The sequence below is a fragment of the Microbispora hainanensis genome, assembly GCF_006874475.1.
Lineage (GTDB): Bacteria > Actinomycetota > Actinomycetes > Streptosporangiales > Streptosporangiaceae > Microbispora > Microbispora hainanensis.
Genome location: NZ_VIRM01000066.1, coordinates 1 through 42,959 on the forward strand (window position 1 = coordinate 1; position 42,959 = coordinate 42,959).

Annotated in this window: 40 protein-coding genes, 2 tRNA genes and 3 pseudogenes; 19 read left to right on the plus strand and 26 right to left on the minus strand. The window is 70.5% G+C overall.

All coding sequences use genetic code 11. The features are described from left to right. A pseudogene (locus tag FLX08_RS35370) lies at positions 1-396 on the minus strand (trypsin-like serine peptidase); the annotation flags it as partial. 310 nt (positions 397-706) lie between these two features. Continuing rightward, a complete protein-coding gene (locus tag FLX08_RS35375; protein WP_142624623.1) occupies positions 707-1,054 on the minus strand; it encodes an SbtR family transcriptional regulator in 348 nt (115 codons plus the stop codon). On the opposite strand from FLX08_RS35375, the gene FLX08_RS35380 reads away from it, so the two are divergent. Continuing rightward, entirely contained in the window at positions 1,034-1,720 is a 687-nt protein-coding gene (locus tag FLX08_RS35380; protein WP_244313124.1) for a TIGR03086 family metal-binding protein, read from the plus strand. The two genes, FLX08_RS35375 and FLX08_RS35380, sit on opposite strands and share 21 nt — an antisense overlap. A gap of 48 nt (positions 1,721-1,768) precedes the next feature. Here FLX08_RS35380 and FLX08_RS35385 read toward each other — a convergent pair whose 3' ends face one another. Next, positions 1,769-2,473: a hypothetical protein gene (locus FLX08_RS35385; protein WP_142624624.1), complete on the minus strand. Its 705-nt coding sequence runs from the start codon at positions 2,471-2,473 to the stop codon at positions 1,769-1,771. Between the two features lie 189 nt (positions 2,474-2,662). Here FLX08_RS35385 and FLX08_RS35390 point away from each other — a divergent pair, with 189 nt between their 5' ends. Next, on the plus strand, positions 2,663-4,657 hold the full coding sequence (locus tag FLX08_RS35390; RefSeq protein ID WP_142624625.1) for a GAF domain-containing sensor histidine kinase: 1,995 nt from the start codon (positions 2,663-2,665) through the stop codon (positions 4,655-4,657). 2 nt (positions 4,658-4,659) lie between these two features. Then, the gene (locus FLX08_RS35395) at positions 4,660-5,352 is read left to right on the plus strand and encodes a response regulator (protein WP_208761870.1); all 693 of its coding nucleotides are present in this window, start codon (positions 4,660-4,662) and stop codon (positions 5,350-5,352) included. Positions 5,353-5,454: 102 nt separating this feature from the next. Here FLX08_RS35395 and rsmA read toward each other — a convergent pair whose 3' ends face one another. The 4 genes from rsmA to FLX08_RS35415 form a co-directional block, all read right to left on the minus strand. Then, complete coding sequence (gene rsmA, locus FLX08_RS35400; protein ID WP_142624626.1) at positions 5,455-6,309, minus strand: 16S rRNA (adenine(1518)-N(6)/adenine(1519)-N(6))-dimethyltransferase RsmA; 855 nt, start codon at positions 6,307-6,309, stop codon at positions 5,455-5,457. A 19-nt stretch (positions 6,310-6,328) separates the two neighbouring features. Further along, positions 6,329-7,186 carry a TatD family hydrolase gene (locus FLX08_RS35405; RefSeq protein WP_142624627.1) on the minus strand — a complete coding sequence of 286 codons (858 nt, stop codon included), beginning with the start codon at positions 7,184-7,186 and terminating at the stop codon, positions 6,329-6,331. Positions 7,187-7,188: 2 nt separating this feature from the next. Further along, entirely contained in the window at positions 7,189-8,775 is a 1,587-nt protein-coding gene (gene metG / locus FLX08_RS35410; protein ID WP_142624628.1) for a methionine--tRNA ligase, read from the minus strand. Positions 8,776-8,860: 85 nt separating this feature from the next. After that, a complete protein-coding gene (locus FLX08_RS35415) occupies positions 8,861-10,120 on the minus strand; it encodes a glycosyltransferase (protein WP_208761871.1) in 1,260 nt (419 codons plus the stop codon). 413 nt (positions 10,121-10,533) lie between these two features. Between FLX08_RS35415 and FLX08_RS35420 the strand changes: the two genes are divergently transcribed. Further along, the gene (locus FLX08_RS35420; RefSeq protein ID WP_244313125.1) at positions 10,534-12,102 is read left to right on the plus strand and encodes a hypothetical protein; all 1,569 of its coding nucleotides are present in this window, start codon (positions 10,534-10,536) and stop codon (positions 12,100-12,102) included. A 209-nt stretch (positions 12,103-12,311) separates the two neighbouring features. Here the strand turns inward: FLX08_RS35420 and rsmI are convergent, their stop codons facing one another. After that, positions 12,312-13,133 carry a 16S rRNA (cytidine(1402)-2'-O)-methyltransferase gene (gene rsmI / locus FLX08_RS35425; RefSeq protein WP_142624629.1) on the minus strand — a complete coding sequence of 274 codons (822 nt, stop codon included), beginning with the start codon at positions 13,131-13,133 and terminating at the stop codon, positions 12,312-12,314. 105 nt (positions 13,134-13,238) lie between these two features. On the opposite strand from rsmI, the gene FLX08_RS35430 reads away from it, so the two are divergent. Both FLX08_RS35430 and FLX08_RS35435 read left to right on the plus strand, forming a co-directional pair. Beyond that, complete coding sequence (locus tag FLX08_RS35430) at positions 13,239-14,846, plus strand: dolichyl-phosphate-mannose--protein mannosyltransferase (RefSeq protein WP_425280665.1); 1,608 nt, start codon at positions 13,239-13,241, stop codon at positions 14,844-14,846. Positions 14,847-14,962: 116 nt separating this feature from the next. Continuing rightward, positions 14,963-16,402 carry a hypothetical protein gene (locus FLX08_RS35435; protein WP_142624630.1) on the plus strand — a complete coding sequence of 480 codons (1,440 nt, stop codon included), beginning with the start codon at positions 14,963-14,965 and terminating at the stop codon, positions 16,400-16,402. Between the two features lie 277 nt (positions 16,403-16,679). Here FLX08_RS35435 and FLX08_RS35440 read toward each other — a convergent pair whose 3' ends face one another. Together FLX08_RS35440 and FLX08_RS35445 are read right to left on the minus strand one after the other, a co-directional pair. After that, positions 16,680-17,399, minus strand: coding sequence for a cellulose binding domain-containing protein (locus FLX08_RS35440; RefSeq protein ID WP_142624631.1), 720 nt, complete (start codon positions 17,397-17,399; stop codon positions 16,680-16,682). 247 nt (positions 17,400-17,646) lie between these two features. Further along, positions 17,647-18,057 carry a VOC family protein gene (locus tag FLX08_RS35445; RefSeq protein ID WP_142624632.1) on the minus strand — a complete coding sequence of 137 codons (411 nt, stop codon included), beginning with the start codon at positions 18,055-18,057 and terminating at the stop codon, positions 17,647-17,649. 87 nt (positions 18,058-18,144) lie between these two features. Here FLX08_RS35445 and FLX08_RS35450 point away from each other — a divergent pair, with 87 nt between their 5' ends. Both FLX08_RS35450 and FLX08_RS35455 read left to right on the plus strand, forming a co-directional pair. After that, complete coding sequence (locus FLX08_RS35450) at positions 18,145-19,098, plus strand: helix-turn-helix transcriptional regulator (protein WP_142624633.1); 954 nt, start codon at positions 18,145-18,147, stop codon at positions 19,096-19,098. Between the two features lie 25 nt (positions 19,099-19,123). Further along, positions 19,124-20,044: an amidohydrolase family protein gene (locus FLX08_RS35455; RefSeq protein WP_142624634.1), complete on the plus strand. Its 921-nt coding sequence runs from the start codon at positions 19,124-19,126 to the stop codon at positions 20,042-20,044. Here FLX08_RS35455 and FLX08_RS35460 read toward each other — a convergent pair. The 3 genes from FLX08_RS35460 to FLX08_RS35470 are packed head-to-tail and all read right to left on the minus strand — an operon-like array spanning position 20,020 to position 22,527. Then, complete coding sequence (locus tag FLX08_RS35460; protein WP_142624635.1) at positions 20,020-20,394, minus strand: VOC family protein; 375 nt, start codon at positions 20,392-20,394, stop codon at positions 20,020-20,022. The two genes, FLX08_RS35455 and FLX08_RS35460, sit on opposite strands and share 25 nt — an antisense overlap. Continuing rightward, the gene (locus FLX08_RS35465; protein WP_142624636.1) at positions 20,391-21,035 is read right to left on the minus strand and encodes a TetR/AcrR family transcriptional regulator; all 645 of its coding nucleotides are present in this window, start codon (positions 21,033-21,035) and stop codon (positions 20,391-20,393) included. Before FLX08_RS35465 ends, FLX08_RS35460 begins: the two co-directional genes overlap by 4 nt. 46 nt (positions 21,036-21,081) lie before the next feature. Next, complete coding sequence (locus tag FLX08_RS35470) at positions 21,082-22,527, minus strand: sensor histidine kinase (protein WP_142624637.1); 1,446 nt, start codon at positions 22,525-22,527, stop codon at positions 21,082-21,084. 287 nt (positions 22,528-22,814) lie between these two features. Here FLX08_RS35470 and FLX08_RS35475 point away from each other — a divergent pair, with 287 nt between their 5' ends. Further along, positions 22,815-23,675: a patatin-like phospholipase family protein gene (locus tag FLX08_RS35475; RefSeq protein ID WP_142624638.1), complete on the plus strand. Its 861-nt coding sequence runs from the start codon at positions 22,815-22,817 to the stop codon at positions 23,673-23,675. 91 nt (positions 23,676-23,766) lie between these two features. Beyond that, on the plus strand, positions 23,767-24,231 hold the full coding sequence (locus FLX08_RS35480; RefSeq protein ID WP_142624639.1) for a YxiG-like protein: 465 nt from the start codon (positions 23,767-23,769) through the stop codon (positions 24,229-24,231). A 116-nt stretch (positions 24,232-24,347) separates the two neighbouring features. On the opposite strand, the gene FLX08_RS35485 is transcribed toward FLX08_RS35480, so the two are convergent. Then, a complete protein-coding gene (locus FLX08_RS35485; protein WP_142624640.1) occupies positions 24,348-25,589 on the minus strand; it encodes a hypothetical protein in 1,242 nt (413 codons plus the stop codon). 132 nt (positions 25,590-25,721) lie between these two features. Then, a pseudogene (locus FLX08_RS43545) lies at positions 25,722-26,183 on the minus strand (transposase); the annotation flags it as partial. An 85-nt stretch (positions 26,184-26,268) separates the two neighbouring features. On the opposite strand from FLX08_RS43545, the pseudogene FLX08_RS35495 reads away from it, so the two are divergent. Continuing rightward, positions 26,269-26,553: pseudogene (locus FLX08_RS35495) on the plus strand (tyrosine-type recombinase/integrase); the annotation flags it as partial. Positions 26,554-26,618: 65 nt separating this feature from the next. Here the strand turns inward: FLX08_RS35495 and FLX08_RS35500 are convergent. The 7 genes from FLX08_RS35500 to galU all read right to left on the minus strand — a co-directional run bounded on the left by FLX08_RS35500 (position 26,619) and on the right by galU (position 31,602). Continuing rightward, positions 26,619-26,695 (minus strand) — tRNA-Ala (locus tag FLX08_RS35500). A 50-nt stretch (positions 26,696-26,745) separates the two neighbouring features. Next, entirely contained in the window at positions 26,746-27,477 is a 732-nt protein-coding gene (sepX, locus tag FLX08_RS35505; protein ID WP_142624641.1) for a divisome protein SepX/GlpR, read from the minus strand. A 368-nt stretch (positions 27,478-27,845) separates the two neighbouring features. Further along, positions 27,846-28,487 (minus strand): GNAT family N-acetyltransferase, encoded by a 642-nt coding sequence (locus FLX08_RS35510; protein WP_142624642.1) that lies wholly within the window; start codon positions 28,485-28,487, stop codon positions 27,846-27,848. Positions 28,488-28,554: 67 nt separating this feature from the next. Continuing rightward, complete coding sequence (locus FLX08_RS35515) at positions 28,555-29,031, minus strand: MogA/MoaB family molybdenum cofactor biosynthesis protein (protein ID WP_142624643.1); 477 nt, start codon at positions 29,029-29,031, stop codon at positions 28,555-28,557. 3 nt (positions 29,032-29,034) lie between these two features. Beyond that, a complete protein-coding gene (gene moaC / locus FLX08_RS35520; RefSeq protein WP_142624644.1) occupies positions 29,035-29,511 on the minus strand; it encodes a cyclic pyranopterin monophosphate synthase MoaC in 477 nt (158 codons plus the stop codon). Continuing rightward, positions 29,508-30,692 (minus strand): molybdotransferase-like divisome protein Glp, encoded by a 1,185-nt coding sequence (gene glp / locus FLX08_RS35525; RefSeq protein ID WP_142624645.1) that lies wholly within the window; start codon positions 30,690-30,692, stop codon positions 29,508-29,510. Before glp ends, moaC begins: the two co-directional genes overlap by 4 nt. Before the next feature lie 4 nt (positions 30,693-30,696). Further along, positions 30,697-31,602 (minus strand): UTP--glucose-1-phosphate uridylyltransferase GalU, encoded by a 906-nt coding sequence (gene galU, locus FLX08_RS35530; protein ID WP_142624646.1) that lies wholly within the window; start codon positions 31,600-31,602, stop codon positions 30,697-30,699. 33 nt (positions 31,603-31,635) lie between these two features. Here galU and FLX08_RS35535 point away from each other — a divergent pair, with 33 nt between their 5' ends. The 6 genes from FLX08_RS35535 to FLX08_RS35560 all read left to right on the plus strand — a co-directional run bounded on the left by FLX08_RS35535 (position 31,636) and on the right by FLX08_RS35560 (position 36,536). Continuing rightward, the gene (locus FLX08_RS35535) at positions 31,636-32,202 is read left to right on the plus strand and encodes a 5-formyltetrahydrofolate cyclo-ligase (protein ID WP_142624647.1); all 567 of its coding nucleotides are present in this window, start codon (positions 31,636-31,638) and stop codon (positions 32,200-32,202) included. A gap of 99 nt (positions 32,203-32,301) precedes the next feature. Further along, positions 32,302-33,741: a potassium/proton antiporter gene (locus FLX08_RS35540; protein ID WP_425280666.1), complete on the plus strand. Its 1,440-nt coding sequence runs from the start codon at positions 32,302-32,304 to the stop codon at positions 33,739-33,741. Between the two features lie 156 nt (positions 33,742-33,897). Continuing rightward, a complete protein-coding gene (locus FLX08_RS35545; RefSeq protein ID WP_142624649.1) occupies positions 33,898-34,242 on the plus strand; it encodes an FmdB family zinc ribbon protein in 345 nt (114 codons plus the stop codon). A gap of 62 nt (positions 34,243-34,304) precedes the next feature. Beyond that, entirely contained in the window at positions 34,305-35,111 is an 807-nt protein-coding gene (locus FLX08_RS35550; RefSeq protein ID WP_142624650.1) for an S-methyl-5'-thioadenosine phosphorylase, read from the plus strand. Positions 35,112-35,271: 160 nt separating this feature from the next. Beyond that, complete coding sequence (locus tag FLX08_RS35555; protein ID WP_142624651.1) at positions 35,272-35,931, plus strand: SAF domain-containing protein; 660 nt, start codon at positions 35,272-35,274, stop codon at positions 35,929-35,931. Positions 35,932-36,185: 254 nt separating this feature from the next. Beyond that, positions 36,186-36,536, plus strand: a complete 351-nt coding sequence (locus FLX08_RS35560; protein WP_142624652.1) for a DUF1801 domain-containing protein — start codon at positions 36,186-36,188, stop codon at positions 36,534-36,536. A gap of 32 nt (positions 36,537-36,568) precedes the next feature. On the opposite strand, the gene FLX08_RS35565 is transcribed toward FLX08_RS35560, so the two are convergent. Both FLX08_RS35565 and FLX08_RS35570 read right to left on the minus strand, forming a co-directional pair. Further along, on the minus strand, positions 36,569-37,693 hold the full coding sequence (locus FLX08_RS35565) for a M15 family metallopeptidase (RefSeq protein WP_142624653.1): 1,125 nt from the start codon (positions 37,691-37,693) through the stop codon (positions 36,569-36,571). A 130-nt stretch (positions 37,694-37,823) separates the two neighbouring features. After that, entirely contained in the window at positions 37,824-38,393 is a 570-nt protein-coding gene (locus FLX08_RS35570; protein ID WP_142624654.1) for a hypothetical protein, read from the minus strand. 160 nt (positions 38,394-38,553) lie between these two features. On the opposite strand from FLX08_RS35570, the gene FLX08_RS35575 reads away from it, so the two are divergent. Beyond that, positions 38,554-38,626: transfer RNA gene (locus FLX08_RS35575), tRNA-Arg, on the plus strand. A 36-nt stretch (positions 38,627-38,662) separates the two neighbouring features. Here FLX08_RS35575 and FLX08_RS35580 read toward each other — a convergent pair. Then, a complete protein-coding gene (locus FLX08_RS35580) occupies positions 38,663-39,847 on the minus strand; it encodes an IS481 family transposase (protein WP_142624655.1) in 1,185 nt (394 codons plus the stop codon). Between the two features lie 128 nt (positions 39,848-39,975). Here FLX08_RS35580 and FLX08_RS35585 point away from each other — a divergent pair, with 128 nt between their 5' ends. Then, positions 39,976-41,265, plus strand: coding sequence for an IS256 family transposase (locus tag FLX08_RS35585; RefSeq protein ID WP_167530698.1), 1,290 nt, complete (start codon positions 39,976-39,978; stop codon positions 41,263-41,265). Between the two features lie 816 nt (positions 41,266-42,081). Here the strand turns inward: FLX08_RS35585 and FLX08_RS35595 are convergent. Beyond that, positions 42,082-42,666, minus strand: coding sequence for a hypothetical protein (locus FLX08_RS35595; protein WP_142624656.1), 585 nt, complete (start codon positions 42,664-42,666; stop codon positions 42,082-42,084). Between the last annotated feature and the right edge of the window lie 293 nt (positions 42,667-42,959).

Below are 42,959 nucleotides of genomic sequence, written 5' to 3' on the forward strand. Positions count from 1 at the left end.
CTGGCTCTGCACGGCGGTCGCCGAGCACCAGTGCGGCTTCTTGTCCGCGCCGATGAAGAACACCTTGCCGGTGGTCTTCGGCAGGTTCACGTTCTTCGACGTGCCGGAGGTGGCCTTCTTGTCACCGCTGGAGCCGACCACGCCGGCCTTGGTGTCGGCAGAGGCGCCGCCGGTCGAGACGTGCTTGGTGGGGACCGTGGTCTCCACCGCGTACGGCGTCGCGTTGACCAGGTTGGCCTTGTTCTGGCCGTACCAGAACGCGGCGACCTGCTGGGCCGCGAAGTTCGTGCTGGCCAGGGTGTCGTGCGGAACGGAGTCCGCGTGGGCGGGGGCGGCGACGGCCGCAGAGGCCAGCAGGCCGACCGCGATACCGCCGAGGGTGAGGGTGCGCTTCAACTTACTACTCCCTGGTCTGATCGTCGGGCGCCATTGCGCCCCATCCGTCAGTAAAGGACGGCTAAAAGCTATCTGAGGATTTGCTGTCAGTGACCGCCCTAGTGGTTTTCGGTCTGAGCGACCCGTCAAGATCGCGACCGTCGGCGGCGCCCGCACCCTCTCCGCGGCCGTCGTGTTTTCGCTGATCACACGGGCCGCCGTCGCCGACTTGTCACGAAACGTCACTGATCGACACAAGTGCTCTCTGTGACGTAAATCACACTCCTCCGATGGAACGGATCACCCGTCGATCACGTCAAACTCGGTCCGATCAACGGGGGCGCGGCCACCGCCAGTTCAGCTCGCCCGGCTCCGGAGCCGGGCCGGGGAGAGTGCCTTCACCGGTCCCCTCTTCGCCGGCTCTCGTGATACCGGCGAGCACCATCGCCAGGAAGCGCCGCCGCAGCTCGCGCGTACGCTCCGGGTCGGGCACCCGTACGGCGGCGCACCCCTCCAGCACGAGGCCGAAGTCGTCGGCGACCAGGTCGCGGCGCAGCCGTCCGGCCGCGTGGGCGCGCTCGACCAGCCGGCCCATCAGCTCCGCGGCCCGCCGCGCGTCCCGCCCCATCTCCTTGGTCGGCGTGAAGGTGCCCGCGAGGTGGACCGTGAGCGAGTGCACGTCGGCGTCGACGATCCGTTCGAGGAAGACGACGAGCGCCTTCCAGGCGTCCGGCTCGTGGCACCCATGAACGAGACCACGACGGCGAGCTGGCGGACCCTGCTGACCCAGGCGCACGACGCGTTGCGCGCCGCCGTCGCGGGCGTCGACGGCGAGGCGTGGCACGCCCCGACCCCGTGCGAGAAGTGGTCGGTCACCCAGGTGCTGCAGCACGCGACCGGAGACCAGATCGCCTTCACCGCCGCGATCACCGGCGGACCGTGGCCCTCCGAAGACCCGTTCTCGCCCTCCGGCCGCATCGAGGGCGACCCCGGGGCCTACCTGGCCGCGGCGCTCGACGACTCGGCCCGCGCCTGGGCGACGGTGGACGACGACGCCGAGCAGGTGGCGGTGCCGCTCCCCCAGGGCCCCATGCCGGCGTGGCTCGCGGCCGGCGCGTGCGCGCTCGACGCGGCGGTGCACGCCTGGGACATCGCCGTGGCCACCGGGCGGCCCTCGCCGCTCACCCCGGAGATGGCCGTGCCCCTCATGGAGGTCGCCACCCGGATCGTCGAACCCCTCCGGGCCTACGGCGCCTACGCCGCGGCCCTCGACGCAGGCGACGACGCCGACGCGGTGGCCGCGCTTCTCGCCTATCTCGGCCGCCGGCCGGTCCGCGCGTCCTGATCCGGCGGCACAAGGCCCGGGCCCGTACGGCGGGCCCGGGCGTGGACCTCATCGCCGCAGGCGAGCCCAGCGCAGGCCGAAGACGATCGCGGCGAGCAGCGGCCAAAGCATCCATCCGTAGAGACCGGCGAGCCACGCCGTGTCGAAGACCGCCGACGGCACGACCACACCGACGACGCTGACCAGGCCCGTCACGGCGAGCACGACGCCGAGCCAGCACAGCCAGCGCGTGACGATCCCGCCCCGCAGCGCCGCGACCGAGAACGCCCCCATCAGCAGCGACTGGACCACCACGGCGACCTCTCCGAGCATCTGGCCGAACCAGGACAAGGAGTGCCACGCCAGCACCGTGGCGTCGCCGGTCGCGGGCAGGTCCGGCAGCACCCAGAGCAGGGTGACCCCCGTGACGACGGCGTTGACGCCGGTGAGCAGGCCGCCGCTCAACAGGACCACCCCGGCCAGCGGCGAGCCGGGGGCGGACGCCCGGGCCAGCCGGGCCAGCGCGGCCGTCAGCACGATCAGCGCGACGACGGCCAGCACCCCCGCGAAGGCGTTGATCCGCAAAGTCGTCATCGATTCGGCCGCCCACGCGCGTACGGCCACCGCATCCGCCGTGCCGGCCTGCGGGGACTCGGGCGCCCAGGTGCCGAACATCACCACGAAGAGGGCGAGCGCGGCGATCGCCGCGGTGCCGAGCGCCGGCCGTACGACGGCGGGCGCGTCCTCGGCCGTTCCTGCGTTGACGGTGGACATCTTTCCTCCAGATGACGGGAACTCGCACCGAACGCACCCGACCTTCGGCCCCCCGCCGCCCCGGCGGCCACCGGCGGACGTCCTCCCCGATCCCGTGGTCACGCCCGTACGGAGGCGGGACGGACGTCCCGGGACGGCAGGACGCGCGCGGCGTTATGGTGTGCCGGTCGCGAACGCTGGGAGAAGAACGTGGTAACCCGTCTGTCGCGCCTCACGGCCGGAGGCCTGCTCGGCGCGTCGGTCGTCCTGTTCGCCGCGACGGCCTGGGGCGCGGCGTTCGTCACCGGGGTGACCGCTCCGGCCGCCTCCGACATCGTGTGGTTCGCCGGGTTCCTCGCCTTTCCGCTGGTCGGCGCGCTCATCGCCTGGCACCGTCCGGACAACCCCGTCGGCTGGTTCTTCCTCGCCGTGGGAGTGCTGCAGTTCGGCGCGGCCGTCGTGGACGGGCTCGCCCAGCACGCCGTCGCGACGGACCCGGCCTCCGCGCTGGGTCCGCTGCTGGTGCTGGTGCAGAACGCGCTGTTCGCCGTGGCCTGGGTGACCGCCACCACGTATCCCCTGCTGCTCTATCCCGACGGGCGTCCGCCGACGCCCCGGTGGCGGTGGGCGCTGCACGCCACGACGGCCGCGCTGGTGGTCCTCGTCTCCTCGATCGCCGTCACCCCGGGGCGGATCAGCGAGGACGACCCCGCCGTGAACCCCCTCGGCGTACCGCTGCTGGGCCCGGTCGCGCCCGCGGTCACGACCGGCATGCTCGTCGTCCTCCTCGGGCTGACCCTGACCGCGACGGCGTCGATCATCGTGCGCTGGAGCCGGGCCGACGGCGCGGGCCGCGAACGCCTGGCGTGGCTGGCGCTGGCCGCCGTCGTGGTCATCGCGGGCATCGTGGCGCAGCCGCTGACGGACGCGTGGACGCCCGGCTGGTTCGGCGCGGTCCTGGAGAGCCTCACGGTGGCGGCGATGCCCGTCGCGACCGGGGTCGCGATCCTGCGCACCGATCTGTTCGACATCGCGGCCGTGCTCGACCGCGCCATCGTCTACACCGCTCTCACCGCGATCGTGGTCGTCACCTACCTGGCCTGCCTCGCCGCGACGTCCACGATCCTCGCCCCCGACCCGAGCCGCAGCTCCGCGCTCCTGGCGACGGCCGTCGTCGCGGTCTCGCTGAGCCCGGTGAAAGACCGGCTGCTGCGCGGGGTCGACCGGCTGCTGTTCGGCGACCGCGGTCATCCGTACGCGGTGCTGACCGGGCTGGCGGAACGGCTGTCCCGGATCGACGTGCTGGAGGAGCTGCTGCGCACGGTCACCGAGACGCTCACCACCATGCTGCGCCTGCCGCAGGCGCGGGTCGTGCCCGATCGTGACGTCCCCGCCCCGCCCGGCATGCTCGCCTTTCCCCTGGTCGCCCATGGCCGGCAGGAGGGAACGCTGCTGGTCGGCCACCGCTCCGGGCAGAGCAGGTTCGACACCCGGGAGCAGGAGCTGCTCGCCGACCTCGCCGGCCAGATCGCCGTCGCGATCAGGGCGGCGCGCCTGTCGGAGGACCTGCGCGAGTCGCGGGAACGCATCGTCCGGGCACGCGAGGAGGAGCGGCTGCGCGTCCGCAGAGATCTGCACGACGGCCTGGGGCCGCTGCTGGCCGCGGCCAGCCTGCAGATCGACGTGCTCGCCGACCGGGTGGAGGACGCCGGCACCGCCCACCTGGTCGCGAAGATCAAGGCGTTGATCAGCCGGTCCGTGACCGACGTACGGCAGGTCGTGCACGGGCTGCGCCCGCCCGCCCTCGACGATCTGGGTCTCGCGGGTGTCGTGCGGGAGCACTCGGCGGCGCTGCGTGCGGCGGGTCTGCACGTGCGGGTGCACTGTCCCGACGACCTGGCCGTCCCCAGCGCCGCCGTAGAGGTCGCGGCCTACCGGATCGTGACCGAGGCCATGACCAACGTCGTACGGCACGCCGGGGCCGCGAGCTGCACCGTCACTCTCGTGCCGGAGGACCCGTGGCTGCGGGTCGAGGTGGCGGACGACGGGGTCGGGGTCGCGTCGCCGCACCGCGACGGCGTCGGCCTGGCCTCGATGCGCGAACGCGCCGACGAGCTCGGGGGCACGCTCACGGTCACGCCCGGTCCTGGGGGTGGGACACTCGTGACCGCTCTGCTCCCCCTGCACGGCTCTGGGAGGATCTGACCATGACCGTGCCGGTACGAGTCCTGCTCGTCGACGACCATCCGATCTTCCTCGACGGCCTGCGGACGGCGCTCACCGGGCTGCCCGAGATCGACGTCGTGGACTGCGCCGGTGACGGGCTCGCGGCGCTCGCGGCCGTCGCCCGGTCACGGCCCGACGTGGTGCTGATGGACCTGACGATGCCCGGCATGAACGGCGTCGAGGCCACCCGCCGGATCACCGCGCGCGACGACGGCCCGGCCGTGCTCGTGCTGACCATGCACGCCGACGACGACTCCGTCTACGCCGCCATCCGGGCCGGCGCCTCCGGATACCTGCTCAAGGGCTCCGACCGGGCCGACGTGGTGCGTGCCGTACTGGCGGTCGCGGCGGGCGAGGCGGTCTTCGGCCCGGAGATCGCCCAGCGGGTGCTGCGGTCGTTCGCGGAGGGCCCGCGCGGCGCCTCCCCGCGGCCGTTCCCCGAACTGACCTCGCGTGAGCTGGAGATCCTCGACCTCGTGGCGACCGGGCTCGGGAACCAGGCCATCGCCCGCAGGCTCTCCATCAGCCCGAAAACCGTGCGCAACAGCGTTTCGACCATCCTCGGCAAGCTGCACGCCGCCGACCGGGGAGAGGCCGTCGCCCGGGCGCGGGCCCATGGTCTCGGACAGGCGACACCAGGGACGGCCGCCCACGTCCCCCGCCGAACTCTCTAAGAGATCTCGCAGCTTGGGAAACTCGTGAGGCTGGGCAAACCGCGCGGCCGAAGGCTCCGCACGCTCCGGGTGGCGCGGCCCGCTCTTGGGCAGCCGTACGGCCTAGGCGAGCGCGGCGGCCCGCTGCTCGGCGATGCGGGCGAAGTCCTCGATCCCCAGTTGCTCCCCGCGGGCCGAGGGGTCGATCCCGGCCCCGAGCAGGGCCTTCTCGGCGGCGGCCGCCGTGCCCGCCCAGGACGCGAGCGCGGCCCGCAGCGTCTTGCGGCGCTGCGCGAACGCCGCGTCGACGGCGGCGAACACCTCCTGGCGCGTCGCCGTCGTCACCGGCGGCTCCCGCCGTACGAGCGAGACCAGGCCGGAGTCGACGTTCGGCGCGGGCCAGAAGACGTTGCGCCCGACCGGGCCGGCCCGGCGCACCTCCGCATACCAGGCGGCCTTCACCGAGGGAACGCCGTAGATGCGCGACCCCGGCGTCGCGGCGAGCCGGTCGGCGACCTCCGACTGCACCATCACCAGCCCGCGCCGCAGCGACGGCAGCACCTCCAGCAGGTGCAGCACGACCGGCACGGACACGTTGTAGGGCAGGTTCGCGACCAGCGCGGTCGGCTCGGTGCCGAGCTCGGCCGGGCCGACCTTGAGGGCGTCGGCGTGCACCACGGTCAGCCGGCCGGCCACCTCGGGGGCCCGCTCGGCGACCGTCAGCGGCAACTGCTCCGCCAGCACCGGGTCGATCTCCACGGCGACGACCTCGGCGACCTCCGGGAGCAGGGCGAGGGTGAGCGAGCCGAGGCCCGGCCCGACCTCGATCGCCACGTCGTCCGGCTCGACCCCGGCGAGCCGGACGATCCGGCGGACGGTGCCGCCGTCGATCACGAAGTTCTGCCCCAGCTTCTTCGTCGGCCGGATGTTCAGCTTCTCCGCGAGTGCACGCACTTCGACCGGCCCGAGCAGACTCATGCCTCCAGTGTCCCCCGCGCTACCAGGCGCCGAAGACGGTCTCGCCGTTGGCCGTGATCCGGGCGGCGAGGTCGGCGAGGTCCATGCCCTTGACCTCGGCGAGGCAGCGGAGCGTCAGCGGGATCAGATAGGGCGCGTTGGGCTTGCCCCGGTGCGGCGTCGGCGGCAGGTAGGGCGCGTCGGTCTCGACCAGCATCAGCTCGGGCGGCGCCACCGCCGCCGCCTCACGCAGATAAGCGGCGTTCTTGTACGTCACCGGCCCGGAGAACGACATGAAGTAACCGGCGTCCACACACCGCTTGGCCATCTCGGCGTCGCCCGAGAAGCTGTGGAAGACGACCACGTCGGGGGCGCCCTGGTCGGCGAGCACGGCGAGCACGTCGTCGTGCGCGTCACGGTCGTGGATCACCAGGGCCCTGCCGGTCCGCTTGGCGATCTCGATGTGCGCGCGGAAGCTCGCGTGCTGGTCGTCCTTCGACGCCCAGTCGCGGAAGTAGTCGAGGCCGGTCTCCCCCACCGCCCGCACGTCCGGCCGCCGCGCGAGGTCCTCGATCTCGGCGAGGACCTCGGGCGTGGCGGCGTGCGCCTCGTTGGGGTGGATGGCCACGGCCGCGTAGACGTCCCGGTGCCGACCGGCCACCTCGGCGTTCCACCGCGAGGACGGCAGGTCGTATCCGACCGTCACCAGACGCGTCACGCCGACCGACTTCGCCTCGGCGAGGATCGACTCGACGCTCGCCCCGGCGGCCTGGGCCGCCAGCGCGACCGGATCGCCCGAGGACGCCTGCCGGTTGCCGACCATGATGTCCAGGTGGCAGTGGCTGTCGAAGACCTCACCCGGCAGCGCCTCGGGCGGCGCAGGACGCTCACGCGACATGGTCAGGCGTTCTCCAGCCTCGGGAAGAGGATCTCGCCCTTGACGACCTGCGCCCCGGCGGGCAGCCTGCCCCAGGTGGCGACGTCGGCGATCCGCTGGTCGGCGAGCGCGCCGAGATACGGCTCCGCCCCGAGGGACGCCCACAGCTTCTCGCTGGTGGCGGGCATGACCGGGTGGAGCAGCACCGCGATCGCACGCAGCGACTCGGCCGCCGTGTAGAGGATCGTGGCGAGCCGCGCCTGCCCCTCGGGCGAGTCGTCCTTGGCGACCTTCCACGGCGCCTGGTCACTCAAGTAGCCGTTGACCTGCTTGACGAAGTCGAAGATCGCGCCGATGCCGCCCGCGAAGTCGAGGTTGTCGCCGATCGCGGTGTCCGCCTGGGCCACCGCCGCGGCCAGGCCGTCCGCGATCGCCTGCTCGGCCGGGCCCGCGTCCTTCGCCTCCGGCAGCACTCCGTCGAAGTACTTGCCGATCATGGCCGCGACCCGCGACGCCAGATTGCCGAAGTCGTTGGCGAGCTCGGAGGTGTAGCGCGCGGAGAAGTCCTCCCAGGAGAACGAGCCGTCCTGGCCGAACGGGATCGCCCGCAGGAAGTAGTAGCGGTAGGCGTCCACGCCGAAGTGGCTCGTCAGGTCGCGGGGCGAGATGCCGGTGAGGTTGGACTTGCTCATCTTCTCGCCGCCGACCAGGAGCCAGCCGTTGGCGAAGATCTTGCGCGGCAGCGGCAGGTCGTTGGCCATCAGCATGGCCGGCCAGATCGCCGCGTGGAACCGGAGGATGTCCTTGCCGACCAGATGGACGTTCGCCGGCCAGGTGTCGTCGAACTTCGCCTGGTCGGAGCCGTAGCCGACGGCCGTGGCGTAGTTGAGCAGCGCGTCGATCCACACGTAGATGACGTGCTTGGGGTCCCAGGGAATCGGGACGCCCCAGTCGAAGGTCGAGCGCGAGATCGACAGGTCCTGCAGGCCCTGCTTCACCAGCTGCACGATCTCGTTGCGCGCGGAGGCCGGCTGGATGAAGTCGGGGTTCTGCTCGTAGTGCTCCAGGAGGCGCTGGCCGTACGCGGAGAGCCGGAAGAAGTAGTTCTCCTCCTTCAGCCACTCGACCGGGCGCTTGTGGATCGGGCACAGGTCGCCCTCAAGCAGGTCGCCGGGCGACTTGTACTCCTCGCACCCGACGCAGTAGGGGCCCTCGTATTCGCCCTTGTAGATCTCGCCCTTGTCGTACAGGTCCTGCACGAACTCCTGCACGCGGTCGGTGTGGCGCCGCTCGGTGGTGCGGATGAAGTCGTCGTTGGCGATCTGGAGGTGCTCCCAGAGCGGCTTCCAGGCGTCCTCGACGAGCTTGTCGCACCACTCCTGCGGCGAGACGCCGTTCGCCTCGGCCGTGCGCATGATCTTCTGACCGTGCTCGTCCGTGCCCGTGAGGTACCACACCTTCTCGCCGCGCTGGCGGTGCCAGCGGGTGAGCACGTCGCCCGCGACGGTCGTGTAGGCGTGGCCCAGGTGCGGGGCGTCGTTGACGTAGTAGATCGGCGTCGTCACGTAGAACGCCGACTCCCCGGATGCAGTCGTTCCTGTAGCCGCCATGTGCGAATCCTATCGGCCCCGGGGAGATGACTCCCCGGGTTGGAACGCCGCGCGCCACGCCCCAACGTGGGGCAAGCGCCGCGCGTCAGGCCACGGACTCGCGGTCGGCCACGGACTCGCGGTCGGCCACGGACTCGGCCTCGCGGCTGACGGCCTCGGCGGCCTCCTCGGCGGCGGACGCCGCGATGTCGACCGGGTTCTCCCGCGTACGGCGGATGCCGAGGATGCTGATGAACAGCGACGCGAAGATCGTCTGGAAGCTCATGATGAACGCGGTCGCCGACGGCACGACGAGGCGCAGCGACTCGGCCGGGATCAGCTCGCCGAAGCCCTTGCCGCCCCAGTGGGCGAGCGAGGCCACCAGGCCCGCGAGACCGGCCACGGCCAGGGCGCCACCCGCGAGCAGGCCCTTCTCCAGCGTGACGACGTCGACCAGTCTGCGGATGCGCCGGTCTTCGGGCAGGAAGCCCTCCTCGGCCGCGTACACCTTGGTGAACAGCGCGAACAGGACGGCCTGGAAGCCGATGACCACCATCGCGGACGCGCCGACCAGCGTGTCGACGTCGAAGGCCAGCTTGCCGATGTAGACCGGGCCGAACGACAGCACGGCCCCGGCGACCAGGCCGAGGCTCATCAGCACCAGGCCCGGGATGAAGAACAGCCAGCGCGGGCTGTACAGCATCAGGAAGCGCAGGTGGCGCCAGCCGTCCCGCCAGGAGCGCAGGTGCGGCGGGCGGGAGCGGCCGTCGGGCGACAGGGTGGTGGGCACCTCGCGGACGTCGAGCCCCTGCAGCGTGGCCTTCACCACCATCTCGGACGCGAACTCCATGCCACCGGTCTGGAGCCCCAGCCGCAGGATCGAGTCGCGGCGGAAGCCGCGCAGCCCGCAGTGGAAGTCGCCGATCTCGCTGGGGAAGAACAGCCGGCCGATGAACGACAGGACCGGGTTGCCCAGGTAGCGGTGGAGCGGGGGCATGGCCCCCGGTGCGATGCCGCCGCGGAACCGGTTGCCCATGACCAGCTCGGCGCCGTCCCGGAGCTGCTCGACGAAGGGCATCAGGCTCGTGAAGTCGTAGGAGTCGTCGGCGTCGCCCATGATGACGTACTTGCCACGGGCGGCGCGGATGCCGCCGATCAGGGCGTTGCCGTAACCCTTCTCGTCAATATGGACAACCCGGGCGCCCGCGTCGCGGGCCAGCTGTTGGGAGCCGTCGGTGCTGCCGTTGTCGGCGATGACCACCTCACCGTCGATTCCGTTTTCGCGCATGCAGGTGAGAGCCTTGCGAACACAGATCTCAACGGTCTCGGCCTCATTGAGGCATGGCATGACAACGGTAAGTTCCACGTCGCAACTCCTCGCATATGACGGCAGGACACCAATGATGCCCGCTTCCCCGTAGCGCCCGAGTCAAGTCCGTGAAACGGCTGGCATTCTGTAACCGTGACTCCACCCACCGCTGGGGCGGCGGGCTCCCCGCGTCGCCGGCCAAGCGGCGTCGCAGAGGACGAGCCCGGCCCGGAGAATTCTCGGCGCGCCGGCCACGTCGGCGTGCAGGGTATGCCTGCAGGTGACGGGCCGGAACTCCGCCCGGGTGGCGGGGTTCTCGGTGGCACGGTTCTCCCGCGCCGCACGGCCGCGGGCGTCCTATGGAAGGCACCGGCGACATTCGAGGGGAGGAAGCGCGGACTCATCCGCCGGTTGGAGCAGGCGGTCGAATCCGCGCGACTTTGATGGTCGCGATCGCGGATCCTCCGTCGATGGACGTCTCCCCGGCCGGGGGCTGGGGCCGTCCGCTCGCCCTGCTGCGCCGGCACCGGGTCTTCGCGGTCACGCTCGGCGTCGCCTTCGTGCTGCGGATCATCACGATGCTCGGCTTCGGCCCGGCCATGTGGTTCAACGACTCCTACGACTACGTGTCGGTGGCGCTGCGCCCGCGTCCGCACCCGATCCGCCCGGACGGATACAGCTTCTGGCTGCTGCTGCTCAAGCCGTTCCACAGTTTCTCGCTCGTGGTGTTGACCCAGCACCTCATGGGGCTGGCGGCGGCGTTCCTTATCTATGCGCTGCTGACCAGAAAATTTGGGATGCCAGGTTGGGGGGCGACGCTGGCCGCCGTCCCCGTGATGTTCGACGCCTACCAGATCCAGCTCGAACAGCTGATCATGTCGGACACCATGTTCATCCTGCTCGTCGTGGGCGTGGTGACGCTCGTGCTGTGGCGGGAGCGGATGACCTGGCGCAGCGGCGCCGTGGTCGGGCTGCTGCTCGCGCTGACGGCGCTGACCCGGAGCATCGGCCTGCCCATCCTCGCCCTGGTCGTGGGCTACCTGGTGATCAAGCGGGCGGGCTGGAAACCGATCGTCGCCATGGTCACCGCGTGCGCGCTGCCCGTGGTGGGCTACATGGGCTGGTTCAAGGCGGTGAACGGCCAGTTCGCGATGACCAACAGCGACGGGGTCATCCTCTACATGAGGACGTCGTTGTTCGCCGACTGCCACAAGATGGACATCGACGAGCGCCGCGAGCTGGAGCTGGCCCTGCTGTGCATCAACATCCCGCCCAAGGACCGCGGGCTGTCCGCCCAGGCGTACCTGTGGTGGGACGACCAGAACCAGCTCCACGTCTTCGGCTCGGGCATGAAGTTCACCCCGGAGATCAACGCGAACGCGAGCGCCTTCGCGAAGAAGGCGATCCTGTCCCAGCCGGGCGACTATCTGGCCGCTGTCGCCAAGGACTTCTTCCGCGCCTTCCAGTGGGGCCGTCCGCGGTTCCCCGACGCCAAGACGTTCCTGCAGTACGAGTTCGACAACGAGTACACCCGCAAGCTGCCCAAGTGGAGCTCCTATCACAGCACCACGGACAAGGACGCCGAGGCGTACGAGAACGGTCCGGCCGCGACGCACGTGGTCTCGCCGTGGTCGGACATCATGATCGGCTACCAGAAGGTCGTACGGCTGCCGGGCCTCGTGCTGGGCCTGGTGCTGCTCTTCGGCCTGTACGGCCTGGCGCGGCGCTGGCGCGACCTCGGCGGGCCCGAGCTGCTGCCCTGGCTGGGAGCGGTGGGGCTGATCCTGGCCCCTGCGGCGACGGCCGAGTTCGACTACCGCTATCTGCTGCCCGCCGTGCCGCTCGCCTGCCTCGCCGCCGGCATCACCGCCGCCGGCCTGCTGGGCCGCTCCACGCCGGGGCCGTCGCCCCTGCGCCCCTGGTCACTGCGGCCGCTGCCACTGCGCTCGTCGTCGCCGCGCTCGTGGTCACTGCGCCCCTGGTCGCTGCGCCCGTCGTCACTGCGCCCGTCCTCGCGGCGCGGCTCCTCACTCCGCTGACCCGCCTCCGGCGCCCGGCCCCTGTGTGGGGGCGGGCGCTGTACGGGGGCGGGCGCTTTCCGGGGTCAGGTGGTCGGGCGCCGGCCGTCTTCGCGCACGCCGGCTGTCTTCGCGCACGTCGGTTGTCTTCGCGGACGTCGGGTGCTCTCGCGGACGTCGGGTGCTCTCGCGGGCGTCAGGTGTTCTCGGGGTATCGGGTGGTTCGCGAGTCAGCCGCTGTGGACGGCGTTGTAGAGGTCGCGCTTGGGGACGCCGGCCGACTTGGCCACCTCGGCGATGGCCTGCTTGCGCGGCACGCCCGCGCCCTCGCGCCTGGCCACCTCCTCGACCAGTTCCTCGATGTCCGGCGCGGCCTCGTCGGCGGTCCGCCCCGCCACCACCAGGGTGATCTCGCCCCTGACCTCGCCCGCGGCCCATTCGGCCAGCTCGCCGAGGCCGCCGCGGCGCACCTCCTCGTAGGTCTTGGTGAGCTCCCGGCAGACGGCGGCGGGCCGCTGCGCGCCGAAGGCCTCCGCCATCGCCTCCAGAGTCGCGTGCAGGCGGTGCGGCGCCTCGAAGAACACCATCGTGCGCTCCTCGGCCGCCAGCGCCGCCAGCCGCCTGGCCCGCTCCCCCGGTTTGCGCGGCGGGAACCCCTCGAAGCAGAACCGGTCGCTCGGCAGGCCGGAGACGGCGAGGGCGGTCGTCACCGCCGACGGGCCGGGCAGCGCCGTCACGGGCAGGCCGGCCTCGACCGCGAGGCGGGTGAGCCGATAGCCGGGGTCGGAGACGCCCGGCATCCCCGCGTCGGTGATCACGACGACGGTCCGGCCCTCGCGCAGCGCCTCCAGCAACTCGGCGGCCCGCGCGCTCTCGTTGGCGTCGTAGTAGGACACCACGCGGCCACCGATGGCGATCTCCAGGTCGGCCGCGAGCCGCCGCAGCCGGCGGGTGTCCTCCGCGGCGATCACGTCGGCCGCGGCGAGCACCTCGCGCAGCCGTGGAGACGCGTCTTTGGGCTGGCCGATCGGGGCTGCGGCGAGAACGAGCACGGCGTCCACCCTATGGGGCGTGAAACATTCATCGACGAGCGGCCAGATACGCCAATCCACGCGCGAGCCGTGTCCTCAACCGGGACTCACCAGTAATCTGTCGGCGTGGCCGTGACCGACTATTCCCACAAGGCGTTCGAGCAGCCGGAAGAGGGACCACAGGACGACGCTCCCTCGGTTTCCCTGCGCGACCGGCTCGTGCCGCCCATGCCCGGCAGCGCCATGTGGGGCTGGCTCGGCCCCATCCTGGTCGCCCTCTTCGGCGGATTCCTGCGGTTCTACCGCCTGGGCACGCCGCACGCCGTCGTCTTCGACGAGACCTACTACGCCAAGGACGCCTTCGCCACCATCAAATACGGTGTCGAACGGCAGTTCGTCGACGGCGCGGACAAGCTCCTGCTCGCCGGCAACGAGAACATCTTCAAGCAGTGCGGCTCGGTGAGCGAGTGCGCCTCCTACGTGGTGCACCCGCCGATCGGCAAGTGGCTGATCGGCTTCGGCGAGATGATCTTCGGAGCGAACCCGTTCGGCTGGCGCTTCACCGCCGCGCTGCTCGGCACGCTGTCCATCCTGATCCTCGCCCGCACGGCCCGCAGGATGACCCGCTCGACGCTGCTCGGCTGCGCGGCCGGCCTGCTGCTGTCCCTCGACGCCCTCCACTTCGTGCTGTCGCGTACGGCGCTGCTGGACATCTTCCTGATGTTCTGGGTGCTCGCCGGGTTCGCCTGCCTCGTGGCCGACCGGGACTGGTCCCGCAGCCGGCTCGCCGAGTGGCACGAGGCGGGGTCGCCCGCGGACGGGCCGCGGCTGGGCCTGCGGCCCTGGCGCCTGGCCGCCGGGCTGTGCCTCGGCCTGGCCATGGCCACCAAGTGGACCGGCGGCTTCTACATCGCCGCCTTCGCGATCATGACGCTGCTGTGGGACGCGGGCGCGCGGCGGGCCGTCGGCACGCCCCGGCCGTACGGCACGGTCATCCGCCGCGACCTGCCGCTCGCCACGGCGTGGATGGCGGCCGTCCCGGTCCTCACCTACATCGTCTCGTTCACCGGGTGGTTCGTCACCGACAAGGGCTACGGCCGCAACTGGGACCAGGCCACTTCCAGCGGCCCGGCCTACTTCGTCATCGACTCGCTCCGCTCCTGGTTCGACTACCAGAAGCAGGTGCTCACCTTCCACACCGGCCTGGAGTCGAGCCATCCGTACCAGTCCGAGCCGTGGCAGTGGCCGCTGCTGCTGCGCCCGGTGGCGTTCTTCTACGAGTCGCCGAAGAACTGCGGCGCCGACTCCTGCTCCTGGGCGGTCCTCGGCACCGGGACGCCGGTCATCTGGTACGCCGGTCTGATCGCGCTGATCGGCATGATCGCCTGGTATGTCGCCACCCGCGACTGGCGGGCGGGCGCGGTGCTGCTCGGCTACGCCGCCGGATGGCTGCCGTGGTTCTACTTCGCCATCGCGGACAACCGGACGATGTTCATGTTCTACGCGATGCCGATGGTGCCGTTCATGATCCTGGCGCTCGTGCTGGCCTGCGGGCTGATCATCGGCAAGGAGGACCCGGCCCGGCCCAACCGGCGCGTCGTCGGCACGGCCGTGGTCGGGGCGTTCGTGCTCCTGGCCCTGGTCAACTTCGGCTGGCTCTATCCCGTGATCGGCGCCGAGTCCATCCCGTACGACTCCTGGCACGCGAGGATGCTGTTCGACTCGTGGATCTGACACCCCCGTATCGTTGGGCGCGTACTGTGCGCCCTAGGGTGCACCCAGAGGGGGGGTGGTCGCGAGTGATGCCCGGTCGTCGTCAACGATGGGGTCGATACGGCAGACTTCGGGTCATGCCCGCACCTGACGTCGCCGCGCTCCTCGCCCTGCTGGAGCGCTCCGAGCCGGACGTCGCCGAGCCCGCCCGCGTCGCGGTCGAGTGGCTCGCCGGCGGCGAGGCGCTGGAGACCATCAGCCAGTTCGACGTGTGCGAGTTCCTCTGGTACACGCTGCCGATCAAGGTGCCGGGCGACCAGGCGACCATCGCCAGGGCTCTCGGCCGGTTGCTCAGGCTCGCGGGCATGGAGCGTTACGCCGCCCTGTGCGACTCCCCGGCCACCGTACGCATCCTGCTGACCTACGCCAGAGAGGGCGAGGAGGCCGGGGCCGCGGCCTACCACCGTGAGCTGGAGGCCACCGGGGTGCTGCCCCCGGACATCGCCGAGCTGTCGTGGAGCTCGATCATGGGGCCGGAGGAGCTCGGGGCGCACGTCGCGTGCGCCGCCGCCCTGGAGCTGGCCATCGTCACCGGCGACCCGGTGGACCGCGAGGAGCTGACCCGCCGGTGGCTCACCGCGCCCCGCCCGGAGCTGGGCGGCGACTGCTGGCTGCACCGGGTCCACGGCGAGCGGCTGAACCGCTGGGTGCTCGGGCGCGGCACCGCCCGCCGCGAGCTCGCCCAGCCCTTCGAGGTGCGGCTGCACGCCCCCATCGCGCCTCCGGACGAGCCCCACCTGGAGCCGTTGCGCTGGCTGCTCGGCCTGGCCCGCACCGGGGTCCGCCTGACCGAGCGGCTCAACGTCGGGCGTGCCGTGGCCGTCGAGGCGGCCGAACGGTTCGGCTGGGGCAACCCCACCAGGTCGGGTGCCGTACGCGGCGAGGCCGACGTGCCCGCGCTCACCGAGCTGCGGCAGATCGCCGTACACGATCTCGGGGCGCTGCGGCGCAGCGGCCGGCGGCTCGTGCTCACGACCACGGGCAGGAACCTGCTGGACGACCGCGCCGCCATGTGGGATGCGGCGGCGCCCACGCTACTCGTCCCCGCGCCAGGGGAGCACGACTTCGAGGTCTCCATCCGCGAGTCGGCGCTGATGATCCTCGTGGACGGCGACGTGGTGCGGGACGGCGACCTGCGCGACCGGATCACCGAGGTGGTCAACGGCGAGGGCTGGCGCGCCACGGACGGCGGCCGGGTCGGCGGCGCCGACCTCACCGGCCCGCTCTCCCGGCTCCGCCACCGCCTCGACGCCCTGGGCCTGGACACAGACACATTGGGCCCCGGTGCTCAGGGCCCCCAGGATTTGGGGCCGCGGGTCACGGCTCAGGAAGGCCCGGCGGCGGCTTCAGGGCCGCTGGCGACGGGTTCGACGCCCGAGGGCGCGGGCCGCGAGCCCGGGACGCGGGTGGCGGGCGACGATCCGCCGTGGCGGCTCACGCACGCCGGACGGCGTGCCGCGCTGGCCGCGCTGCGCGCCCAGGCCCTGCGCCCCCGCCAATACGCCGGCCTCGGCTGAACGCACGCCTCACCTGAACACCCGCCTCACCTGAACACCCGCCTCACCTGAACACCTGCCTCACCTGAACACCTGTCTCACGTGAACGCAGTACACCCGCCTCGGCCGACCCGGCCTTCCGCCGCGCACGCCACCCCGCGCTGGGCCCCCGCCGATAGGCCGGCCTCGGCTGAACGCGCTTCACCGGCCTCGGCCGACCCGGCCGTCCGAAGCGGTGCCGCGTACGCCGCTCATGGCAGGCGCCGGGCGGGGACGGCGGCAGGCCCTCGGAGCGGCGTCAGGCGCAGACGGAGCCGTTGAGCCTGAACTGCGCCGGGTTCGGGGTGACTCCCGTGTGGGTGCCGTTGAAGCCGATGGTGATCGAGGCACCGGCGGCGAGGTTCTTACCCCAGGCCGGGGCCTCCGCCGTCACCTGTGCGCCCGTCTGCGACCAGGTGGCCACCCAGCCCGAGGTCACCCGCTGGCCGGTGTCCGGGAAGGTGAACGCGAGCCGCCAGTCCCTGACGGGCTGGGCGCCCGTGTTGGTGATCGAGATGTTCACGGTCATCCCGCTGGACCAGGAGTACGCCTGGTAGGTCACCCGGCAGGCGCCCTGGGCCGGGACCGACGGCGAGGTCGTGACGATGACGTCGTTGTGGACCCGCACCGTCACGCTCTCGGACGCGGGCCCGGCCGCACCCTTCGTGTCCACGGCCACGACGTGCAGCTCGTGGTCCTCGTAGGGGACGCCGTAGGGCGGCCACGGCAGGGCGAAGGTGCCCTCGGTGACCGCGGGCTGGAAGGTCGCCACGTTGGTCGTGCCTTCCCTGACGTAGTAGCAGGCGATGCCGTCCTCGTCGGTGGCGGGCGCCCAGCGCAGGGTGACCGAGGTCAGGAACACGTGGACGACCTCGGGCGTCCCCGGGGCGCTCGGCGGCGTGTTCTGCGGCGCCGCCGAGGAGGCCGGGCCGGTGTTGCAGGGCATCGCCGACGCGGCCGCCCGCAGCGGCGTCGTCACCGTCGCGGCTCCCGCCCCCGGTCTCTATCGCGACCGGCGCGAAGAGCGCGGCGGCCGCCAGGAGCACCGCCGTGAGCCAGGCGCTGATCTCCCTCTTCGATCTCATCGTCGGCGTCCCTCGTGTCGGTCGACGGTCCCGGTGACGGCGATCGTCCACAGCGCAGGGGGGCCGGTCAACGTACGCCGGACTGGCAGGCCGTACGCGCCTGGTGGGCCGGGCACGGCGCTGCAACTTTCATCCGCGGTTTCATCCGCGGCCTTCGAGGATCTCCAGGTAGTGGGCGTTGTGCATGATCCCGAGGATGTTGCCGAACGGGTCGGCGACCGAGGCCGTGACGAATCCGGGGCCGCGCTCCGTCGGCGCCTCGTGCTGTTTCGCGCCCATCGACAGCAACCTGTGCAGCGCCGCCGTGAGGTCGTCCACGTGCCAGTAGACGACGGCCCCGGCCGGCTCGGCCGCCGGGTGCGGCGCGTAGCGCCGATCGATGAAGCCGAGCTCGTGCCCATAGTCACCCAAGCGGAACTCGGCGTAGGCGAGCCGCCCGTCCGGAGCCCTGCGTTCGAAGTACGCCTCCACGCCGAGCACCTCGGCGTACCACTTCTTCGCCTCCTCGACGTCGTCGGCCCAGAAGCTCACGGTCGTCAGTCCGCGCAACATCGGTTGCTCCCTTCCTCGGATCCTCGATGCGAACGCTAGACGGGCTTGAGGAACGTACGGTTCCGCAATGCGCGGGAGACTGTGGCCATGCTGGAAACCTCCGTACGGCTGCTGCGGTTGCTGGCGCTGCTCCAGGCCCGGCCCGGGTGGTCCGGCGCCGAGCTCGCCGACCGGCTCGGCGTGACCACGAGGACCGTGCGCAACGACGTCGAACGGCTGCGCCACCTGGGATACGAGATCCCCTCCACCACCGGCACGGCCGGCGGATATCGGCTGGGCGCGGGGTCCTCCCTGCCTCCGCTGCTGCTGGACGACGAGGAGGTCGTCGCGGTCGTCGTCAGCCTGCAGGCCGCCGCGGGCAGCACCGTGACCGGCATCGAGGAGACCTCGCTGCGCGCGCTCACCAAGCTCCAGCGCATGCTGCCGTCCCGGCTGCGCCACCGGATCGAGGCCGTGCGCGCCGCGACGGTCGCGGTGCCGGGTCACGGTCCCACGGTGGACCCCGAGACGCTGATCGCGATCGCCGCGGCCGTCCGCGACCACGAGACCCTGCGGTTCGACTACCTCGACCACCGAGGCGGCGAGGGACGCCGCACGACCGAGCCGCACCGGCTCGTCTTCACCGGCCGGCGCTGGTATCTGCTGGCCTGGGACGCCGACCGCCGCGACTGGCGGACCTTCCGCGCCGACCGGATGCGGCTCCGCGTCCCGAACGGCCCCCGCTTCACCCCGCGCGAACCGCCCGAGGGCGACGCCGCCGCCCACGTCGTACGCGGAGCGGGTTCGGCCGCCTGGAGGCACCGGGCGGTCGTACGGCTGCACGTGCCCGCCAAGGTCGTGGGCGCGCGGCTCACCGCCGCGGCCGGACTGCTGCGCGCCGACGGCGCGGACGCCTGCGTGCTGGAGACCGGCGGCGACTCGCTCCACAACCTGACGGCCTTCCTCACCGCGCTCGACGTGCCCTTCACCGTGCTCGACCCGCCCGAGCTGCGCGATCACCTGCGTGCGCTGGCCGGGCGCTACCTCGCCGCGTCGAGCTGATGGCGAGCGGATAACGTGTGAGGCCATGCCGGACGAGATATCTGCCGCAGACGACGACATCCGACGCGTGACCGCGTTCTGGCGGGAACTGGGCCTGCCCGGCCTGATCGACATCCACACCCACTTCATGCCGGAACGCGTCCTGGCCAAGGTGTGGGCCTACTTCGACTCCGCCGGGCCGCTGGTCGGCCGGCCCTGGCCCATCACCTATCGGCTGGCCGAGGACGACCGCGTCGAACGGCTCAGGGCGTTCGGCGTGCGCGCGTTCACCTCCATGCTCTATCCGCACAAGCCGGGCATGGCGGAGTGGCTGAACGACTGGGCCGCCGATTTCGCCGCCCGGGTGCCCGGCTGCCTGCACACGGCGACGTTCTTCCCCGAGCCCGGCGCCGGGCGCTACGTCGCGCGGACGATCGAGCGGGGCGCCCGGGTGTTCAAGGCGCACCTCCAGGTCGGCGCGTACGACCCGAACGACCCGCTGCTCGACGACGTCTGGGGGCTGCTGGAGGACCACGGCATCCCGGTGGTGACGCACTGCGGGTCGGGCCCGGCTCCCGGACCGCACACCGGGCCGGAACCCATCGCGGCGCTGCTCTCCCGGCATCCCCGGCTGCCGCTCGTGATCGCCCACATGGGCACGCCCGAGTATGCCGAGTTCCTCGCCCTGGCCCTGCGGCATCCGGCGGTCTTGCTGGACACGACGATGGCCTTCACCGGCTTCACCGAGGAGACCGCGCCCTTCCCCCGGACGGCCGTCCCGCTGCTGCTGGAGCTGCAGGACCGCGTCCTGCTCGGCACCGACTTCCCCAACATCCCCTATCCGTACGGGGACGCGCTGACGGCCCTGGCCGGCCTGGACCTGGGGGACGAGTGGCTGCGCGCCGTCTGCCACGACAACGCCGCCAAGATCTTCGGCCTCGGTCAGGCCGGGGACATGACCTCGTAGAGGTTGCGCGCCGCGTCGACGAAGAACAGCCCGCGCGGGCACAGCGGGTGATCGATGCGGCCGTTGCCGGGGTCGACCGGATCGTTGCCGTACGGCACCCCGGCCTCCCGCAGTCGGGCCAGGATCCCGTCGAACGTGTCGGGATCCACGTCGAAGGCCAGATGCACGCCGACGGGCTCCGCCACGGTCATGAAGTCCAGGGTCAGCGTGTCGTTCACCCGTACGGGGGCGAAGTGGCCGTTCCGCCCGGCGGGCGGCAGCTCGGTCAGGCCCATGATCGAGGCGAAGAACCGGGCCGCCTCGCGGTTGTCGACGGCGGGGACGATCGTGTGGTTCAGCGTGATGGTCATGCCGTGCTCCCGGGGGTCTTGAGCGTGCCGTGCAGCAGGATGTCCACGAGCTCCTCGGGGGACGCCTCCACGCCTCCGGAGGTGGCCTGGGGACGGACGAAGAGCATTCCCATGAAGACGGAGGCGATCTTTTCGGGCTCCAGGCGCAGCGCCGCCCGATCGGGTTCGATCAGCTCGACCATCGCCTCGTGGATCGCCCTCATCGAGGCCTCCCTGCCTCGCGAGGCACCGCCGCCTCCGGGCCTGTCTTCCGGGGCCTGCCTGCCACCACGTTCGGGGCGGTGGCCGGTGCCGTGCAGGGCGCCGATCACGGCCCCCATGCGTTCCAGGTGGGCGCGCAGCGCCTCGACCGCCTGCGCCAGCCGGTCGGCGAGCGGGTCGTCCAGGGAGATCGAGGCCAGTTCACGCAGCACGTGACCCGGGTCCGTCGCCTCGGTCACGCACGCGTCGAGCAACTCGTCCTTGTCGGCGAAGACCCGGAAGACCGTGCCCTCGCCGATTCCGGCGGCCCGGGCGATCTGGCTGGTGGTGACGGCGGCGCCGCGCTCGGCGACCAGTGGGAGCGCGGCCGCGACGATCATCGCCCTGCGCTGCTCGGTGCTCATGGCCGGCGCACGCCGGCGGGTAGTGGTGTCCGTCATGCCCTTCAACGTACGGAGTGAGTGCTCACTCCGTCAAATGAATTGTTCAGCACGGCCCGCGAGAGTCGTTCTCACTGGGGACGCCGCCGTCGGCCGGAGCCGCCGTCGCCGGGTCGCACACCGCCGGGAGGCGCATGACGAAGCGAGCGCCGACAGAGCTGTCCTCGATTCTCAGGCTGCCCCCGTGGGCCTCCGCGATCTGCCGGGCGATCGACAGCCCCAGCCCCGCGCCCCCGGCGTTCCTGCTGCGCGCCGCGTCCAGCCTGGTGAACCGGTCGAACACCATCTCGCGTTTGTCCCGGTCGATGCCCGGCCCGTCGTCACCGACCTCCAGCACCGCGGTGCCGCGCCCCTCGCCGGGCTCGTGCCGTACGGACACGCTGACCGTCGACCTGGCATGCCGTTCGGCGTTGTCGAAGAGGCTGGTCAGCAATCGGGCGAGACGCACCCTGTCGCCGGCCACGATGACGCCGGGTTTGAGGGCGCATTCGTATCGCTTGGTCTTCTGGGCGCGGCCCCGCAGCTCCGCGGCCACGAGCACGGCCAGATCGATCGTGGCCTGTTCGCCGTAGACACCGTGGTCCAGCCGCTCGATGGTCAGCAGGTCGTGCACGATCGCCTCCAGCCGCTCGAGGCTGGGCAGGATGGCCTCGCCCAGTTGGGGCACGCTGGTCTCCTCCGGCGCGAGGAGGCCGTCCTCCACCTCGGCACGCATGGCCGCTATCGGGGTGCGCAGATCGTGGGAGGCGTTGGAGACGAACTGGCGCTGGTGTTGCAGCGCGCTCTGCACCTGCTGCAGCGCGCTGTCCAGCCGGCTCAGCGTACGGTTGACGCTCTCGGCCATCGCCCGGATCTCGTCCTGCGCGGACGGCATCGGCACCCGGCGGCTGGGGCAGGTCTCGTTGATCTCGTCCAGTTCCCCGCGGATGGCGTCGACCGGCCTGAGCGATGCCCGCACGTCCCGGTAGCCCAGATAGGTGATGGCCCCGGCCAGCGCCGCCGCGCTCAGTCCCACCAGCGCGGCCAGCCAGGGATCGACCCACGGCGGCACCTGCGGGGCCGCGCTGTAGACCAGCCATCTCTGGCCCGGGCGGTGCGCCCACTGCGCCACGACGACGTTGCATCCGGGGACCGCGAAGTCGTCGCCGCAAACGATACGGGTGGCGCTGTTCCTGGTGTCCGGCGGAATGAAGGTCGCCATCCTCGGCTTACCCCGCATGTTCGCGGTCGCGGCGACCACCCGGCCGGACGGGTCGACCACCTGGAGATCGCGGCTCTTGTACACGTCGAGCGGATAGGTCAACTCCCCCCGCTCGATCTGGACGGCCACGCGGCCGCCCGCCGCCGAGATCTCCCTCTCGACGTCGTCGCTGGCCCAATGATGGACGCCCGTCATTATGGACACGGCCAGCAGCGCGCACAGGAAAGTCGCCATCAGCCCGGTGAACAGGGTGATGCGAAACGTGATGGAGAAGCGGTCGTGCAGGCGCATCCTCCCCCCTTCTGGCCAGTGGACCATATGAGGTGGAAAGAACCGGAAAAGAGATGACTGTCCTTTACTGGTAGGCCGCCACGGCCCATCCACGTCTCCGGGGGAACACCAAGAATTCCCCGCCTCTCGTCCGCGTGTGCACCTGTGCGGGCCCCCGCGCCGCGACTCGCCCGGCCCGATGTGGTGCGTCATCCCGGAGGTGAACAGGCTCACAAAAACGAGTACAGTGTACTCAGTTTCCCTCATCTCAACCATGTCGCCGTGATTCGACAAGCAGGGAGAGGCCGATGGGCGGGAGAGCGCTGGTTCTCGGCGGCGGCGGGCCGACCGGGATCGCCTGGGAGGCAGGTGTCCTCGCCGGCTTGGCCGAGCAGGGCATCGACGTACGCGACGCCGACCTCGTCGTCGGCACCTCCGCCGGCGCCGTGGTGGGAGCCCAGATCGCCGCGGGCCTCCATCCCGAGCAGCTGATGGAGGCACAACTCGCGCCAGCAAATGGCGAGCGCCTCGTGAAACCGACGGCCATGGGGGTAATGCGACTGATTTGGTCGCTCAAGAGGTCAAAGAGCCCCCAGGAATTCGGCATACGAATGGGGCGTATTGCGCGAACTGCGGTTACGGCGCCCGAAGAGGAGCGCCTTGCGGAGATCGGGCGCCGGCTCGGAGAGGTCCGCGACTGGCCGAAAACGCGCTTTCTGGTCCCCGCCGTGGACGCCGACTCGGGGGAACCGGCCATCTTCGACGCCGAAAGCGGGGTCGACCTGGTGCACGCGGTCGCAGCCGGCACAGCCGCGCCGGGCATCCGGCCTCCGGCGTCGATCGGCGGGCGCACGTACATCGACGGTGGGATGCGATCCCCCGGCAACGTCGACCTGGCAGCGGGTCACGACCGCGTCATCGTGATCGCCCCGCTCACCCGCGGCGGTGGCCCCCTGACCGGCGTGGAGGAGCAGATCGCCCAACTGGGGGCGGGAACCCGCGCCGTTCTCATCACCGCAGGACCCGCTCGCTGGCGTGAGATCACGGGGAAGGGGCTGGGCGGCATGCTCGACCCGTCCCGTCGTGCACCCGCGGCCACGGCCGGCAAGGCCGAAGGCATCCGCGTGGCCGCCGAAGCCGCCAACGTGTGGAACGCCCCTCCGCATTAGGACATGTGCGACAGAGGCGCGGGTGGCGGCTTGCATCCGTAAGGCAACGTGTATCCACGCCCTGCCGTCATCAGCGGTACAACTGTGCCTCATGGATCCGCTGAAGCTGCAGGAGGCGCTGGACCAGCTCTTCGACCAAGCCCTGCTCCATCACGGATTCGTGAACTACGCACGCGACTACGAGCTCGTGATCCTCCCGATGGCCGGCCCCGGAACCGAGCTCATGCCACCGACGCTGCGTTACCAGTTCCGCTACTGCGTGCAGGCCAACTGCGTCACAACCGTGCCGTCCCACACCTGGCACGAGTCCCTCGATGACCGGCTCACCATCTACGAGACCGGAGTTACCCTCGACGGATACGTCTGGGGAGTCAACTCACAGACGCTCTACCCCGGGGCCGAGCTCGTCGCCGACTCGTCGACCGCCCGGGACTGGGCCGCAGCCGTCGGCATCGACTTCCATGAGGTGCGGATCCAGACCAACGTTCACGACCTCACCCTGGTCTTCTCCGACCTGCGGATCGAGAACATCCCGCCCGAACCACACGTATCGTGACCGGCGCGGCCGTTTATTCCGGGCTCCTCGGCTCCATCATGCCCACGGCTTGGGCGGTGAACGGCGAGATCTAACCCCTGACTCGCCTGATCCCGCAACAACAGGTTGCCGACGGATCACAGTTCCAGGAAGAAGTCCTCGAAGCTCTGCTTGGTGACGAGCAGCGCCGGCGGCGTGCGCTGCAACTCGCCCGTGTGCGTCGGGTTACTGCTTGGGCGGAACCGCGAGCGCAGCGTGACCTCGAACGCCGCCAGGCCTTGCGCGTCCGTGAGCGCGGACGCCGTCACGGCGTTGCCGACCACCGGGGTGAACGTGGTGATGGTTACCTTGGCGTCTTCTACAGGCGACCCGTCGGCGGCCTTGCGGACGCTCACCATGTAGGTCTGCGTTACCTCTTCCTCCGGCTGCGGCTCGATCCTCACCAACAACTGCGGCTTCGCCTCAGGCTCCGGCTCGGGTGCGGGATCAGGCGGGCTGGCCGGCGTGGCGGTTAGCTCACCCAGAACAGCGTCGACCACCAGCCCACTGGGCACAACGACGATGCGCCGGACGCTGATCGTGGCGGCGGGCGAAAACAGCGCCTGGCCGGACGGCGTCAGTGGGACGCTCATGCGCACCCCCGCCGCCAGGCTGCTGATCGCCGAGTTGATCCGTGTGGTCAGCGGGCCCGACAGCATGCCGGAGAAAACCGGCGCGAGCGCAGCGAGCGCGGCCGTCGACAGCGGTGTAATGAAGTCGGGCGAAAGTGACAGGTTGCTGGCCGTAACGTTGACGAATGTGGCCGGCGTCAGGGCATCGCCTGAGGGGGTGAGCGTTAGATCGACGGTCCCGCTGATGCCACTCCTGCGGGGCACGATCAGCGTGGTGTACCAGATTTCGCCGGAGAATTTCGCGCGGATGGCGCCGACGGTCGGCGATGAGCCTAACCCCAGCCTATTTATGGTCAGTTTGAACGGGATGAACATTCCTGAGGTCGCGGCACCGACTGCGGCCGCCACGTACCAGGGGAGGTTGATGGTGATCGGAAGGGTGACCGCCATCCTCATGGTTTCGAACGTGATCGGCACGCGGCCAGTGCCAACTTGGAGCAGGGCCGGGCCGGGCGGCCACGCAGCGATCGGGCCCGAGCGGAAGAAGTCTCCGGGCCCGGCTGGATCGGTGACATGAAGGAGGCTCAGCGCCCCCGGCGGGTCCGACGCTGATGGATACGACAACGTCGTCGGCGACGCAGGCGTCGAGGTGGCGACCAGCGTCGCGATGACCGGCTGCACCTCGGTCAGCACCCCAGTGAACGCCGGAAAGCCCGCGCCATAAAGATTGCCCAGATCAAAGATCAACAGTTCGATGGTGTACGCCACCACCCCTCCAATGGTCGCGGGCGGCATGGAAGATTTCTCGAACAGATTGCTCTGAACGTAACAGCAATGTAAGGCGCGTCGTCGGCTATTACCAGTGCCAATTCAGGGGGCCTGTTTTTTCGAGGGTTTGGGTTAGGTTCTCTTTGTTAGATCCGTGCGGAGCCGGATCACCAGGGCTGCCACGGTCACGGTGCCGCGATAAACGTATGCGCGCTTGTCGTAGCGGGTGGCCACCGCCCGGAAGTTCTTCAGCCGGTTGATCGCCCGCTCGACGACGTTGCGCTTCTTGTAGCGCTCTTTGTCGAACCCGGTCGGGAGTCCGTCGGCCGAGCCGCGCCCTCGGCGATTGTCCCGCTGGTCCCGAGGCTAGGGAATGCTGCGCAGGATCTTACGCCGCCGCAGGTACAAGCGGTTCGCGCGTGAACTGTAGGCCTTGTCCACGCTGACGCTATCCGGCCGGCGGCGAGGGCGGCCGGACCCGATTCGGGGCACCGAAATCTTCTCCAGCACCGCCTGGAACTGCGCGCTACGTATCGCCATGCTGCCCGGGGTGAGCACCAAGGACAGTGGCCGGAAACGACCATGGGCGGACATGCGCTGTGCGGACGCGGTGAAAGCTCACCGTGAGCGGCAGGCCGTTGCCTGAAAAGCCGCCGGCGCCCGGTGGCAGGATCATGACCTCGTCTTCGCCTCCGCGGTCGGGACGCCCCTCGACTCCCATAACGTCCGGCGCGCCTTCCGAAAGGTCATCAAGAAGGCGGGACTGAATGAGAAGGAGTGGACGCCCCGGGAGATGCGGCACAGCTTCGTCTCGCTGCTGTCGGCCAGTGGGGTGCCGATCGAGAACATCTCGCGCCTGGTGGGTCACAGCAGCACGAAGGTCACTGAGATGGTCTACCGCTTCCAGCTCCGGCCCGTGCTCCTGGAGGGGGCCGGGGCGATGGACGACCTCTTCAAGCCGTAGTCACTCAGTTAGTCACTCAGAAGATCAAAGAGGCCGGTCCCGCTGGGCGGAACCGGCCTCTGTCGTGGTGGAGCTATGGGGATTTGAACCCCAGACCCCTTCGATGCGAACGAAGTGCGCTACCGGACTGCGCTATAGCCCCAACGACCTCGACTAGATTAGCAAACTCTGCGGGGTGTTCGCGCCACCGAATCAGTCCCCGGCCGCGCGGCGTCCGTCGGCGTACTGGTCGAAGACCTGGACGCGCCTGCGCGCCTCGAACTTGATGATCTCCGCCTCGCGGGCCGCCTCGGCCAGGGCGTGGCGGCGCTCCCGCAGACGGCGCAGGTGCTCGGCCCGCATCCGGGCGGCCCTCTCCCGCTGCTCCCTGTCCGCGCGTACGGCCACGCGCAGCACGGCGAGGTAGCCGAGCAGGAGCACCCCCGAGGGCGCGACGGCCCACCAGGGCATCACGCGTACGGCCGCGGTGACCACGGAGGCCAGCACGAGCAGGATGCTCCACAGGAGCCGCCGCCGGCGCCGGGCGAGGATCCGGGCGCGGCGGTGGGCGGCGACACGGCGGGCGCGCGCATGCCGCTCCGCCGCGACCTGGTCCGCCGTGACGCCCTCGGTGCCCGGGACGGAAGACGCGGCGAGATCGGCGGAGTCCGCGGACGCGGCCGGCGGGGTGACGACCGTGTCGGCGTCGCCCCCGTCCGCATCCCCGTCGGAGGCGTCGGAGGCGTCGGAGGCGTCGTCCGAGCCGGTCGCCGAGACCTCCGGCGCCTCGGCGCAGTCGGCGGCGGGCCGCTCGGACAGCGTGTTCCCCTCCGCCTGCTCCTCGAACAGCTCGTCGTCCGTGTGCCGGTCGCGGCGCAGCCACATGGGCAGCAGGACGCTGAGCCACATGACGACGATGGCCAGGTAGAGCAGGGCGCTACCCATGCGGCCACCCCCGGACGGCCGTACGGGGGCGCCTGAGGGCATGGTGAACACATCCGTGGCCCTGTATCGGCGGAGAGGTGTTCACGTCACGCACCGTAGGACTGTGTGTCACTGAATGACGAGCATTCAGTCCGGTGTGTCGCGAGATCGTCAAAGCTCTTCATGTAATTCGATCCCGTGCGAACGCGTGATTCCCACAGGCCGACGCGTGCGGACCCGCTACCGGTGGGCGAGCGGCGGGAGGGACGGGATCCGCTTCCTCATGGCGATGCCTCCAGTGACACGGTTTCGGTCGAGTGCCACCGAGCATCACAGCGCCCGCTAGTGATCGGCTTGTCCTTCGATTGCAGCCGGCCGTGCACCGGCTCCTAACCCGGGCTGGACTCGCTGCGGCGGGAGGCCGAGTTCATGGTGCGGCGCCACTGGACGAGCAGCCCGCGCGGCACGTCCTCCACGGTCAGCGCGTAGCAGATGTGGTCGCGCCACGCGCCGTCGATGTGCAGCTGACGCCGGCGGATGCCCTCCTCGCGGAACCCGAGCTTCTCCACGACCCTGCGGCTGGCCTGGTTCTCCGGCCGGATGTTGGCCTCGAGGCGGTGTAAACCGGTGGTGAAGAAGCAGTGGTCCACCGCCATGGCGAGCGCGGTCGGGATGATGCCCCGCCCGGCGAGCGCGCCGTCGACCCAGTAACCCACCTGGGCGGAGCGGGCAGAGCCCCACACGATCGCCCCGACGGTGAGCTGCCCGGCGAACCGCCCCTCGTACGTGACCACCCAGGGCATCGCCATGCCCTGGCGGGCCTCGCGGCGCAGCGTGCCGACCATCGAGACGTACGGCCCGAGACCGGTGCGGAACAGCGGGGTCTCGGGGTTGCTCGGCTCCCACGGGCGGAGCCATTCGGCGTTGCGCAGCCGGGTGTCGCGCCAGTCACGGACGTCACGCAGGCGCAGCGGCCGCAGCCCGACGGGCCCCTCGGCCATGGATGCCGGCCAGCCGCGAAGTCGATCCATTCGTCAATCATCCACCGGAACACGGTCAACGCGCCACGCGGGACGCGCCGCGGTCTCGGCCGGCTCCTCAGCGGGCATGGTCGCCGCCGTGGATCTGGTCCACGACATGGGCCAGGATCGGAGTCAGCACCGCCATGCCGTCCCGTACGCCTCCGGAGGAGCCGGGCAGGTTCACCACCAGCGTCTTCCCGGCCTGCCCGGCGAGACCCCGGGACAGGATCGACGTCGGCACCTTCTCCCGGTTCACCTGCCGGATGGCCTCGGCGATGCCCGGAATCTCCCGGTCGAGCACCCGGCGGGTCATCTCCGGGGTGAGGTCGAGGGGCGTCACCCCGGTGCCGCCCGTGGTGACGATCACGTCGTAGCCCGCGGCGACGCCCTCGCGCAGCGCGGCCTCCACGGCGTCGCCATCGGGGACCACCCGGGGCCCGTCCACCTGATCACAGCCCGCCTCCTTGAGCAGGCCGGCCAGCAGCGGCCCGGAGCGGTCCTCGTAGACGCCCGCGGACGCCCTGTTGGACACCGTCACCACCAAAGCGCGCACGCCTTACTCCTGTCCGGGCCGGGTCCAGTGGCCCGTCTTGCCGCCCGTCTTCTCCTCGACCCGGACGTCGCTGATCACGGCCGCCGGGTCCACCGCCTTGACCATGTCCACCAGCGCGAGCGCCGCGACGGTGACGGCCGTGAGCGCCTCCATCTCGACGCCTGTCCTGTCGGCCGTACGGACCCGGGCGGTGATCTCCACCCCCTCGTCCACGACGGCCAGGTCGACCTTCACGCCGGTCAGGGCGATCGGGTGGCACAGCGGCACGAGGTCGGGGGTGCGCTTGGCGCCCATGATCCCGGCGATCCGCGCCACGCCGAGCGCGTCGCCCTTGGGCACGTCTCCGGCGCGGAGCACGGCCACCGCCTCGGGCGACAGCAGCACGCGCCCGGTCGCGACGGAGGTGCGCGCGCTCACGTCCTTCTCGGAGACGTCCACCATCCGAGCGGCGCCCGACTCGTCCACGTGAGTCAGCTTCATAGCGGTATCACCTCCACCTCGGCGCCCTCGGGCAGCGAGGTCTCGTCCTCCGGCACCACGATCAGCGCGTTCGCCCCGGCCAGCGCCGCGAGCTGGTGCGAGCCCTGCCGGGTCACCGGTGCGACGCTCTCGCCCGTCAGCACGGCTCGCAGGTACGACCGCTTGCCGGCCGGGGACCGCACCGGCGCGGTGACGGTCGCGCGCACGGTCGCGGGCGGCCCGGCCGGAAGGCCCTGCATCGCCCGCAGGGCCGGCTTGACGAAGAGCACGAACGACACGAACGACGAGACCGGGTTGCCGGGCAGCGTGAAGATCGGCACGCGGTCGGGCCCCACGACGCCGAAGCCCTGCGGCATGCCCGGCTGCATGGCGACCTTCTCGAAGGTCACCGTGCCCAGCGGCGACAGCGCCTCCTTGACCGGCTCGTACGCCCCCATCGAGACGCCGCCGCTCGTGATCACGGCGTCGGCCCGCACGAGCTGGGCGTCCAGCGTGTCCATGAACTCCTTGGGGTCGTCGGTCACCGAACCGGCCCGGAACCCCTGCGCCCCCGCCTCGCGTACGGCGGCGGCGAGCATGAAGCTGTTGGACTCCCAGATGCGGCCCGCGCCCAGCGGGGTGCCGGGCTCGCTGAGCTCGGCACCCGTGGACAGCACGACCACCCTCGGCCGGGGCCGCACCAGCACCCGGCGGCGGCCCACCCCGGCGAGTATCCCGATCTGGGCGGGCCCGATCCTGACGCCCTCGCGGAGCACCACGTCGCCCGCCCGCACGTCCTCGCCCGCCCGCCTGATCGCGTTGCCGGGCTGGGCCGGCCTGTCGATCCGTACGCGGGCGGTGCCGCCGTCGGTCCACTCCACGGGAACGACGGCGTCGGCGCCGGTGGGCACGGGCGCCCCGGTCATGATGCGGGTGACCAGGCCGGGGCCGAGGGCGTTGAGCCCGCCGTCCCCCGCCGCGACGTCCCCGATCACGGGCAGCATGACGGGCGCGGCGGCGACGTCCTCGGCCCGTACGGCGTAGCCGTCCATGGCCGAGTTGTCGAACGGCGGCAGCGGGACGGGCGAGGCGACGTCCTCGGCCAGCACGGCGCCGAGGGCGGCCTCGATCTCGACCTCCAGCGGTGCGAGCGGTCGCACCGTCGCGAGGATGTCGGCGAGATGGCGGTCGACGGGTTTCATCGGCTCACTGTCCGGACTTGTCGAGGAACTCCCGCAGCCAGGGCAGGAACTCGGGGGCGAGGTCGTCCCGGTTCGCGGCGAACTGCACCACGGTCTGCAGATACTCCAGCTTGTTGCCGGTGTCGTAGCGACGGCCGCGGAACAACACGCCGTGCACCGGACCGCCCTCCTCCGGGCCCATCGCTGCCAGGGTGCGCAGGGCGTCGGTGAGCTGGATCTCGCCGCCGCGTCCCGGCGGGGTGCGCTCCAGCACGTCGAACACGGCGGGGTCGATCACATAACGGCCGATGACGGCCCAGTTGGAGGGCGCCTCGTCGGCCGGGGGCTTCTCCACGAGGTCCGTGACGCGGACGACGTCGTCGTCGTCGGTCGGCTCGATGGCGGCGGCGCCGTACAGGGAGACGTGCTCGCGCGGCACCTCCATCAGCGCGACGACGCTGCCGCCGTAGGTCGCGCGCACCTCGATCATGCGCCTGAGCAGCGGGTCGCGGGGGTCGATGATGTCGTCGCCGAGCAGGCAGGCGAACGGCTCGTGGCCGACGTGCTGCTTGGCGCACAGGACGGCGTGGCCGAGACCCTTCGGCTCCCCCTGCCGCACGTAGTGCATGGTGGCGAGGTCGACGGGCTCCTTGACCTGGTTGAGCCGCTCTTCGTCGCCCTTCGCGCGAAGAGCGTCCTCAAGCTCGTACGCTACGTCGAAGTGGTCTTCGATCGAACGCTTGTTGCGGCCGGTCACCATGAGGACGTCCAGCAGTCCGGCGGAGACGGCCTCCTCCACCACGTACTGGATGGCCGGCTTGTCGACGATGGGCAGCATCTCCTTGGGGGTCGCCTTCGTGGCGGGAAGGAAGCGGGTGCCGAGACCCGCGGCGGGCACGACGGCTTTGGTCACGGGATCGAAGTCAGCCATGAGTAGACACTAACGGAGCAGTCTTTGGACAAGATGAACCTGCGTCGGCGTATCCTGCGCGGCCGTGCGGAGCTCGATCCCGGGACGTTGCGCGAGTCGTCGGCGGCCATCAGGGAGTTACTCCTCGACCAGCCGTGGGTGCAGATGGCCGGGCTGGTGGCCTGCTACTGGTCGACCGGCACCGAGCCCTCCACGCAGGGGCTGATCCTGGCTCTGTGGAAGCACGGCGCCACGGTGATGCTGCCGGTGCAGCGCCCGGACGGCGACCTCGACTGGGCGGTGTACGACGGGCCCGACTCGCTGGCGCCCGGCCCGAACGGAATCATGGAGCCGGTGGACGTCCGGCGCGGCGTCGACGCCATCCGCACCGCCGGGCTGGTGATCGCGCCGGCCCTCGCCGTCGACCGGGTGACCGGCGTACGGCTCGGCCGCGGCGGCGGGTTCTACGACCGGGCGCTCGCGCGCGTCGGGCCGAATGTGCCAACGGTGGCGCTCCTGCACGAGGGCGAGTTGCTGGAGGGGGTTCCCGCCGAGCCGCATGACCAGCGCGTACGCTTTGCCGCCCTTCCAAGCGGAATCGCCCGCTTGGTACAGATATGACAAGATTGACATAAGAGACGGCGAAAGGAGCGGATCGGTCTGAACGTCTGGCTGCTCCTGTCCGCCGTCGTCGTCATCGCGGCTATCGCGTCCGTACGGATCGCGCATCGCACCGGCCTTCCCTCGCTGCTCCTCTATCTCGGCCTCGGGCTGCTGCTCGGCGAGGGCGGCCCCATCGGCATCAACTTCGACAACGCCCAGACGGCCCAGCAACTCGGCATGGTCGCGCTCGCCGTGATCCTCGCCGAGGGTGGTCTCACCACCAACTGGAAACACGTACGCGAGGCCGTGCCGATAGCGCTCGTGCTCGCCACGGTCGGAATCGCGGTCAGCGTCGTCGTGCTCGCGGCGGGCGTCGCCTTCCTGCTCGGCATGGAGTGGCGGATGGCCCTGCTGCTCGGCGCGTTCCTGGCGTCGACCGACGCGGCGGCCGTGTTCTCCGTGCTGAGACGGCTGCCGCTGCCGCCCCGGCTCGCCGGGATCCTGGAGGCCGAGTCGGGCTTCAACGACGCCCCGACCGTCATCCTCGTGATCATGCTGAGCGCGGGCTCGACGTTCGAGCTCTCGCTGCCGCACATCCTGCTGGACACCACCGTCGAACTGGCCATCGGCGCGGCCGTCGGCCTTGCCGTGGGCCCCGCGGGGGTGTACGCGCTGCGCCGGGTCGCGCTGCCCGCCTCCGGTCTCTACCCGATCGCGGTGCTGGCGCTGGCGTTCGTCACCTACAGCGGGGCGACCCTGCTGCACGGCAGCGGGTTCCTCGCGGTCTACCTGACCACGCTGATCCTGGGCAATGCCAGGCTCCCCCACCGCGCCGCCACGCGCGGCTTCGCCGAGGGCGCCGCCTGGCTCGCCCAGATCGGGCTGTTCGTCATGCTCGGCATGCTCGCGGACCCGCGCGAACTGCCGGGCGTGCTCGTCCCCGCCGTGGTGTCGGGCCTGCTGCTGGTCCTGGTCGCCCGGCCGGCGTCCGTGGTGGTGTCCGCGGCGATCGCCCGGCTTCTGCGCCTCGGTGCGCTGTCGTGGCGCGAGCAGGTGTTCCTCTCGTGGGCCGGGCTGCGCGGGGCGGTGCCCATCGTGCTGGCCGCGATCCCCTGGGCCGCCGGCATGCCGGGGGCGAAGGGCCTGTTCAACGACGTCTTCATCATCGTCATCGTGTTCACGATCCTCCAGGGGCCCACGCTGCCGTACCTCGCCAGGCTGCTCGGCCTGGCCGCGGAGGGCGAGGCCCGCGACCTCGACGTGGAGGCCGCGCCGCTGGAAGAGCTGAACGCGGAGCTGCTGCAGGTCCGCATCCCGCCCGGCTCGCGCATGCACGGTGTGGAGATCTTCGAGCTCCGGCTGCCGCCGGACGCCATGGTCACCCTCGTCGTACGGAACGGGCAGTCGTTCGTGCCCACGCCGACGACCCGGCTGCTGGCGGGCGACCAGCTCCTCGTGGTCACCACTGCCGCCCAGCGCGAGACGGTCGAACGCCGCCTGCGTGCCGTCAGCCGCCGCGGCAAGCTGGCCGGCTGGTACGGCGAACGCGGCGGCTGACCGCCGTCGCCCGGATCGCTCCCGGCGCGGGGCGGAGGTCGCTCGGAGCGAATGGGACAGCACGGGGCAATAAACCGGGCTGGAGTGGCGTTTGGGCTTGTTGACTGCTTACCATTAGCAATCGACCCGGTCGAGTGCCAGTCTCAGGAGGAGCGAGTGCCTACCTACCAGTACGCCTGTACCGCTTGCGGTGAGCAGCTGGAGGCCGTCCAGAAGTTCTCTGACGACCCGCTCACGGAGTGCCCAGCCTGCCAGGGCAAGCTGCGCAAGGTCTTCTCCGCGGTTGGCATCGTGTTCAAGGGCTCCGGGTTCTATCGGACCGACAGCCGTTCGTCGAGCTCGTCCACGACCACGTCCACCACGACGACGTCGTCCTCGAAGTCGTCCGGCGACTCGAGCAAGAAGGAGCCCGCGGCCTCCACGAGCTCGTCTTCGTCTTCGTCTTCGTCGAGCGCCTCCTCGTCGAGCACGTCGTCGTCCGGCTCGACCGCCGCCGCCTGAGGTTATCCACAGGGGTCGACGGCACGCGCCGGGCGTGCGGCGCCGTTCGCTAGTGTCGGCCCATGGTCAATCGCGCAGACATCGGGGTCATCGGCGGCTCGGGGTTCTACTCCCTGCTTGAGGACGCCGAAGAGATCGACATAACGACGCCGTACGGCCCGCCGAGTGACACGATCACCGTGGGCCGCATCGGCGAGCGAACCGTCGCGTTCGTCCCCCGGCACGGCCGCGGCCACACCTTCCCTCCCCACCGCATCCCCTATCGGGCGAACATGTGGGCCCTGCGGTCCCTCGGCGTCCGCCAGGTGCTCGCGCCCAGCGCGGTCGGGTCCCTGCGCCCGGAGATCGGCCCGGGCGCCCTCGTGATCCCCGACCAGCTCGTGGACCGCACGCAGGGCCGTGAGCAGACCTATTACGACGCGGGCGGGGCGGTCCACGTGTCGTTCTCCGACCCCTACTGCCCTTCCGGCCGGGCGGCCGCCGTGGCCACGGCCCGCGAGACGAGCTGGGACACGGTCGACGGCGGCACCCTGGTCGTGGTCCAGGGGCCCCGGTTCTCCACCCGGGCCGAGTCGAAGTGGTTCGCGGGGGCGGGCTGGTCCATCATCGGCATGACCGGCCACCCCGAGGCCGTGCTCGCCCGCGAGCTCGCCCTCTGCTACACGACCCTCGCCCTCGTGACCGACCACGACGCCGGCGTGGAGGCCGGTGAGGGGGTCACCCACGAGGAGGTCCTGGCCTTCTTCGCCGCCAATGTCGAGCGGATGCGCAGTCTGGTCGCGCAGGTCGTCGAGGTCCTTCCGGAGGAGCGCTCCTGTCCCTGCGGCAACGCCCTCGACGGGATCAAGCTGCCGATCGAGCTTCCCTGACGCCGATGCGTGCCATGCCGTACGGCCCTGTCCGGCCGCAGAACCGGCGACAGAACCGGCGACAGAATCGCCGGGAGCATGGGGGCCGTCTGGCGTGGAGCGTCCACGATGCCACCGGTCTCCGCCATGAGGCACGGGGCGAGAGGCGTGCGAGGTGATCATGCGTGATCTGAAGCGGCTGAGGGCGCGCCGCCGCCGTCCGGTCGCCGCCGTCCTCTCCGGTCTCGCGGTGGCCTGCGTGCTGCTGGCCGTCCGCACCCCTGACGGGGTGGAGGTCCTCGCCGCCGCCCGCGACCTTCCCGGAGGCCGGCTGGCCGCCGCCGACGTCGTGGTCGTACGGCTCCCGCCCGACGCTGTGCCCGCCGGGGCGTACGCGCCGGGCACCCCGGTCTCGGGCCGCGTGCTCGCCGGCCCGCTGCGCCGGGGCGAGCTCCTCACCGACGCGCGGCTGCTCGGCCCGGGCCTGTTCCGTCGGACCCTGACCGGGCAGGCGTCCGGCAACCCGGTTGGCGGTGGCCCGCCTACGGTGTCAGAGGCGTCGGCAGTGGGTCCGGGTTTGGTCGCGACGCCGGTCAGGATGGCCGATCCCGACGCCGCCCGCCTGCTGTCGCCGGGAGACGTGATCGACGTCCTGGCGGCCTTCGAGGACGGGCCTTTCCAGGCCCGGACCGTCGCCCAGGAGGTGCGGGTGATCGCCCGGCCGCCCGTCCGTACGGACGGCGGCGCGCTGCTGGTGCTGGCCACGACCTCGGAGCAGGCGGCCCAGCTCGCCCAGGCCCAGGCGCAGGGCAGGCTGTCGATGACCATCCACCCGCAATGACGGGCTGTGCCCGGGCGGCCCTCGGCGCACATGTGGCCGAGCGGGACCTCGGCGGCGCCCTGCCGGCAAGCCCGCGGCTTTGCCGATCTCATCGCTGCCGCGCCCGGTGGGGACGATGAGCTTGGCCCGGTGGTCGGCCGGATCGGGTTCGCGATTCAGTCAAGATCATTGACTGTCGCTGCTCTTTGTCGGACCGTGGTGCCCAGCACAGGGACAGCCACCTCAGAGGAACAGACAGCGGAGGGATCGCGACCATGGCCGGCAGCGAGATCGACACTTACATCGAGACGAAGCTCGACCCGAAATACCGCGAGATCGTCGCAGCCCTGCGCACCCTGGTGGCCGAAGAGGCCCCCGAGGCCGTCGAGTGCCTCACGTACGGCTCGCCCGCGTGGCGGGGCAACAGGATCCTCGCCGTCATCAGCCAGAGCAAGACCCATCTCACCTTCGCCTTCGAGCGGGGCGCGGAGATGTCCGACCCCCACGGGCTTCTGGACGGAGTGGGCAAGAAGACCCGCCACATCAAGATCAAGACGCTGGACGGGATGAACGAGGACGCGCTGCGCGACTACATCGGCCAGGCCGTCCGCCTCGACGCGAACTGACGCGAGCGGTCCCCCGCTCGGAGCCGTGCTCGTCAGAGCTGCGCGCCGAGCTGGGGGTCGTACTCCCAGTGCCAGGGCTCGAAGGGGCTGTGATACGACCAGTCGGGGTGTATCCAGCCATACCGCTTGCTGTTGGCCTCCAGCCAGTTGAACTGGACGGAGCGGAAGTTCTGCACCCCGCCGCACAAGTCGACCGCGAGCCCAAGCCCGTGGTTGCTCTTGCCCGGAGTGGCGGCGAAACCGGGCCGCCGATAGTAGATGGACTGCTGCTCGCCCAGGTTGCGATAGCTGTCGGAGATGCACATCGAGGTGCCGAAGCGCTTCTTGTAGGCGATGTTGAGATCGGCGAAGGCGATCGCCGCGTCCGCCCGCAGCTCCTCTCCGGCCTGTGGCAGGGGGCACAGGATGGTCTGGGGCAGCAGGCCGTTCGGGTACTGCTCCGCCTGACCGATCCTGGTCGGGTCGCAGCCGCCCGCCCCCTTGCTGCTGATCTTCACACCGAGCTTGATCAGCGCCTTGGTCAGCGACCGCACCAGCGTGCTGGAGCGTTTGCGCAGCGCGGTGACCTGCGCACTCAGCTGCGCCTCCTGCAGGAGGTTGGCCGCCCGGAGCTCCTGCGCCTCCTGCGCGAGCCGCTGCTGCCGTTCCAAGAGCTTCACCGCGTCGCCGAGCACGTTGTTGCGCCCCGCGACGATGTGGTCGAGGTCGGCGATCCTCCGGAGCGTCTCCGTGCCGTTCCCCGCCCTGAAGAACGGGCTGAGTCCGTCGAGCGAGGGGTCCTGATACATGGACGACGCGAGGTCGGACAGCGGCTTGCGCATCTTGTTGAGCTCCGCGGTGGCCTGCTGGAGACTCTGCAACTTGGCCGCCAGCGCCTTCTCGACGGCGCCGAACTTCTTCTGCCGCGCCACCAGCGCCCGGTTCGCGTCCTCGATGGACTTGTACGCCTTCTGAGCCTCCCGCCGCAGCTCGGTCAGCGTGGTGGGCTCCTTGCCGAGCGCGCCGGCCGGTGCGCTTTCCCCGGCGGACGCCGTACGAGCCTTCGCGGCCGTGGTGTCGGCCAAGGCCGGCGCGGCCGTGCCGTACGGCGCGGAGACGGTCAGCGAAGTCATCGCCGTGACGACCGCGATCAGCCTGGCTGATCGAGGAGATGACACGATCGATTCCCCCGTTTGCGAACTCTTGACCTGGGTCAGGGACGCACGTTACTACAGCGCCCTGTGTGCCCGAGCCCCGGTTCGCATAAGTGCTATCGACCGGACACGTCGCATTTGCGCGTTTCCCAGCTCAACGCCCGCCTTCAGGCTGGCTCTCATGCTCCCGGCAGAGCTCCCACAGCCACGTGTCCCGCCACTCCGGCGCGCACGTGAACGTCTCCTCCTCGCGAGGCTCCGCCTTCTCCGTGGGCCGGCTCACCTTTGGTGTCGTGGCCGCGTGGACGACCTGTTGGACGGGTCGGGCGATCGGAAGAATCCGTACGACCCCCTCATAGAGCCGCGCGGGACCGGGCGGCGCGGGCACCGGGGTCGGGTCCAGCAGGGGCCTCGTCCCCGCCATCGGGATCACGTGGATCCTCTGGGCCTCCCGACCATCCGTCATCGGGGGTATTGCGGGCCGCATAGCGGGCGTTCCGGCGGAAGCCCGGTCCTCCCCGGTCTCGGCGCGCTTCTCGCCCGCCGTCCCGGCCTTTGCCGGACGCACGGCCGCATTGCCCGACAAGTGGGCTCGCGCCCGCTCCCCGTAGCCGGTGAAGTCGGCCATGAGCATGCCCGAGGCAAGGATCGCCGGCGCGAGCAGCGCCGCGACGAGCAGCACCGATCGCAGCCCGCGCGCGGATCCATGTCGCGTTAGGGTCACGGCCAGCGACGGTAATCCCCCTCCCCCGGCCGGCGTACGACCACTTGCCATCGCTTTACCGCAGGTCAGCCCGCCGATGACCGGCAGGCTGCGAAACGACACCCTTCGGGAGGCGCGAGCGGGCCCAACCTTTCGCTAGGCTTACTGGTGCACATCGTGCGCCTCCGTAGCTCAGGGGATAGAGCACCGCTCTCCTAAAGCGGGTGCCGCAGGTTCGAATCCTGCCGGGGGCACTCTGTGATGTCGCAAGACATCGGAAACCCTCGAACCTACGGGTTCGGGGGTTTCTTTGTGTACTGGGGTTGGTAGTCGCGGGTGGGGTCGATGGTCAGCTCGCGGAGGAGTTCTCCCGTGGTGGCGTTGACCACGCGGACGTGGAGATCGTCGACGAGCAGGATGACGTGGGTTCGGGCGTGGGTTCGTCCGATGCCGATGTGGTGGAGCCGGCCGCTGATCCGCAGGGTGACGACGCCGGTGTGGTCGACGCGGTCGTGGCGGACCCGGGTGTGGGTGTCGCCGTCGCGGGTGCCGGATGGTTGGGCCTTGGGCCGGGTGCTGTAGGCCGTGGCGGGGGTGGCCCGGTGCGGCAGCGACCGGTGGGGGCGGTGGTGGTTGTAGGCGTCGGTGAAGCGGTCGATGAGGGTTTGTAAGTCGCCGATGGTGGTGGGCTGGTCGGGCTGGGCGCGTAGCCATTTTTTCATCGTCTGCTGGAACCGTTCGACCTTTCCGCAGGTGGTGGGATGGTTGGGGGTGGAGTTCTTCTGGATCACGTGCAGGCGGCGTAGTTCGCTTTCGAAGGCGTTGCGGCCGCCGCGGCCGCCGGCCAGGCGGGTGGTGAAGACCATGCCGTTGTCGGTCAAGGTGGAGGCGGGCACGCCGTGAGCGGCACAGGCAAGGCGGAAGGTGTCGCGCACGATCGGGCCGGTGACGCGGGGGTGGGCCGTCACCGACAGGGCGTAGCGGGAGTGGTCGTCCAGCCAGGTGAGGATCTCGGCGTCGGTGCCGTCGGCGAGGCGGTAGTGGGTGAAGTCGGCCTGCCAGGTCTCGTTCGGCTGCTCGGCTTGAAAGCGGATGTAGGACGAGCGTGGTCGTTTGCCCGGCTCGGGGGTGACCATGCCGGCGCGGGTGAGGTAGCGGCTGATCGTGGCCCGGGACACGGTGACCTGGTGGTGCTGGTGCAGGTGCCAGGCGATGGTGTCCGGCCCGGCGTCCAGGCCCTGGCCGGACAGCTGTTTGCGCAGACCGACGATCAGGTCGACGATCTCGGCGTCGATCGCGGTCGGTGAGGTCGTGGGTCGTCGGGATCGGGGCTCGAACGCCGTCTCGCCCTCAGCCCGGTAGCGGGCGACCAGCTTGGACACCCAGCCCTTGGAGACGCCGTAGGAGCGGGCGACGTCCGCCTGTGAACGGCCCTCGACGACGACCGCCGTGATGATGAGTCTGGCCTTCGACACCAGCCGACTGTCGACGAGCAATGCTTGAGACCTGTGGATCGGCCGGGAAGGGGTGTACCTTCCCGGTGATCGTTTGAGGTCACTCACGCATGGCCGACGCGCCAACGTCGGCTGGGAAGGCACACCCGATGCTCACCGTAGTCCCTGACCCCGCTGACGGCGACCGACCCGTGGCAGATAGCCCGGCCTCCTCCTCACTGATCGATGAGATCGTCCGCGAAGGTGCCCGCCGCATGCTCGCCGAAGCGCTTAAGGCCGAGGTCGACGCCTACATCGCCCAGTTCGCCGACCAGCGCGACGAGGCGGGGCGCCGACTGGTGGTGCGTAACGGCTACCACGCATCGCGGGAGGTACTGACCGCGGCCGGCGCCATCGAGGTCAAGGCGCCCAGGATCAACGACAAGCGCGTCGATGAGGTCACCGGCGAGCGTAAGCACTTCGCCTCGGCGATCCTGCCGCCCTGGGCGCGCAAGACGCCGAAGGTCACCGAGGTGCTGCCGCTGCTGTACCTGCACGGCCTGTCCTCGGGGGACTTCGTCCCGGCGCTGGGGCAGTTCCTCGGCTCGGCGGCCGGGCTGTCCGCGCCGGTCATCACGAAGCTGACCGAGCAGTGGAAGGCCGAGCAGCGCACTTTCGCCGACCGCGACCTGTCAGCCGTGGACTACGTCTACCTGTGGGCCGACGGCGTGCACGTCAACATCCGGTTGGAGGAACACCGGTTGTGCCTGCTGGTGATGATCGGGGTGCGCGCCGACGGCCGCAAGGAGCTCATCGCGCTGACTGATGGCTACCGGGAGTCGACCGAGTCGTGGGCGGACTTGCTGCGCGACTGCAAGCGGCGGGGGATGCGGGCGCCGGTGCTGGCGGTCGGGGACGGCGCGCTGGGGTTCTGGGCCGCGCTCGGTGAAGTGTTCCCGCAGGCCAGGGCCCAAAGGTGCTGGTTTCACAAGATTGCTAACGTGCTGGGGGCCATGCCCAAGTCCGCGCAGCCGGGGGCGAAGAAGGCGTTGGCGGAGATCTGGAACGCCGAGGACAAGGACCACGCCCTGGCGGCGGTGAAGGCGTTCCAGTCCGCCTATGGGGCCAAGTACGGCAAGGCCGTGGGCAAGGTTGTCGACGATGTCGATGAGCTGCTGGCCTTCTACGACTTTCCGGCCGAGCATTGGGTGCATCTGCGCACGACCAACCCGATCGAGTCGACGTTCGCGACCGTGCGGCATCGCACCAAGGTCACCAAGGGCCCCGGATCGCGGGCGGCTGGGCTGGCCATGGCGTTCAAGCTGATCGAGGCGGCTCAGGCCCGCTGGCGCGCGGTCAACGCTCCTCACCTTGTCGCTCTGGTCCGCGCTGGAGCGACCTTCATCAACGGCAAGCTTGTCGAACGCCCCGACGATCAGCCCTCACCAGCAGCTGCTTAGAAACTCTGATCCACAGGTCTTGACGATTGCTCCTGTCGACCGCCCGCAGGCCCTAACCGCCTGTGTTTCCCATCTCCGGAGACATGCGTCGCCGGGGTTTCCTATGTCTCGAGACACCCGTTTCCTATGTCCTGAACCAGAACACTGCCGGGGGCACTCTTCTGACCAGCCGCCTAGCCTCTGACCTGGGGCTCAGCGCGGCTCCTCTTAGCGATCACATGCAACGAAGTGGCGCCATATGCAGCCGTAGGTCAATGATCGCGAACCATGCGCGAACCAGTCCCGACAACGTCTCCGCAGGTCACCCCGGGAACATAGAAGGCCCCGGGATGCTCCGGGGCCGTGGTGCGCAAAGTTGTGGATCATTCGTCGAGCGCTTCAGAGATCTTGCCGTTGGCCCGCGCCTGCTGCCCTTCGATGCACTGGCGTAAACCCGCAGCAGCACGTCAACGCTGTGGCCGGCACGCTCAGCCACCTCGGTAGCCGGGACTCCGGCGTTCAGCCACAGCGAGACGGCGGCATGCCGCAGGTCGTACGGCCGCGCCGCCAGCGGTGAGACCGCCTGCTCCACCGTGAAGGCCACCCGGCGGGCCTGCTGCCAGACTCCCGCTGGCCGACGCGGCCAAGGCGCACGCCGCCGCGGCGACCGGCGACACCGGTGGCAAGATCGTCTTCACTTTGGACTGACGAATGGCCGACCGAGAGGCCGGGCCTTCCTTTCCGGCCGGGCCTCTCGATGTCCTGGTGCCCCGGACTTGTGCCTGCATAAGCCTGCGCCGTCGCAAACCAAGGTGCCGCTCCCCGGTCCTGAGCTGGTCAGCCCTTCAGATGGCTGACCACGTACGGCAGAACGGGACTGTTCCATTCCGACGTAAGAACCTGGCCGATGACTACCGGTGCGCCGCCTGGCGCCTTGCTGCCCAGAACATCTACCGTGCGGCCGTCGCGGGTGGTGCCTGTCACCTGGCTCCATGGCACCGGCTTGCTGAATAGGCCGCCTTTCTTCACGCCCTCAAGGCTCAGCACGACCCTGGCGCCGGCGGGTCCAATCGGCACCGTCTGACCGGCCCGCACGGCGGCCACGACCTCGTCTACCAATCGGGGGACCGCGATGGCTTCGATGCGCTCGACAAGCTGGAGCCACCACGTGCGGTACTGGTCGATGTTCTCGTCTCGATGGTTGGTGGTCAAAAAAAATATACGGGTGCGTTTGTCCTGTTTTAGTTGGATCTTGAAGTCGGTTCCCTGGTAGGCTCCATTGAGGTGATTCCGTACGACCTGGTAGGCCACCGCCTTGACGGCCGTGAGGTCGTAGGTGTCCTTGCCATCGATGGTCATCGTGTTCCCGGAAGCTACCAGTGTGTGTCCCCCGTAGCCCTGCACCTGCAAGTAATCGCTCACGCCCGCTACCTCTTGCGTTGGTTGTCCATCGTCCCAGCCGTACGGTTCGGAATGGCCTTGTCAGCCGCGGCTAATCAAGAGTCGGTGGGAGTGGTTGAGTTCGGCTTGCAGGACGCTTGCGTTCGACCATCCGACAGCGCAATACCGGCGTCGTCACCAATCGTTGTACCGCTGTGATGAAGGCCGCCTGATTTGCGCGGAGATACGCGATATCCCGGGACTACATGTGTAGTTCGTTACCCAATTGCCTGCGTGCGGGGTGATGGGTGATGGTCTGAGAGTGACCTTATGCC

Bases quoted from the DNA above. Each gene is read 5' to 3' on its own strand.
- FLX08_RS35385 (WP_142624624.1), bottom strand. From the start codon at position 2,473: ATGTCCACCGTCAACGCAGGAACGGCCGAGGACGCGCCCGCCGTCGTA.
- FLX08_RS35395 (WP_208761870.1), top strand. From the start codon at position 4,660: ATGACCGTGCCGGTACGAGTCCTGCTCGTCGACGACCATCCGATCTTC.
- rsmA (WP_142624626.1), bottom strand. From the start codon at position 6,309: ATGAGTCTGCTCGGGCCGGTCGAAGTGCGTGCACTCGCGGAGAAGCTG.
- FLX08_RS35405 (WP_142624627.1), bottom strand. From the start codon at position 7,186: ATGTCGCGTGAGCGTCCTGCGCCGCCCGAGGCGCTGCCGGGTGAGGTC.
- metG (WP_142624628.1), bottom strand. From the start codon at position 8,775: ATGGCGGCTACAGGAACGACTGCATCCGGGGAGTCGGCGTTCTACGTG.
- FLX08_RS35420 (WP_244313125.1), top strand. From the start codon at position 10,534: ATGGACGTCTCCCCGGCCGGGGGCTGGGGCCGTCCGCTCGCCCTGCTG.
- FLX08_RS35435 (WP_142624630.1), top strand. From the start codon at position 14,963: ATGCCCGCACCTGACGTCGCCGCGCTCCTCGCCCTGCTGGAGCGCTCC.
- FLX08_RS35445 (WP_142624632.1), bottom strand. From the start codon at position 18,057: ATGTTGCGCGGACTGACGACCGTGAGCTTCTGGGCCGACGACGTCGAG.
- FLX08_RS35450 (WP_142624633.1), top strand. From the start codon at position 18,145: ATGCTGGAAACCTCCGTACGGCTGCTGCGGTTGCTGGCGCTGCTCCAG.
- FLX08_RS35455 (WP_142624634.1), top strand. From the start codon at position 19,124: ATGCCGGACGAGATATCTGCCGCAGACGACGACATCCGACGCGTGACC.
- FLX08_RS35460 (WP_142624635.1), bottom strand. From the start codon at position 20,394: ATGACCATCACGCTGAACCACACGATCGTCCCCGCCGTCGACAACCGC.
- FLX08_RS35465 (WP_142624636.1), bottom strand. From the start codon at position 21,035: ATGACGGACACCACTACCCGCCGGCGTGCGCCGGCCATGAGCACCGAG.
- FLX08_RS35470 (WP_142624637.1), bottom strand. From the start codon at position 22,527: ATGCGCCTGCACGACCGCTTCTCCATCACGTTTCGCATCACCCTGTTC.
- FLX08_RS35475 (WP_142624638.1), top strand. From the start codon at position 22,815: ATGGGCGGGAGAGCGCTGGTTCTCGGCGGCGGCGGGCCGACCGGGATC.
- FLX08_RS35480 (WP_142624639.1), top strand. From the start codon at position 23,767: ATGGATCCGCTGAAGCTGCAGGAGGCGCTGGACCAGCTCTTCGACCAA.
- sepX (WP_142624641.1), bottom strand. From the start codon at position 27,477: ATGGGTAGCGCCCTGCTCTACCTGGCCATCGTCGTCATGTGGCTCAGC.
- FLX08_RS35510 (WP_142624642.1), bottom strand. From the start codon at position 28,487: ATGGATCGACTTCGCGGCTGGCCGGCATCCATGGCCGAGGGGCCCGTC.
- moaC (WP_142624644.1), bottom strand. From the start codon at position 29,511: ATGAAGCTGACTCACGTGGACGAGTCGGGCGCCGCTCGGATGGTGGAC.
- glp (WP_142624645.1), bottom strand. From the start codon at position 30,692: ATGAAACCCGTCGACCGCCATCTCGCCGACATCCTCGCGACGGTGCGA.
- galU (WP_142624646.1), bottom strand. From the start codon at position 31,602: ATGGCTGACTTCGATCCCGTGACCAAAGCCGTCGTGCCCGCCGCGGGT.
- FLX08_RS35535 (WP_142624647.1), top strand. From the start codon at position 31,636: ATGAACCTGCGTCGGCGTATCCTGCGCGGCCGTGCGGAGCTCGATCCC.
- FLX08_RS35550 (WP_142624650.1), top strand. From the start codon at position 34,305: ATGGTCAATCGCGCAGACATCGGGGTCATCGGCGGCTCGGGGTTCTAC.
- FLX08_RS35555 (WP_142624651.1), top strand. From the start codon at position 35,272: ATGCGTGATCTGAAGCGGCTGAGGGCGCGCCGCCGCCGTCCGGTCGCC.
- FLX08_RS35560 (WP_142624652.1), top strand. From the start codon at position 36,186: ATGGCCGGCAGCGAGATCGACACTTACATCGAGACGAAGCTCGACCCG.
- FLX08_RS35585 (WP_167530698.1), top strand. From the start codon at position 39,976: ATGCTCACCGTAGTCCCTGACCCCGCTGACGGCGACCGACCCGTGGCA.